Origin of the sequence: Mesorhizobium sp. M0815 (assembly GCF_040319995.1) — a bacterium.
In the GTDB taxonomy this organism is placed as follows: Bacteria; Pseudomonadota; Alphaproteobacteria; order Rhizobiales; family Rhizobiaceae; genus Mesorhizobium.
The window spans coordinates 1-51,922 of the sequence record NZ_JAMYOU010000034.1 but is presented as its reverse complement, the minus strand read 5'-3'; the positions used below and the strand labels follow the sequence as shown (position 1 = coordinate 51,922).

The following is a 51,922-nucleotide window of genomic DNA, read 5'->3' as shown; positions in this document are numbered from 1 at the left end:
GACAATGCTCCCGCCAACACAGCCCTTCTCAATCGCCTCGCCAGAAACATCCTTCAGGCCGCCGATGCTGCCAAAGTTCCCATCAGCCATCGCATCAAGAAATGCGCCTGGAACGACGACTATCTCATCAATGCCATCACTCATATGCGATAGCCCTGCCCCACAAGGGGGGAGATTGGATGTCACTTCGGCTTTCGCTAATCACCAGAAGGCCTATTGCCGAATGCTTGTCTCCTCACTCTGCCTTTTCGGTCTTCGCAAAACCCGCACGCGCCGCGATGCGCACATACCAATCCTGGATATCGGCAAACTCCGCCAGCAGTTTTCGCCCCTCGGCGACCTTGACGAAATAGCCGATGATCGGTGCGGCGTGCAGGTCGGCCAGCGTCAGTTCCGTCCCCAACAGCCAAGGCCCTTCGGCTTTCAGCGAAGACAGCGCCTGCAATGCCGTTCTCGCCTGCCTCAACCCGTTGGCGATCACGGCTTCGTCGGGCGGCGTTTTTTCCAGCCGCTCGACGGCGACATCCCAGACCATGGCCCTGTAGGCGTAGGCGTCGAGCAGGCCGGTGATCTGGTTCATGCGTGATCGAGGCCGGGCTTCGACCGGTTGCAGCGCCGGGCCGTCAAAGGCTTCGTCGACATAACGGGCAATCGCGCCGGTCTCGTAGAGGCGAAAGCCGTCATGCTCGAAGGCTGGGATGCGGCCGAACGGCTGGTGCTCGAAGTACCAGCCGGGAATGCCGTCCGCCGCAAAGATGTCGACGGGCACCAGCTCGTAGCCGACGCCCTTTTCCTCGAGCACCAGCCGCACGATGCGCACATAGACGCTGTAGTCCGCGCCGTAGACGACGGGCTTGTCCATGTCGGAGGAGCTCAGGCCATCGCCTTCTGCAAATTCTCGTCGATCTTGTCGAGGAAGCCGGTGGTCGAAAGCCATGGCTGGTCGGGACCGATCAGCAGCGACAGGTCCTTGGTCATGAAGCCGGACTCGACCGTCTGGATGCAGACCCGTTCCAGCGTCTCGGCAAAACGCTTCAGTTCGGCATTGTCGTCGAGCTTGGCGCGGTGGGCGAGGCCGCGCGTCCAGGCAAAGATCGAGGCGATCGAATTGGTCGAGGTCTCCTCGCCCTTCTGGTGCTGGCGATAGTGGCGGGTGACGGTGCCGTGCGCGGCCTCCGCCTCGACGGTCTTACCGTCCGGCGTCATCAGCACCGAGGTCATCAGGCCGAGCGAGCCGAAGCCTTGCGCCACCGTGTCCGACTGCACGTCGCCATCATAATTCTTGCAAGCCCAGACATAGCCGCCCGACCATTTCAGGCTGGAGGCCACCATGTCGTCGATCAGCCGGTGCTCGTACCAGAGTTTCTTGGCCTTGAACTCGGCTTCGAACTCCGCCTCGTAGACCTCCTGGAAGATATCCTTGAAGCGGCCGTCATAGGCCTTGAGGATGGTGTTCTTGGTCGACAGGTAGACGGGGTAATTGCGCAGCAGGCCGTAATTCAGCGAGGCGCGGGCGAATTCGCGGATCGACTCGTCGAGATTGTACATGGCCATGGCGACACCGGCGCCGGGTGCGTCGAAGACGTCGTGCTCGATCACCTGGCCGTCCTCGCCGACGAACTTGATCGTCAGCTTGCCCTTACCGGGAAAGCGGAAGTCGGTGGCGCGGTACTGGTCCCCGAAGGCGTGGCGGCCGACGATGATCGGCTTGGTCCAGCCGGGCACCAGCCGCGGCACGTTCTTCATAATGATCGGCTCGCGAAAGATGGTGCCGCCGAGGATGTTGCGGATGGTGCCGTTCGGCGACTTCCACATCTTCTTCAGCTTGAATTCCTCGACGCGCTGCTCGTCGGGCGTGATCGTCGCGCATTTCACGCCGACGCCGTATTTCTTGATGGCATTGGCCGAATCGATGGTCACCTGGTCGTTGGTGGCGTCGCGGTGCTCGATACCGAGATCGTAATATTCGAGCTTGAGGTCGAGATAAGGGTGGATCAGCTTGTCCTTGATGAACTGCCAGATGATGCGGGTCATCTCGTCGCCGTCGAGTTCGACGACCGGGTTCGCCACCTTGATCTTCGCCATGGAAAGAATGCCTCGCTTTTGGGGAACGGAACGGCCTTGCCCGCACGGCTGCCGGCCCTGGGATGCGGCCCGTATATCAAAGGCTTTTTGGCCGCGCAAACGGCGAACCGCGCCGTAGTGCCGGCATTCTTTGCGAAAGCTTCATTTTCGCCGCCAAATGTGGCAGGGGACTGCGAAATGCCGCAAACAGCAGTTCATTGACAACCATGACCGCCACCCAGGATCCCGACAACCCTCTTGCCTCCGGAACGCCTGCGTCCGGACCGGCGATCATCCTGGTCGAGCCACAGCTCGGCGAGAACATCGGCATGGTTGCACGCGCCATGGCCAATTTCGGCCTTGCCGAACTGCGCCTCGTCAATCCGCGTGACGGCTGGCCGAGCGAGAAGGCGCGTGCCGCGGCAAGCCGCGCCGACCATGTCATCGATGCCGTCGAGGTGTTCGACGACCTGGGCTCGGCAGTCGCCGACTTGAACTTCGTCTTCGCCACCACGGCGCGCGCGCGCGACAATTTCAAACCGGTGCGCGGCCCGGTCGAGGCGGGCAGGGCGCTGCGCGCGCGGCAGCGGGCCGGCCAGCGCACCGGCATCCTGTTCGGGCGCGAGCGCTTCGGCCTCTATAATGACGAGGTCGGCCTTGCCGACGAGATCATCACCTTCCCCGTCGATCCAGCCTTCTCCTCGCTCAACATCGCCCAGGCGGCCCTGCTGATGTCCTATGAATGGATGAAGTCCGGCCTGGAAGACGAGACCAGGACCAACTTCTCCGGTCCCGAAATGCCGCCAGCTGCCAAGGAAGAATTGCACGCCCTGTTTGCGTATCTGGAAGGTGCACTGGAGGCGCGCGGCTATTTCCGCCCGGCACCGAAGAAGCCGAAGATGGTCGACAATTTGCGCGCAGTGCTGACCCGCCCCGGTTTTGCCGAGCCGGAGCTCAAGGTGCTACGCGGTATTATATCATCGCTGGACAGGTTCTCGCCGGCCATGCCGCGCGGCGACGGATCGCCCGGCGACGATCCAAGGCGACTCCCGGCGGCCGCGGCACGCGCCGGCAAGGCGAAGGACAAAGACTAGCCTTCGAGTTGCCCATATCTCACCAGTAACCGAATGTTATTTGATGTGATCCATTGTCTGGAAAACGATGGATCCTCGGATGTTTAGCTCGGATATCGGTCGTCCTCGCTTTTTCTTCTATTCGGCGGCCTTGCTGGTTGCGGAAATCGTGACCTTTGTGCTGTGCGTCGTGCTGACCATCGGCATCGAGGGTTTAGCCAATTCGAAGCCCGGACCTTCCAGGGAAGGGCTGGCCGCGGCCGTTCTCGTCGCCTCGCTGGTGATTGTTCTGTTCCGCGCGAATTTCGCCTGGCGTCGAAGCCGCGATGCACAAGGGTCCGGTTGGATCCTTTGGTCGTATATCATGTTCTCGACCCTGTTTGCGATTCTGCAGGCCGGCACTGTTCTTGTCGTAAAGTTCGACGGCGACGAGTCGCATTCCGGCCTTAACCTGCTGGGATTAGCTCTCGTCGGGCTGTGGGCGGTCATCTTGGCGGCCAAGCCGGCGGGCGGTAGCTCTTCGGATATGGCGTCATCCCTGAGTTTCGACGATTTCGACCCGCCCGGGCCGCTGCGCGGCGCCGCGGCGCCCCATTCAGAGTCGGCCGCCGGCGTGACGGCCCTGGCTCCGGCCTATGCCATGCGGGCCGCACCGGTGCCGTCGAACCACCTTGCATCTCAACCTGCATCTCTGGCAACCGGCCGGCCGCGAGCCGGCGGCTTCGGCAAGCGGGGCCTTGTGTGACCGTCTCGCCGCATCAAGGCCATGATGGTTCCAGATAGAAGCGGCCGGGATAAAGCATCATTGGCCGAAGCAAAAAGCATGGGCCGAACCTTCTCTCGTGATCTCGTTTGTGATTCCCAGCCCTTAGTGACTCAATGATAATGACCAGTCCATCGAGCGCCCGTCCGATCCTGATGTTCGATTCCGGCATTGGCGGCCTCACTGTGCTGCGTGAGGCGCGCGTCCTGATGCCTGACCGCCGCTTCATCTATGTCGCCGACGACGCGGCGTTCCCCTTCGGCGCCTGGGAGGAACCGGCGCTGAGAACACACATCCTGGAGTTGTTCGCCAGGCTGCTCGAACGGTTTTCGCCGGCCATTTCGGTCATCGCCTGCAATACCGCCTCGACGCTGGTCATCGATGCGTTGCGCGAGAGGTTTCCCGGCCACCCTTTCGTCGGCACCGTGCCGGCCATCAAGCCGGCGGCGGAACGCACGCGCTCAGGCCTAGTTTCGGTGCTGGCTACGCCCGGCACGGTCAAGCGCCAGTACACGCGCGACCTGATCAGCAAATGGGCGCAGAAATGCCATGTCCGCCTGGTCGGCAGCGACAGGCTGGCGGGATTGGCCGAAGCCTATATGCGCGATGGTTTTGTCGACGAGGACGCCGTGCGCGCCGAGATCGCGCCGTGCTTCGTCGAGCATGACGGGTTACGCACCGACATCGTCGTGCTTGCCTGCACCCATTATCCGTTTTTGGCCAACCGCATGCGCAAGACAGCACCTTGGCCGGTCGACTGGCTCGACCCGGCCGAGGCGATCGCACGCCGCGCGCTGTCGCTGCTCGCCGATACCGAGGCCCGTTATCGCAGAGAGGTACTGCCGGAAGGCGCCGATTTTGCCGTCTTCACCTCGAACGAGGCCGATTTTCCGACGCGCCGGCTCATGCAGGGATTTGGCCTGGCGGTATCCTGACCCAGGCACTTTGGTGCTCCGGGAACATCAGCCCAGGGCGATGCGTTCTTTTCTCATTGAGGAACAGGAGAAACGATCATGCCAGCCACCTCGAAAGCCCAGCAGAAAGCCGCCGGTGCTGCACTGTCCGCCAAGCGTGGCGAGACCAAGAAGAGCGAGCTCAAAGGCGCGTCGAAGGGAATGTATAAATCCATGAGCGAAAAACAGCTCGAGGAATTCGCCGAGACCAAGCGCAAGGGCCTGCCGGAAAAGAAATCGAAACACTGATCGACTGACCATTCTGGCGGCGGATGCCGGTCGATAAAAAGCCCGCGGCTGAGCCGCGGGCCCTGAAGTCTCAACGGGCGAGGGCGAAAATTACCAGTTCCATCCCCAACCGCAGCGCCGCACTTTGTAGCGGATGACCTTGCGATGACCGTGCCGCCACACCACCTTCTTCTTGACCACGATGCGGCAGACCTGGTGATGCCTGTGGCCGTGCCAATGCCGGGCCTGCGCCGGCTCGGGCGCGACCGCCATCGTGCCGGCCATCACCGCGGCTCCTACCAACGTAAGGAAGAACTTCTTCATGCGAATTCCAGCTCCTCTGACTTCAGTCCCTTCCTGATGCCACTGGCGCAACCTCCCGCCACATCCGGCACGTTCTACAACCGCAACACTATCCGGTTCGGCGATTCGCGCCAGCCGGAAGCTTGACAGCGGTTAAATCTCCGTTTAACCAGCCCACCAACACCGGGCCGCAATGCCCGGTGGTTTTCTTTATGTGTGCAAGACGTTTGGAAGCCGGTTTTAATTTCCTGATGTCCTGTTTGAAATGACGTGTCCCGTGGGTTTTCCGTCGCGTTGCGTGGAAAACCCTGTCAGGTCTCGAAAACGGGGGCCAGAGGAGGGCGCGTTTCCTTCACCCGGACCATGAGGTTCCGGGTGTGTTGTTTTGAAAGGGAATGCGATGAGCAAGCGCGAATCCGCGAAGTACAAGATCGACCGCCGTCTTGGCGAAAACATCTGGGGCCGCCCGAAGTCCCCGGTCAACAAGCGTGAATACGGCCCCGGCCAGCATGGCCAGCGCCGCAAGGGCAAGCTTTCCGATTTCGGCCTGCAGCTGCGCGCCAAGCAGAAGCTGAAGGGCCACTATGGCGACGTTTCGGAAAAGCAGTTCCGCAAGGTCTATGAAGAGGCGGACCGCCGCAAGGGCGACACCTCGGAGAACCTGATCGGCCTGCTCGAATCGCGCCTCGACGCAGTCGTCTACCGCGCCAAGTTCGTACCGACCATCTTTGCGGCGCGCCAGTTCGTCAATCACGGCCACGTCAACGTCAACGGCAAGCGCGTCAACATCGGCTCGTACCGCTGCAAGCCGGGCGACGTCATCGAAGTGCGCGAGAAGTCGAAGCAGCTGGTCATCGTGCTGGAATCGGTGGGCCTGGCCGAGCGCGACGTGCCCGATTACATCGAGGCCGACCACAACAAGATGACCGCCGCCTTCACGCGCATCCCCGGCCTGGCCGACGTTCCGTTTGCCGTGCAGATGCAACCGAATCTGGTCGTCGAATTCTATTCGCGCTGATCGGCGCGTTCGTACGCGATACAAGCGAAGGCCGCCCTATCGGGGCGGCCTTACTTTTTCGTTCCTTTTTCGCGGCGTGATTCCGAAATCGATTTCGATTTTCGGTTCGATGCGCTACTGCGGGCGGCAACAGGACTTTAGGGCCGACGCGCCGTGAACATGCAGCCAGACGCCGAAACGCTCGAACCGGTCGCCGACGCCGAAGGCGGCTTTCATCCGCTGTTTGCCGATGTGCCGTCCTCCGTCGAGTTCAACAAGCTGCGCAAGCGGCTGCTGCGGCTTGCCCGCCAGGCGATCGACGATTTCTCAATGGTGAGGCCCGGCGACCGCTGGCTGGTCGCTCTGTCGGGCGGCAAGGATTCCTACGGCCTGCTTGCCGTGCTGCTCGATCTCAAATGGCGCGGGCTGCTGCCGATCGAGCTGTTGGCCTGCAATCTCGACCAGGGCCAGCCGAACTTTCCCAAGCACATATTGCCCGACTATCTCGACAGCCATGCCATTCCGCATCGCATCGAATATCAGGACACCTATTCTGTGGTCATCGACAAGCTGGCCGAGGGCAGCACCTATTGCTCGCTGTGTTCGCGGCTGCGGCGCGGCCATCTCTATCGCATTGCCCGCGAGGAGGGCTGCTCGGCGCTGGTGCTCGGCCATCACCGCGAAGACATTCTGGAAACCTTCTTCATGAACCTGTTCCATGGCGGACGCCTCGCCGCCATGCCGCCGAAGCTGCTCAACGACGAAGGCGACGTCATGGTGCTGCGGCCGCTCGCCTATTGTGCGGAAGCCGATCTCGAGAAATTCGCCGGCGCCATGAAATTCCCGATAATTCCGTGCGATCTGTGCGGTAGCCAGGAAGGCCTGCAGCGCAACGCCATGAAAGCGATGCTCGACGACATCGAGAAGCGCATGCCCGGCCGCAAGGACACCATGATCCGTGCCATGGCCAATGTGCGGCGCTCGCATCTGCTCGACAGGACGCTGTTCGATTTCGCCGCCCTCAACGATGCTCTTAACGCAAAGCAAGACGGTCCCCATGACATTTGACGACAGCGCGATCGACTGGCTTGCCGACCTTCTGTCGGACGCTGCCGTCGCCGAGATCATGCCGCGCTTTCGCCGGTTGAGTGAGGGCGACGTGCGTCGCAAGACCTCGGCCGCCGATCTTGTGACCGAGGCCGACGTGAATGCCGAGCGGCTCATCACCGCCAGGCTGCTTCAGCGTTATCCCAAGGCGATGATCGTCGGCGAGGAGGCCTGCTCCGACGACCCGACGCTGCTCGACGGTCTCGGCGATGCCGAACTCGCCTTCGTCGTCGACCCGGTCGACGGCACCTTCAACTTCGCCTCCGGCGTGCCGCTGTTCGGCGTCATGCTTGGCGTCGTGGTCAAGGGCGAGACGGTCGCCGGCATCATCCACGATCCCGTCGGCAAGGACTGGCTGGTCGGCGTCAGCGGCGCCGGCAGTCATATTCGGCACGCGCATGGCAATATCGAAAAAGTCCATGTCGCCAAACCGGCGCCGATATCGGAAATGACTGGAGCGGTCTCGTGGCACTATCTACCCGAGCCGGACCGCTCACGCCTGGCGCGCAATCAGACCAAGTCGCTGTCGCAGTTCAACTATCGCTGCGCAGCCCACGAATACCGCCTGCTGGCCAGCGGCCACGGCCATTTCGTCGTCTATAACAAGCTGATGCCGTGGGACCATCTGGCCGGCGTACTGATCCATGCCGAGGCCGGCGGTTATGCCGCGCGCTTCGACGGCAGCGCCTATCTGCCGTCACATGTCGGAGGTGGCCTGCTGGTCGCGCCGGACAGGGAAAGCTGGCGGGAGCTGCGCCGCGAGCTTTGGGCGGAATAGTTTTATCCGCCAGCGCGTAAAACTAGACCGGCGGGTTTTGCGGCTGGAACAGCCTGCCGCGCTCGGCGATGAGAATCATCAGCAGCGCCGCCACCGACACGCTGCAGAACCCGGCGGCCAGCGGCGTTACCGTACCGTTGAAGGCCTGGCCGATCAGCGTGCCGAGGATGCCGCCAAGAAATGTCTGCATGAACCCGAGAATCGACGAGGCGGTGCCGGCCAGGTGACCGAGCGGCTCCATGGCGAGCGCGTTGAAGTTCGCGCCGAGCGCGCCGAACGGTACCATGGCGCAGGCAAAGAAAGTAATGAAGAGCCAGAGCGGCATCTTCATTTCGATGGAAACGACCAGCCAGGCAAGGCTGATGGCCAGAAACAGCAGCAGCGCGCTTTGCGACAGACGGCGCATGCCGATGCGGCCGACGAGGCGCGAGTTGAGGTAGTTCGAAAAAGCAAGCACGCCGGCAACCCCCGCGAAGATGACCGGGAACATCTCGCCGACATCGAACACGCTGACATAGATCTGCTGGGCCGAGGCGATGAAGCCGAACATGGCGCCAAAGATGAAGGTGCTGGCGAAGGCGTAGCAGAGCGCGATGCGGTTGGTGAGAACGATGCGGAAGCCGCCGATGATGGAGGACAGCGTCAGCGGCCGGCGATATTCTGGATGTAGTGTCTCGGGCAGGCGCAACAGCGACCAGGCGGACACGATCAGCGCGCCGGCCGCCATGGTGACGAAGATCACGTGCCAGGTCGCAAACAGCATGATGAATTGGCCGATACCGGGTGCCACCACCGGAATTGCCATGAACACCATGAAGATCAAGGACATGACTTCGGCCATGCGCCTTCCGTCGAACGTGTCGCGCACGATCGAGACGGCAATGACGCGCGTCGCCGCCGCGCCGATGCCTTGCACGGCCCGGCATAGCAGAAGCGTGGCGAATGACGGGGCGACTGCAGCAGCGCCCGCCGCCGCAACATAGATCACCAGCCCGGCAACCAGCGGAGCGCGGCGCCCGAAGCGGTCCGAGACGGGCCCGAAGAACAGTTGCCCACCGCCGAAGCCCAGTATGTAGGCGGTGATCACATATTGCCGGTGGTTTTCATTTTCGACGCCGAGCGAGGCGCCGATCTGCTGCAGCGCCGGCAACATGATGTCGATGGCCAGCGAATTGAGCGCCATCAGCGCCGCGCATAGCGCGATGAATTCCCAGCGCGGAATAGGCAAGGTGCTTGCCTTTTGCTGCGCTTGTGCTTGCTGATCCACGGCCAGTCCGATCTTCAAACGAAAATGCGCCGGCGTGCCGACGCATCCATTCGTTCATTGCCCCGATAGCGGGCACAACTTTTTGCCAAGGTGCCCCGGCGCTAAGCGCATGACCCCGACAATCGCAGTCGATCTTCGGAGAGCCATACGCAAAACAGAAGTCAGGCGGCGCCTTTGACGCTGACGCCCTTTTCGACGAGGAAGGTCTGCAATTCGCCCGCCTGGAACATCTCGCGGATGATGTCGCAGCCGCCGACGAATTCGCCCTTGACGTAGAGCTGCGGGATGGTCGGCCAGTTGGAATAGTCCTTGATGCCTTGCCGTAGCTCGGCCGACGTCAGCACGTCGACACCCTTATAGTCGGCGCCGATATAGTCGAGGATCTGCACGACCTGACCGGAAAATCCGCATTGCGGGAAGCCGGGCGTGCCTTTCATGAAGAGAACAACGTCGTTGCCCTTCACTTCATTGTCGATGTAGTCGTTGATGCCGCTCATGGAATACCCTTTCATGCCTGTGGGAGTCAGGCTCGAACATTACCCTTCAAATAAACCCATGGGTTGCGCGAAACAAGATGTTTGCCGCCTTGCCATGCAAATGGCGCAAAGGAACGTCTGATCTTGTGCCAAGCCGTTGGCCACCATCTTTCCCGAGGCGCGATGAAAAGACGATATCTCGCCGGGTTCCTCCTCGCCGTTCTGCTCGCCGCACTGGCCTTGATTTGGTGGGCCAGGTCGCCGAGACAGCCACCCCTCGTCGTCGGCGGTGAATTGCCGGCGCCGTGCCGCGACGTGAGCTTCGAGGCGGCCGCCTACGTCGTCTGCGAAATCGACCTGCGCCGCTATGACATCGGTGTGTTCCACGTAGGCCTCGACGGCAAGGCCTTCGGTTCCCTGGACAAATTCGACAAGGCGATGGCGGATCAGGACCGGCCGGTGCTGCTCGCCATGAACGCCGGCATGTATCACCAAGATCTGACCCCAGTCGGCCTTCTCGTCGAAGACGGCCGGGAGAAGGCGCCGCTCAACGTCGCCGACAGCGAAGGCAATTTCTTCCTGAAACCGAATGGCGTATTCGTGGTCCGCAAGGACGGCAAGGCGGCGGTCATGGAGACAAGTGCCTATGCCGCGGCCAGGCCGGACGTGATGGTCGCCACGCAATCCGGCCCGATGCTGGTGATCGACGGCCGGCTTTATCCCCGTTTCGAGCAGGACGGCACATCGCGCTATATCCGCAACGGCGTCGGCGTGCTTGACGAAAACACCGTCGTGCTGGCGATCTCGCGCTCTCAAGTCAGCCTCGGCAGCTTCGCACGGCTGTTTCGAGATGCGCTCAATTGCCCCAATGCGCTTTTCTTCGACGGGGTCGTTTCGGCGCTGTCGAATGGCGAGCGGATGATTGTTGGTGGAAACTATCCGGCCGGGCCGATCATTGCCGTTTCGGCGAAAAGGTGAGGGAAATTTATTTGTGCGCACGCACGCCTATGAATGCAGGCGCCAAACTCAGTTCGGCAAAATGCCTGGGGTCGACCATTTCCATCTCAGGCGCGGGAAGCGGCTCGACGAAGCGGTCGAGCGTCCAGCCCGTATCGGCAAGGCCGTTGAGGATATCGCCGAGCGGTCTGCGATAGGATTCAACATAGGGATTGGGCTCGCCAAAACCTCCCCAATGCATGCCCCAGCGATTCGTTTCAAAATAGGTTTTCGTCCCGCGCGTGCGCGTGTCCTGCCAGTCGCGCATTGGATGGCCCATAGAGAACACCAGCCAGCCGCCCGGGCAGGAGACGCGATGAAACTCAGCGAATACCGGCTCCAGTTTTTCGACATAGTCGAGCGCCAGCGAGCAAAGTATGCGGTCGAAACTGCCATCCGCGAGCCAGTCGAGGGCCCTTTCGACATTGCCAAGCCGGATATCGACATCGAGCCCAGCGCAGCGCTGACGTGCCAAAGCCAGCATTTCCGGCGTAATGTCGAAGGCACTTACCCGCGCACCTGAGCGAGCCAGCTTTTCCGAGCAGATACCGGAGCCGCAGCCGGCGTCCAGTATGTTCAGACCCGTCACGTCGCCCAGCAACTCCAGCGAGGCCGGCCGTTCGTAGAGGGCATTGTGCGGCTTGATCGGCGCCAGCGCATCATAGCGCTCGGCAAAGGAAGCATAGGCACTGACTGCAACCGGATCGCTGTCGCCTTTGGCCATGACTTCCCGCTTGCGTAGAATTAGTCCGGCACGCTGGTCTGCAGGGCAAGCGCGTGCAGCACGCCGCCCATGTTGCCCTTCAGCGCGTCATAGACCATCTGGTGCTGCTGGACGCGGCTTTTGCCGCGAAAGCTTTCGGCCACCACCTCCGCCGCATAATGGTCGCCATCGCCGGCCAGGTCGCGAATCGTCACCTTGGCGTCCGGAATGCCTTCCTTGATCAGCCGTTCGATGTCGTGGGCGTCCATTGCCATGCGAGGATTCCTTGTTCAGGTCGTGAACTCATAGATATGGTCGAAACGGCGGATGAACCACAGTGAAACGGCTCCACTCGATCACATCACGGGTCCACGACCTCATTTGCCATGAAGCGAGGGAACCAGGATTCGTGGGCAGCGGTCAATTCACTGACCGGTATCGCACGTGCCTCGCCCAGCTTCAGTTCGCTGCCGCCGGTCGAGCCGATCCACGGTGCAAAAATGCCGAGCTTGCTTTGCTGTTCGCGAATGGCATCCCACGCCTCGCTCTGCGGGTCGATCGACAGCGTCAGCAGATAGCGGCCCTGATCCTCGCCGAACCAGACCGGGATCGGATCGGTGCCGATCAGGCCGGGGATGGTCGCGCCGATGCCGGAGGCCATCGCCATCTCGGCCAACGCCACCGCGATGCCGCCATCGGAAACGTCATGCGCCGCGGTAACGACGCCCGACGCAATCAGCGCCCGCACATGGTCACCGACGCGCTTTTCGTGATCGAGATCGACGGGCGGCGGCGGGCCGTCGGCACGGCCATGGATGTCGCGCATATAGACCGATTGGCCAAGATGCGTGCCCCACATGGTCGGTGCGCCGACCAGCACGATCATCTGGCCTTCGGCGGCAAAGCCGATCCGCACCATTTTCGACCAATCGGCAATCAGCCCGACGCCGCCGATGGTTGGTGTCGGCAGTATGCCTTGGCCGTTGGTCTCATTGTAGAGCGAGACGTTGCCGGAGACGATCGGGAAGCCCAGCGCCCTGCAGGCATCGCCAATACCTTTCACCGCGCCGACCAACTGACCCATGATCTCCGGCCGTTCCGGATTGCCGAAATTAAGGTTGTCGGTGGCCGCGAGCGGCAAGGCACCGGTGGCGGTAAGATTGCGCCAGCATTCGGCCACCGCCTGCTTGCCTCCCTCGTAGGGGTCGGCCTCGCAATAGCGCGGCGTCACGTCGGAGGAGAAGGCGAGCGCCTTGGTCGGATGACCGTCGATCCGCACGACGCCGGCATCGCCGCCGGGAAGCTGCAACGAATTGCCTTGGATCAGCGTGTCGTACTGCTCCCACACCCAGCGGCGCGAGGACAGGTCCGGCCCGCCAAGCAGCTTCAGCAAAGCCTCGGCCACATCGGTTTGCGGTGCATCGCCGGCGCCCAATGGCGCCGGCTTCTTCGGCTCGACCCAGGGACGGTCATATTCCGGCGCCTGGTCGCCGAGATCCTTGATCGGCAGGTTGGCGACCTCGTCGCCCTGGTGCAGCACGCGGAAGCGCAGATCGTCGGTGGTCTTGCCGACGATGGCAAAGTCGAGGCCCCATTTGTGGAAGATCGCCTCGGCCTGTTTTTCCTTTTCGGGGCGCAGCACCATCAGCATGCGCTCCTGGCTCTCCGAAAGCATCATCTCATAAGCGCTCATGCGCTCTTCACGCACCGGCACCTTGTCGAGATCGAGCTCAATGCCGAGGTCGCCCTTGGCGCCCATTTCGACCGCCGAGCAGGTGAGACCAGCGGCACCCATGTCCTGGATGGCAATAACGGCGCCGGACGCCATCAGTTCGAGGCAGGCTTCGAGCAGGCATTTTTCGGTGAAGGGATCGCCAACCTGGACCGTGGGCCGCTTCTCGTCGATCTTGTCGTCGAATTCGGCCGAGGCCATGGTGGCGCCGCCGACGCCGTCGCGACCGGTCTTGGCGCCGAGATAGACGACCGGCAGGCCGACGCCCTTGGCCTCGGACAAAAAGATTGCGTCCGTCTTCGCGAGGCCCGCGGCAAACGCATTGACCAGGATATTGCCATTGTAGCGGGCGTCGAAATTGACCTCGCCGCCGACCGTCGGCACGCCGAAGGAATTGCCATAGCCACCGACGCCGGAAACGACGCCGGCAACGAGGTGCCTGGTTTTGGGATGATCCGGCGCACCGAAGCGCAGCGCGTTCATCGCCGCGATCGGCCGCGCGCCCATGGTGAAGACATCGCGCAGGATGCCGCCGACGCCGGTCGCCGCTCCCTGATAAGGCTCGATATAGGAGGGATGGTTATGGCTCTCCATCTTGAAGACGACGCAGTCGCCGTCGCCGATGTCGACCACGCCGGCATTCTCGCCCGGGCCCTGGATGACTTGCGGCCCGGTGGTCGGCAGCGTACGAAGCCATTTTTTCGAGGATTTGTAGGAACAATGCTCGTTCCACATCGCGGAAAAAATACCGAGTTCGGTAAAGCTCGGCTCGCGCCCGACCAGGTCGAGGATGCGTTGGTACTCGTCGGGCTTCAGCCCGTGCGCGGCAATGAGTTCCGGAGTGATCGGCACGGAATTGGAAATGGTCATGATCGGCAATTTGTGTCCTTGGGATCGAGTCCCGTCTTATCGCAAGCTTTGCAGCCGATACACCCCGTCGGATGACTAAAACGACGGAAAGCAACAGCTTGCCGCAAGTAGCGGAAGATCGCCACTCGACCCGCCGGTTTCAAGCCGGTTCAGGAAAAGCTGTCGTAGCCGGCGCGGCCTTCGTCCAGAAGCCGCCGGATCACAGCGACGCCGTGCGCAATATCGTCCCGCTGTCGCGGCTGCGAGATGCCAAACCGCACGCCGTGAAAGGCCTGTTCGGAACGCCCCGCCTTGAACTCGTCCTCGTCGTCGATGAGCACGCCATGTTCGAGGCAAGCCTGTTTGAAAGTGCCGGAAAGCCATGGGTCCGGCAAAGTGAGCCAGACGAACGGCACATTATCCAGCGCCTTGAAGTCGAAGCCGTCGAGTGTCTCGCGCACGATCGCGATGCGCGCACCGATCTCGGCAATGCTGCGCTTGCGCATCTCGGCGGCCTGACCGGACAACACCAGCCGGCTGCCCACCTCCGCCAGCAGAAAGGGCAGGCCGCCCGTCATCATCTTATGGGCAACCCGGATGCGGTGACGATAGGCCGGCGGGCAAGCGAGCCAACCGCCGCGAACACCCGCCGCGACCGATTTCGACAGGCCGCCGGCAACGATGGTCCGTTCGGGAGCATATTCGGCCAGTAAAGGCGTCGGGTCGTCGGTCAGTCCGCCATAGAGATCGTCCTCGATCAAGACGACGTTATATTGACGGGCGACATGCGCGATTGCCTCGCGGCGCGATGCCGACAGCGTTGTCAGCGTCGGGTTCTTGGCCGTCGGCATCAAAAACATCATCTTCGGGTGCTTTTGTGCGCAGACGCGCTCGAAATCCTGGGGATCGATGCCCTCGTCGTCAGCCGCCACCAGTGCGGTCCGGCGACCGATCAGGCCGGCGCTGCGGGAGATCTGCGAATAGGTGAGGTGCTCGAAGACGACATAGTCGCCGGGGGCGGTGAGCCCCGCAATTGTTGCCATCACCGCGGCGTGGGTGCCGAGCGTGGGGACAATGGCATCCGCCGCCGGGCGATAGGAATTGCGCGACAGCCAGCGCCTGCCGGCCTCGAACCAGCGGTCCGGGAAATCACGCGTGTAGCTTGAAATCTCATGCGGATGGTCTTGCGCCGTGCGTGTCAACACATCGGCGACGATGGCACCCTGGCCGACATCCGGTGCGGCGGTGCTATCGAAGCGCATCTTGTCGCCGGGCGCATCCATATAGCGCGTGCCTTGTTCGACCGGCTCCAGGAAATCCGGCTTTGCGCTTTCCGACTGCTGAGCGAGAACATAGGTTCCGCGGCCCACCTCGCCGCTGACCAATCCCCGCTCGCGCAGCAATTGATAGGCCCTGCCGACCGTGCCGACGGTCGTGCCGATGTCGTATGCCAGATCGCGCTGCGGCGGCAGCTTTGCCCCTGCACCGATCAGGCCGCGGTCGATGTCCGTCTCGATGGAATCGGCAAGCCGCTGATAGAGCGGGCCGGTACCCGCGGTAAGATCTGGCAGCCAAGTTGTCATGGTGACAATTTTTTACATTGCACCAGGATGTGAGTCAATACATATCAGATCGGCGGCGAGAAGGGTACAATCCGAAGTTTTGGCAGAAAAAAAATGGCTACAATAGAGACAATCCGCTCCGTTAGGGCTGAATTGCAGATGCAGGTGGCGCCTCCGTTAGGCCGGCCAACCTATGTTAGTCGGCTGGTGCGTACGCTCGGATCCTTCGCGAGATGGATTGGCAGGCTAATGGATCGTCGGCGCAGCCGGCTGGTCCTGCTCGAGATGACCGACGACCAGCTCAAGGACATAGGCATTACGCGTTGTGATGCCCATCGTGAGGGCCTCAGGCCGTTCTGGGACTGAGGGTTGAGGCACCGCACTTTAGCGGACGCCCGCCGCCCTGAGCCTCGATACGCCGTGGTCCACAAGCACGGCCACGATACACAGAACCAGAAAATGCCCGGTGATGGCCAGAGCCGAGACGGCGACGCTGGCCGCCCCGTGTTTGGAGACGTCGAGGAATGGATAGGGTACTTCGCCGACGATCGGCGCCCGCAGCAGCGCGTAGGCCAGATAGGCGATCGGATAGATCATCCACCACGAGATGTCACGCCATCGCGTCGAGCCGTCGGCGCCCGCCACAAGCCACCACAGCACGAACACCACCGGCGTCACATAGTGCAGGAGCACGTCGCAGAGCAGGAACAGCCCTTGCGGCTGCCAAAGCTGCGCCAGGACCGTGGCATAGATAATGAGGACCAGGCTTATGGCGACGGCTACGCCCGCCCGTATCCGTGGCCCGGCAAGGCCGGAAACCAGGCATAACCCGTCGACGACAGCAACGAGGCATGGACGAGCACCGCGCCGATGTTGGTCAGGATGGTGAAGAAGCTGAAATAGAAGACCAGCGAGCCGACAAAGCCGCGGCCGGCTTCCATTGATGCCGGGACGGTGATGCAGAGCTGCAGGACGAGCCCGGCCAGGCCGACGACCAGACCGGTGATCTGCAGCAAGCGACCCATTGGGCTAGGCAGCAGCGCCACAGGCCGGATTGCCCGCCTGCCAGCGGGCAATGTCCGAGCCGATGCGGCCGCCGAGCGGTTCCGCCATCAATGGGCCGAACACGTCGACGCGGCTCGAATTGCCTTGCGCCTGCACGACCAGCAACGGCTTTCCGCCATAATGTTTGGCCGGCACCAGCAGGAAGCGCGGCGTGCCGCTGAACGAATTCAGCTCGTTGGCCATCTGATAGGACTTGAAGGCAGGGTCCTTGCTGGCGATCCAGCATTTGTGGGCAGCTATTGCCACCTGCTCCATGGCAAGCAGTGACGCGCTCTTGCCCGCCGGCGCCGGCGTGCTCTTCGGGCTTGACTGGCATGAGGCGAGTACAAGCCCGGCGGCAGTAGCGACGGCGAGGCGGGCGAGTGTCAATCGCATGGTCAAGCGGCGCCCATCTCGAGTTCGGACAGAAAGATCTTCAGACCGTCTGTCATCTCACCCCAGACGCGCGACAGCGCCGGATGCTGCAAGGCGATTTGCTCATAGGCATCGAATTTCGGATAGGCGTCAAGCAGGTCGGGGCGGCCGATCGTCGCCCTGAAATTGTTGAAGACGAAGCGGGTCGGCGTCAGCCACGCATCGGCGAAGGAGATGTCGTCGCCGAGCGCGAACGGGCCATGCGCCATGCGGGCCTCGATTGCCGCAAGCCCGTGATGCAATCGGGCGAACTGTGCCTTGATCTCCGCCTCGTTGCGCTGCGGCACGAAATAGAGCTCGAACAGCTTCATCGTTGGGGCGAGCACGTCAAGGTCGGTGATGCGGGCGAACATGCGCACCAACGCCCGGTCTTTCGAATCCTTGGGCAGCAGCGCTGGCTCGGGAAAGCGCTCCTCCAGATATTCGGCAATGACCACGGATTCGACGATCGTTTCGCCCGAGCCGGTGATCAGCACTGGAATCCGGTTGAGCGGGGAGATGGCACGGAATGCCTCGGGAATGGGAAACCCAGGCGGCGGTGCAATGACCTTGAGCGGCACGTTCTTGATGTAGGCCAGCGCCCGCACGATCGACGAATAGGGCGACAGCGGTCGCGAATAGAGTTTCATGACCGTCGCTCCAGGAGGAAGATTGAATGCATCAAGCGGCGATGCCCAGCGCGCTTTCGAACAGCGCCCGGCCGTCGCTGCCGCCATGCGCCGCTTCAATCAGGTTCTCGGGATGCGGCATCAGGCCGAGCACATTGCCACGGCCGTTGACGATGCCGGCAATGTCGTTGATCGAGCCGTTGGGATTGGTGCCTTCGGCGTAGCGGAACACCACCTGGCCTTCGCCTTCGAGGCGGGCCAGCGTTTCGGCATCGGCAAAATAATTGCCGTCATGATGCGCCACCGGCGCGCGGATGACCTGGCCCGGCTGATAGCGGCTGGTGAACATCGAGTTGGCATTGGCGATCTGCAGCTTGACTTGCCGGCAGACGAATTTCAGCGAGGTGTTGCGCATCAATGCACCCGGCAACAGGCCGGCCTCGACCAGGATCTGGAAGCCGTTGCAGACGCCGATGACCGTGACGCCCTTGGCCGCCTTTTCGGCCACAGCCCGCATTACCGGCATGCGCGCGGCAATAGCGCCGCAGCGCAGATAATCGCCAAAGGAAAAGCCGCCGGGAATGGCGATCAGGTCGACGTCGGGAATTTCAGTGTCGGTCTGCCAGACGGTGACCGGCGGCGTGCCGGAAATCTTGGTCAGCGCCGCGATCATGTCACGGTCGCGATTAAGGCCGGGGAGCAGGACGACGGCTGATTTCATGAGAATTCATGCTCGTTGAGTTGGAACAGATATCGCGGCAAAACATGGCTGGTCAGCCAGACGCCATTTTCGGAAAGAAAAAATAAGGCGCCGTTTTTGGCCATGTTTTCCGAGTCGATCCGCAGGATAACACTTCTCCCCTTGCGGCGCTGTGCGACGATCACAGCTGTTTCAATGTCTTTTGACAAATGAACGTGCTGCCGAGACTGGCTGATCAAGCCTTCTCGTAAGATGCTGGGGAGAAACTCTTCCTTGGTGCCGTGATATAAGACTGTTGGAGGAATTGATGGCGACAGGCCGAGATCAATCTCGACACTGTGGCCTTGAACCGCACGGACACGATCACCGTCGATTGCAAAGCGCTTTTTCGGGTTCTCGTCGATGATCCGAACAACCTCGGCGGCGGATGTGCCGAACTTCGCCTGAATCGCCGCGCAAAGTTTGTTGAAATCAGTCCAACCGTTCTCATCCAAAGTCAGCCCCGCTTCATTGGGAGCATGGCGTAAAACAAGACTCATGAACTTCGATATCTGGATGTCTTTCGACAAGCTCAGCCGATCTCCACCGCGTAATTCTCAATCACCGTATTCGCCAGAAGCTTGTCGCACATAGCTTTCAGATCGGCCTCGGCCTTGGCCTTGTCGCCCTCGGCAAGCTCGATATCGAAAACCTTGCCTTGCCGCACCTGGCCGACGCCGCCGAAACCCATTCCGGAAAGCGCATGCTCGATTGCCTTGCCTTGTGGGTCGAGCACGCCGTTCTTGAGGGTTACGGTAATGCGGGCCTTGATCACGCTGGACATGCTCCTGTTCACCTGTTGAGCGGGCAAGCCGTCAGTGCGGCTTGCCTTTGACACCGTCGGTCGATGCGACGAGCACCGGTCCGGCAGGGCGCGGCGGTTCGTTCTCGTTCATGATGCCGAGGCGGCGGGCAACTTCCTGATAGGCTTCGACGAGCCCGCCCATGTCGCGGCGGAAGCGGTCCTTGTCGAGTTTGTCCTGGGTCGCCACGTCCCACAGCCGGCAGGAATCCGGCGAGATCTCGTCGGCGACGACGATGCGCATCATATCGCCTTCGAACAGGCGGCCGCATTCGATTTTGAAATCGACGAGCTGGATCCCGACGCCCATGAACAGGCCGGAAAGGAAGTCGTTGACGCGAATGGCCAGCGCCATGACATCGTCGATCTCCTGCGGGCTCGCCCAGCCGAAGGCGGTGATGTGCTCTTCCGATACCATCGGATCGTCGAGCGCATCGGCCTTGTAATAGAATTCGATGATCGAGCGCGGCAGCACGGTGCCTTCCTCGATGCCCAAGCGCTTGGCCAGCGAGCCGGCGGCGACGTTGCGCACCACCACTTCGAGCGGGATGATCTCGACTTCCTTGATCAGCTGCTCGCGCATGTTGAGCCGGCGGATGAAGTGGGTCGGAATGCCCATCCGGTTGAGATGATTGAAGATGTGCTCGGAAATGCGGTTGTTGAGCACGCCTTTGCCATCGACGATTTCATGCTTCTTCTTGTTGAAAGCGGTGGCGTCGTCCTTGAAGAACTGGATCAGCGTGCCAGGCTCCGGTCCCTCATAAAGGATCTTGGCCTTGCCTTCATAAATGCGGCGGCGATTTTTCATCTGATTTTTCTCTGGATTTGCGGGCAGGCGGCAAGCGACCAGTTCCTGTCCGTCTGCCTAAAATAAGATGGCGACGGTGGGGTTCAATGCCGGTGTCTATCCCAATCGCACTGTTTGCTCAATCGGCAAATCCTTTCAATCAACCGCTTTCGGGGACCGAAATGCCGCAGCGCAGCAAGCAATGTAGCATATTGACCGGCCGGCGCCCTTTTGGTTTGTGCTCCGGCAACACATATTGGCACAACGAATCGGATTTCACGGAGGGATGCCATGAGCAGCATGAAAGACCGCGAAGAGGGCTTCGAGCGCAAATTCGCATTCGACGAGGAACTTCGGTTCAAGGCTGCGGCACGCCGCAATAGAGCGCTCGGCCTGTGGGCTGCCGAAAAGCTCGGCAAATCCGGCGCCGATGCCGACGCTTATGCCAGGGAAGTGGTCGTCAGCGACATCGAGGAAGCCGGCGATCACGACGTCTTCCGCAAGATACGCAAGGATTTCGATGCGGCCGGCATCGATCAGTCGGACCATCAGATCCGCCGCACCATGGATGAATTGATGGCGCAGGCGATTGAGCAGATCAAGAACACCTGATCCTTCCACCGACATCGATCGAATGCTGGACCAATCGACCGCCCGGCCTAACCGGGCGGTTTTTCTTTGCCTTTGCGGTCATTTCCGGCTGAATTGCTGCAAGCAAAGAGGAAATCACCAATGTCCCTGAAGTCACGCCTGGCGGCCGACGAGACGCTGTTCACCGCATGGTCCGGCGTGCCGGATGCCCTGACTGTCGAGATATTGGCCAGACAAGGGTTCGACGCGGTTACGCTCGACATGCAGCATGGTGGCCATCACGAGGACAGCGTGCTGCGCGGGCTTGTGCCGGTGCTGGCGGCCAACAAGCCGGCGCTGGTGCGCATCCCGGTCGGCCGCTTCGACATGGCCAGCCGCGCGCTCGACTTCGGCGCCGAGGCTGTGATCGCCCCGATGGTGAATTCGGTGGCGGACGCAAAGCTGTTTGCCGCCGCCATGAAATACCCGCCACTCGGCGAGCGCTCCTGGGGGCCGACCTATGCCTTTCCGCGCCATGGCAAGGGCGATTATGCCGACTGGCTGCGCGACAGTAACCAGCGCACCATGGCGTTCGCCATGGTCGAAACGCGCGCCGCGCTTGATGCACTCGACGGCATTCTCGACACGCCGGGTATCGACGGGATCTTCCTCGGCCCGTCGGATTTCTCGATCGCCTGGTCGAAGGGAACCACCGTCAGTTCGACGCTGGAGAGCATGATGGAGACCGTCGCCTCGATCGCCGAGCGCACCCGCAAAGCCGGCAAGCATGCGGCGATCTATGTGATGGAACCGGCCATCGCCGGTCGCGTGGTGTCGATGGGTTACCGGCTGCTGGCGATGGGTTCCGAGCATTCGCTGATTTCGCTTGGGGCAAAGACCCTGCTGAGCAGCGTCAGGGGTTCAATCGCTTCCTAGAGATCCGTCAGGAATTTCGCGAACGTCATCGACCCTTCGGGCCAGGGGCCAAAGCCGGAATCCGCGTTGAGATGGCCGGCATCGCCGGCGTCGATGAACAGCGAGCCCCAAGCCGCGGCAATGTCCTCGGCGACGCCGAAGGCGCAGAACGGGTCGTTGCGGCTGGCGATCACCACCGACGGAAACGGCAGCGGGTCACGCGGATAGGGACCGAAGGTCATCAGGTGCCTCGGCTTTATCTTTGGATTGGCGACATCGGGCGGCGCCACGAAAAAAGCGCCGGCGACCGGCCGCTCGAACCGAGACAAGGCCTGGATGACCGCGGCGACGCCAAGCGAATGGGCGACGATGACGACCGGCCGCTCGGCCTCGTTAACCGCCTTGGCGACACCGGCCGTCCAATCCTCGCGCACCGGCTTCGACCATTCCGCCTGTTCGACGCGGCGCGCTGTCGATAGTTTCGACTGCCAGCGGCTCTGCCAATGATCGGGGCCGGAATTGGTGTAGCCCGGCACGATGAGAATATCTGCTTCCCTGACTTTCATGGCGCGCATGTAGCGAGAGGCGCTGTCGGGTGCAACCGGGTATAAACTCAACAGCGACACGCAAACGGCCTCTCACGAGCCCGGTTCTGCTCGCTATTGTGAACACCATGTTCGCTTCTTGCGCTCTTGTGTGAACGATCGCGATCGACGATCTGTCGCCAGGAAAGAATGGCTGTTCCGAGATTTTGGCACGGACACGGCGTAGAATGATTGATGGCGCCGGGTTCCTCTGTTGGAAGCTTGTCGAGCGCCGCCTGAACGGAGCACTTTGATGAGCGAACTGCCTTTTGCCGCGACGACCCCGGTCAGCGTTGCCCGCGTCGGCTTGCGGGCGCGCCATGCAGAAAATCTCGCTGCCTACTATCGCAAAGTCGTCGGTTTGCAGGAACTGAGCCGCTCCGGCGGCACGATCACGCTCGGCGCAGTCAATCGTCCTTTGCTCGACATCGAAGCGGATCCGGCTGCGAAACCGGATGACCCGCGCAGCGCCGGTCTTTTCCACACCGCCTTCCTACTACCCAGTCGGGCCGATCTCGGCCGCTGGATCAATCACGCCATCGCCGGCAAGATTGGCATCGAGGGCGCGTCCGATCATCTGGTCAGCGAGGCGCTTTATCTGACCGACCCGGAAGGCAACGGCATCGAGATCTATGCCGACCGCCGTCCGCAGGACTGGAAATGGAACGGCGACAAGATCGCGATGGCGACGGAGCGGCTGAACATCCCTTCGGTGGTTGCCGAAGTGCCGGCCGGCGACACCGGCTGGCAGGGCGCGCCGGAAAACAGCATTATCGGCCACGTCCATTTGCGGGTCGGCAGGCCGGAAGAAGCCGAAGCATGGTGGCACCAGGAGTTCGGTTTCGACACGGTGGCAAAATATGGTGGCGCGGCGGTGTTCCTGTCGTCCGGCGGCTATCATCACCACATTGGCGCAAATGCGTGGCAGAGCCCGGGTGCCGGTCGCCGAGATCCCTCCCGCTCCGGCCTGGCCTGGGTCGAGATGCGTTCGGACAATGCCGCGAGCGACACTACCCGCGAGGATCCGTGGGGCACAGTGATAAGGACGGTTCCCGGTAAGGCGTAGGCTAGAGGTTAGCCTTCTCGAGTAAGCGTCCTAGCATCAGCAGGCCCGCTGGCCATACGCCCAGGCGGGCCTCGTTTCCCATATGGCCGAGATCGCCGGCATCGGCGATATCCGCGCCCCAGGCTGCGGCAAAAGCGGTCGCCTTGTCGAAGGTGACGCGCGGGTCGCTGCGGCTCGCCACCACCAATGCCGGGAAGGGCAGGCGCTTCAGCGGCATCGGCGCGAACGGGCGCACCGCGTCGAATGAGGGATCGGTATCCTCGACATTGGTCGCGGCGACCAGGAACGCCGCCGCGACCTTGTCGAGCTGGCTTTGACTGGCCCCGGAAGCCCACTTCACCGCCGTCGCCACTGCCAGCGAATGTGCAAGCAGCACGATGCGGCGCGGTGCGGCGGCCACCGCAGCATCCACCTGGCCGATCCAGTCTTCAGGCTTCGGCCGGTCCCACTCTGCCTGCAGCACGCGGCTCGAATTGGGGAGCACCCTGCACCAATGCGACATCCAATGATCCGGTCCGGAATTGCCGCGGCCGGGCAGGGCAAGAAAATCGAAATCTCCGGCCGCCGAAATCATCAGGCTTCTCCGAACACTCGGCTGAAGATCGTGTCGACATGCTTGGTATGATAGCCCAAGTCGAATTTCTCGCGGATCTCGGCCTCAGGCAGGGCTGCAACAACGTCCTTGTCGGCCAAAAGTTCCTCAAGGAAATCAGCGCCTTGCTCCCACACCTTCATGGCATTGCGCTGCACCAGCCGGTAGGCTTCCTCACGCGAAATGCCGGCTTGCGTCAGCGCCAGCAGCACGCGCTGCGAATGCACGAGGCCGCGGAACTTGTTCATGTTCTTCAGCATGTTGTCGGGGTAGACCAGCAGTTTGTCGATGACGCTGGTCAGCCGTGACAGCGCGAAATCGAGCGTCACCGTCGCGTCGGGCCCGATCATGCGCTCGACCGACGAGTGCGAGATGTCGCGCTCGTGCCACAGCGCCACATTCTCCATTGCCGGCAGCGCGAAGGAGCGCACCATGCGAGCAAGGCCGGTGAGGTTCTCGGTCAGCACCGGGTTGCGCTTGTGCGGCATCGCCGACGAGCCCTTTTGTCCGGGCGAAAAATACTCCTCCGCCTCCAGTACCTCGGTGCGCTGCAGATGGCGCATCTCGATCGCCAGCCGCTCGATCGACGAGGCGATGACGCCGAGCGTGGCGAAGAACATCGCATGGCGGTCGCGCGGGATCACCTGCGTCGACACCGGCTCGGGCTTCAGCCCAAGTTTCTTGGCCACGTACTCTTCGACATAGGGGTCGATATTGGCGAAGGTGCCGACCGCACCCGAGATGGCGCAGGTGGCGATGTCCTCGCGTGCGTGCACCAGCCTCTCGCGGCAGCGCGAGAATTCGGCATAGGCCTGCGCCAGCTTGACGCCGAAAGTGGTCGGCTCGGCATGGATGCCGTGGCTGCGGCCGATGGTAATCGTATCCTTGTGCTCGAAGGCGCGGCGCTTGAGCGCCGCAAGCAGCCCGTCAATGTCGGCCAGGAGGATGTCGCTGGCCCGGGTGAGCTGCACGGCAAAACAGGTGTCGAGAACGTCGGAGGATGTCATGCCCTGATGGATGAAGCGGGCATCCGGCCCGACGAATTCGGCAAGATGGGTGAGAAAGGCGATGACGTCGTGCTTGGTGACGCGTTCGATCTCGTCGATGGCTTCGACATCGAATTTCGCCGCCCCGCCTTTCTCCCAAATGGTCTTGGCGGCCTCCTTCGGGATGACGCCGAGCTCGGCCAATGCGTCGCAGGCGTAGGCCTCGATCTCGAACCAGATGCGGAACCGGGTTTCGGGCGACCAGATGGCCACCATTTCCGGCCGGGAGTAGCGAGGGATCATCAGTCGGTCCTGACTTGCAAGAGCATTTGCCCGCGTCCTAACAGAGGCAAGCAAAATGCTCAACGTTGCTGGCGCGCAAACCAGACACTGGCGACAGCCAGCGCAATGAAACCGAGCGGAAAATACAGCCGGATGCCGAGGACGACGAACTGGTAGAGCGCCGTCAACATCGTGAACATGAACTGGAAAACCCAGGTGATGGTGAGCGCGGGCGCATGCCATTGGACATAGTAGGAGCGGTATTGCAGCCCAAAGAGGCCGCCGGTGAAGGCGATAGTCACGGTGAGAAGGCAGACGAAGGCGGCAGCGAGGGCGATCTCCCAGTTGCGTCCGAGGGAGACGAGTCGCGCCAGAAACAGCCCAACCGGGAAGGCCAGCGCGCCGCCGGCAGCATAAAGCAGCGAGACGAAGCGGACCTTCGCCGGGGTCTCCCAATCGTACAGCTGCAGATTGAGCAGCGCGCTGGCGCCCATCGCCATGGCCCACAACAAGGCACCGACAAAAGCGGTGCGCAGCGGCGGCAAGGAGCGGCGGAGACGGCGCAGAGCGCGATAGCGCATGGCGGGGAACGTCACAGGCGACCGGTTACCGCGATCCAGCGATAGTCCGGCCCTTCGAAGCCGTATTGGCGCACCGCGATCAGCACGGCATAGGCGCTGAGGCTATCCAGCGAAAATGTCTGGACCGCGCCGATCTGGTACCCATTCGGACAGCCTCTGCTTTGCGGGATCGATTTGTCCTCGTGAATAATCCTCGTCAGGCTGCCGTCTCTCGCTTCGATGCGCAGCAGGCGAAAGCCCTTGATCTCGCCCTGGCTCTGGCAGCGTTCGGTGTCGTTCATGCCGATCTGGTCGAGCCGGAACTCGAGCGGTTCGTCGACCGGCGAAAAGATCGGGCGCGGATTGACCACCATGCGGAAGGGGTCGGCAGAAAGCTCGGTCACCGGGTTGAAGCCGGCGGTGATGCCGCGATTTGCCGTGACTTCCGCCTGACTGACGATCGCTTCGCCCTTTTGCCGGGCCTGCAGCCGCGCTGCGTCCACGGTGGCATTCTCGTGGTCGAGCCGGATACGGATCGGCGAGCCCTTGAGAAAATTGTCGTCGGCCGTGTTGATGTAATAGCGGTTGGCATACGGGAATCCCGATCCGTCCTGGACGCCATATTCTTCGAAGGCGAAGATGCCGCCGTCACTGCTGAAGCCGAGGATCTCAAGCTCGGCGACATCGCCTGCGTAGGCGGCGACCAAAGTTGCAAGCTGGGCGAACAGGCAGACGGCAAACAGGGCAAGATTTCGCATGGGGCTTTCCGTTCAGGCAGTCGACGTCGTTAAATTCCCTATCACGATGCTGTCAAAAGATCGTGCTAACTGAAACACGAAGTCGATGCATCCAATCCGGCTGTCGTTTGTTATTGTCGGCAGCTTCATCGCATCGTGCCTTCCGAAAATCAGAATCGATTTTCGGAAGGGCACGATGCATTGATTCAAAATGTTTAGAGCATCCTTTGCGCGTCCAAAGGACGCGCGGCGCCCTAAGGGAGACCCCCATGACCGATGCAGCCAAGATCCGCGAACGTATGGAAGTGATCGGCGCCGACGGCGTCCATGTCGGCACCGTCGACAAGGTCGACGGGGATCGCATCAAGCTGACCAAGCGCGACAGCGGCGAGGGCGCTCACAGGGGCCATCACCACTTCATTCCTCTCAGCCTCGTCGCCGAGGTCGAGGGCCAGAAGGTGCGCCTGTCGGCAAACTCGGATGTTGCGGTCACGTTCGAGGAAGAAAAATCCGACCCCACCTGATCGGTCGCCCGACCACAGCGTTGGCGCGTTCAGCGCGACGACCAGACCGGGAAGAGATCGCCCTCGGCCGGCGTCGCGGCAAAGACGCCGCGGCTGATGGCGCGCGCCATCGTCGCGCCGGCAGCTGCGTAGAGATCGATTGCATCGTTGGGCCCGAGCTCGATGCCGCTCTTGCCCGTTGCCAGCGCGAAGACCAGATCGCCGTCGGCGGGCGTGTGCGTCGGCCAAATGGCACGGACAAAGCCGTCATGCGCTGATATCGCCAGGCGTTTGGCGGCGGCCTTGGTGAGGACCGCATCAGTGGCGATCACGGCGATGGTCGTGTTGGCGCCGGTTTCCGCCTGCTCTGCGGCATGCTTGTCACGGAACTTCAGCAGGATCTTTCTGGCACCGTGAGGCATCGGGTGGGGATAGCCTAAGCCGCCGAACTCGTCGCCGATCTCGAACGGTGCCGCCCAGAAATGGCGGGTCCCGGCGACCGTCACCGAGCCGGTCGGGTTGACGGCGGCGAGCGCGCCGATGGTGACGCCGCTGTCCAGCATTGTCGAGGCCGAGCCGAGCCCGCCCTTCAGACCGGAGCTCAGCGCGCCGGCACCCGCGCCGGCGGTGCCGAGCGCAAAGTCTATCGCGGCGGCTTGCGCGGCTTCGTAGCCGAGGTCGCGGTAAGGCGGATACCGGCCCCAATCCTTGTCGCCGCCATTGCGCAGGTCGAACAGGATCGCCGCCGGCACGATCGGCACGCGAAAGCCGCCGACCTCGACGCCGATGCCTCTTTCGCGCAATGCCGCCTGTACCCCCGACGCGGCGTCGAGGCCAAAGGCCGAACCGCCCGAAAGCACCACGGCGTGGATGGCATGGATTGAATTGTGCGGCTCGAGCAGGTCGGTTTCGCGGGTGCCCGGCGCACCGCCCAGGATTTGCACGCCGGCCACGGCCGGTTCGTCGCAGATGACAGTGGTCACACCGGATTTCAGCTTGGCATTCGCCGCATTGCCAATCCGCAAGCCGGCAACGTCGGTGATGAGATTGCGCGGACCGGTATGGAACATTATTGGCTCTCCGCCCGCACGAAACGGCCGCCGTCGAAACGGTAGGCGCGATAAGGATTTTGCGTCAGGTCGCCTTTCTCGTCAAAGCGGATCGGCCCGATCGCCGTAGTGAAGTCATGTCCAGTAAGCAGGTCAGCCAGGCTTTTGCCGGAGGTTTCGGAAGCCGCAAAGGCCTCGCGGGCGATCTCGACCGCGGCATAGGCGGGAACCGTATAACCATCCGGCACGATGTTTTGTGCGACAAAGCTTTGCAGCACCTTGGGGTCGGCGACGTCAACCCATTCGGGCGGCGCGATCATTAGCGTGCCGACGGCGTAAGGCACGTCGCCGAGCGGCGCGCGCAGCGCTTCACCGCCGGCAAACACCATGCCGGTATCGAGCTGGCCGGCGTCGCGGCCCATAATGGCGACATCATCGCCGTCACCACCGGCAAAGACATGCGTTGCGCCGGCTTTCTTCAGTCGGCCGATCAGGCCGATCTGGTTGTCGAGCTGCGGCCGGAACGTGTCGACGAACACTGGCTTCAATGCCGCCTGCTCGGCGGCAGACCGAAACGTCTCGGCCATTTCGCGGCCATAGATCGTGCCATCGTCGACGATAGCGAACAGCTCGTTCTGCCATAGGCGGGTGAGGGTGGCGGCGACGGCATTGCGCTCGTCGTCGCCGCGCGGCCCGAGACGATAGATCGGCCATCCCGTCTTGGCGCGCCGGTCGGTCAGGCTTTCCGTGCGCACGCCGACGGTGATCACCGGGATGTCGGCATCCTTGAGGATCGGCAGAGCCGCCTCGATTGCGTCGGTGCACAGAAAACCGATGACGACCTTGACCTTGGCCGCGGCGAATTCCCGCGCGGCGGCAACGCCGCCAGCGGCCGTGCAGGCGTCATCGATCGTCCTGATCTCGGTATCACTCGCTTCAGCCGCCATTGTCGCGCCTGCCTCGATCTGCTTGCCGAGGATCGCCGACGGCCCCGACAAAGGCGCCGCGACACCGATCAGCAGCGTCTCGGCACTCGCACTACCGGCGAGCGAGAGCCAGGCCAGCACCGCTATCGTGGTTGTCCAAGGTCGCATGCGAGCGAAGAATTCCTCCGCGCCGGTCGCGTGTTTTGCCGGCGCCAATGCCGTCAAGACCTAAAGGCTGGCCAGCTTTGGCGCAACACGCGAATTCGGGATATAGCTCAAGCACTTCGCTTGTGGCATGCAATATGCGGTCATATATAACGGCTGGTTCTGACTAACGGAAAATCATCGGTGCTGAAGAAGAATGAAATCGGGCCGCAGGCCTACCGCGACGCTATGGCCCATTTTGCCGGCCATGTGCATGTGGTCACCACTGACGGCCCGGCGGGCAAGCGTGGCGCGACGGTGATCGCGGCCTGCTCGGTGTCGGACACGCCGCCGACCATCCTGGTCTGCCTCAATCGTGAAAATCCCAAGAACGAGCCGTTTGTGAAAAACGGCAAATTTGCCCTGAACACGCTGGCTTCGGATCAGGAGCCGCTATCGATCGGCTTTTCCGGCATCACCGGCCTGCCGGTCGAGGAGCGTTTCGCATTGGCCGAATGGGACGTCATCTCGACCGGTGCGCCGACGTTGAAGGGCGCGCTTGCCGTCTTCGACTGCGAGCTGATCGACACCAAGGATTTGGCCACTCATCGTGTGCTTTTTGGCAAGGTGACAGGCCTGCGCACCGGCGATAATTTGCGGCCGCTGATCTATCACGACCGCAGCTACCACGCTCTGTAGAGGCTTTGATGGCCGCGTCCATGGAGATCAAATGACCGAGCTGAAATCGCGCCCCGTGCCGCGGACCATCGACGAGACGCTCGATCTGTTGACCGGTGCGGATTATGTGGCGGACCGGTCGCTGGCGACTGTGCTGTTTTTGTCGCTGCGCATGAAGCGTCCGCTGTTCCTTGAGGGTGAGGCGGGCGTCGGCAAGACCGAGATCGCCAAGGTGCTGGCCGAGGCCCTTGGCCGTAGGCTGATCCGCCTGCAATGCTATGAAGGGCTCGATGTCTCGTCTGCCGTCTACGAGTGGAACTACGCCGCGCAGATGATCGAAATCCGCATGGAGGAGGCGGCCGGCAAGGTCGACCGCTCCGACATGGAACGCAACGTCTTTTCCGAAAAGTATCTGATCCGCCGCCCGGTGCTCGATGCGCTGACTGGCAAGCCGGGCGCCGCACCGGTGTTCCTGATCGACGAACTCGACCGCACCGACGAGGCCTTCGAGGCATTCCTGCTCGAAATCCTTTCCGATTTCCAGGTGACGGTGCCCGAACTCGGCACCATCAAGGCGGAGGAGCCGCCGATCGTCATCATCACCACCAACCGCACGCGCGAAATCCACGACGCGCTGAAGCGGCGCTGCCTTTATCACTGGGTCGATTATCCCAATGCCGAGCGCGAGCTTGAGATCGTCCGCCGAAAGGTGCCGCAGGCCAACAGCCGGCTTTCGGCCGAGGTCGTTTCATTCATCCAGAAGCTGCGTCAGATCGAGCTGTTCAAGGTGCCCGGCGTCGCCGAGACCATTGACTGGGCCGGCGCGCTGACCGAACTCGACAAGGTGGCGTTGGACCCTGAGACGGTTTCCGACACGATTGGCGTGCTGCTGAAATACCAGGACGATATTGCCCGCATCGGTGAGGGCGAAGGCCGGCGCATCCTCAACGAGGTCAAGGCCGAGCTGTCGGCGGCGGAGTAGGGCGATGCCGCGTGCGGAACCCAAAGAGGCAACGGCGGACGGGCGGATCGCCGACAACGTCGTCTATTTCTCCCGCACCTTGCGCAAGGCCGGTATGCGTGTCGGACCGGCCTCGGTCAAAGACGCCATCGAGGCAGTGCTCGCTGCCGGCATCGGCTCGCGTGACGATTTCTACTGGACGCTGCACGCCGTGCTGGTCTCGAGGCACGAAGATCACGCCACCTTCGACGAGACCTTCCGGCTGTTCTGGAAGTCGCACGAGCTGATCGAAAAGATGCTGGCGATCTTTTCGCCGATCGCTCCCGACAACAAAGGGAAGCAAAAACCCCGCGCGGCCGAGAACCGCGTCAGCCAGGCGATGTTCGAGGGTCACCAGAAGAACCAGCCGGCGCAGGAAGTTCCCGAGATCGAGGTCGACGCGCTCTACACCTTCTCCGGCAACGAGGTGCTGAGAGGCAAGGATTTTGCCCAGATGAACGCCGCCGAGATGGCCGACGCCAAGATAGCGATCGCCCAGTTGCGGCTGCCCGTCGACATGGTTCGGACGCGGCGTTTCAAAGCCGATGCGCATGGCCGCCGTATCGATCCGCGCGCCATGATGCGCTCGGCTGCGCGCACCGGCGGCGAGTTGATCCTGCCTAAATTCCGCTCGCCCCGCGAAGTCCATCCGCCGCTGGTGGTGCTTGCCGACATTTCCGGTTCTATGAGCCAGTACACGCGGATCTTCCTGCATTTCCTGCATGCGCTGACGGAAAAGCGCCGGCGCGTGCACGCCTTCGTCTTCGGCACCAGGCTTACCAATCTGACCCGTCAGATGCGGCATCGCGATCCCGATGCCGCACTCGCCGACTGTTCTGCCGCGGTAAAGGACTGGTCGGGCGGCACGCGCATCGGCGATACGCTGGCAGAATTCAACCGTTTTTGGTCGCGCCGCGTGCTGGGGCAAGGCGCGGTGGTACTGCTGATCACCGATGGGCTGGAGCGCGACGAGGTCGCCGGCCTGTCGGAGGAAATGGAACGGCTGCATAAATCCTGCCGGCGGCTGATCTGGCTGAACCCGCTGCTGCGCTTCGACGGCTTCGAGGCGCGCGCCCGCGGCGTCAGGGCGATGCTGCCGCATGTCGACGAATTCCGTTCGGTGCACAATCTCGACGCGCTCGCCGATCTCTGTGCGTCGCTGGACAAGAATTCGGTGCGTTCGGTCGACCCGCGCCGGTGGATCCAGGCTGGCGCGAAGCGCGTCGCATAACCACATGTCTCCCAGGGAGAAAATCATGGAACACAGTGTCTATCTCGATGAAGCCCGCGACCCGCTGATCATCGCGGAGGGCTGGATGAAGGACGGCAAGGACGTCGCCATTGCCACCGTGGTCGAAACCTGGGGTTCGGCACCGCGGCCGGTCGGTAGCCATCTGGTCATCGACACCGAAGGCAATTTCCATGGCTCCGTTTCGGGCGGCTGCGTCGAAGGCGCAGTGGTGACCGAAGCAATCGACGTCATCGATAGCGGCAAGGCGAAGATGCTGGAGTTCGGGGTCGCCGATGAGACTGCGTGGCAGGTCGGCCTGTCCTGTGGCGGCCGCATCAAGGTCTATGTCGAAAGATTGGGCTGATTGTCGATGGATCCTTACGCGCTGAAGACACTCAACGCCGAACGTCGTGCCCGCCGCGCGGCGATTTTGGTAACCGATCTTGGTGACGGCCGGGACCGTATCGTGCGCGAGGGCGACCAGGTTGCCGGCGAACTCGGGGCAGCCATCGCCAAGGCATTCCGCACCGGCAATTCCGGGTCGGTCGAAGCTGAGGGACGGGCCTTCTTCCTCAACGCACATCTGCCGCAGCCACGCCTGGTGGTGATCGGCGCCGTCCACATCAGCCAGGCGCTTGCACCGATGGCCAGGATCGCCGGCTATCCCGTCGAGATCATCGATCCGCGCACGGCGTTTGCCACGTCCGACCGCTTTCCCGACATCGCGCTGCATGCCGAATGGCCGGAGGATGTCCTGAAGCGTCAGCCGCTCGACGGCTATACCGCGCTGGCTGCCCTCACTCATGATCCGAAGATCGACGATTTCGCGCTGAAGGCGGCGCTCGACGCCAACTGCTTCTATGTCGGGGCGCTTGGCAGTCGCAAGACCCATGCGAAACGCGTCGAACGCTTGCTGGCCTTGGGCGCGACCGCCGACCAGATCGCCCGCATTCATGCACCGATCGGCCTCGACATTGGGGCTGCCAGCCCGGCCGAGATCGCCGTCGCGGTGTTGGCGCAAGCGATCCACGCCTTTCGCTCTCGCGGCCTCGAATCCAAAGGCGCGGTCGCGTGAAATTTGGTCCCGTTCCGATCGATGCGGCCGAAGGGGCAGTGCTGGCGCACGCCACCACAGCCGGAGAGCGCCGCTTCCGCAAGGCGCACAGGCTAAGCGCCGAGGATGTGTCCCTGTTGAAGGCCTCCGGGATTTCCGAGGTCGTCGCGGCGGTGTTGGCGCCCGATGATCTCAGCGAGGATGCCGCGGCCGAAAAGCTCGCCGCATATATGATCCATCGCAACATCGAGGCGAAGCGCGCTGCGACCGGCAGGGTCAACCTCCACGCGCAGGCTGCCGGCATATTCACCGTCGACGCGGCGATGATCGACGCCATCAATGCCGTCGATCCGACGATTACCATCGCCACGCTGGCGCAGCATGCGCCGGTCGAAAAAGGTCAGATGGTTGCGACGGTGAAAATCATTCCGTTTGCGGTCGCCTTCGCTTTGGTCGATGCGGTGGCAAGGATCTGCGCCGAGGGCGAGATTTTTGCGGTCAACGCCTATCAGCCGGTGCGCGTCGGCGTCATCCAGACGGTGCTGCCCGGCATCAAGCCGAGCGTGCTCGACAAGACGCTGCGCGTCACCGAAGCGCGCCTGGCGCGTTCGGGCAGCCGGCTGACGACGGAGCGTCGAACCCCGCATGAGGTCAGCCCCGTCGCCGAGGCTGCCGCCTCGCTGATCCGCGACAACGATATGGTGGTGATCTTCGGCGCCTCGGCGATGGCCGATTTCGGCGACGTCGTGCCCGCCGCCATCGAAAGGGCAAGCGGCACCGTCATTCGCGCCGGCATGCCGGTCGATCCTGGCAATCTGCTGGTGCTCGGCAATCTAGGCGGCAAGCGCATCATCGGTGCGCCCGGTTGCGCCCGTAGCCCCAAGGAGAACAGCTTCGACTGGGTGCTCGACCGGCTGATTGCTGGTCTCGACGTGACCGCCAGGGATATTGCCGGCATGGGCGTTGGCGGGCTGCTGATGGAAATTCCGACGCGGCCGCAGCCGCGCGAGCCGCTGCCGGCCAAAGCAGAACCAAGGGTCGAGACGGTGCTTCTGGCGGCCGGCCGCTCCAGCCGCATGAGCGGGCCGAACAAGCTTTTGGCGCTGTTCGACGGCAAGCCCCTGGTCCGCCGCACCGCCGAACGCGCGGTCGGTTCGAAAGCCGCGGCCACCATCGTCGTCACCGGCCACGAGCGCGAGCGCGTGCGCAGCGCACTGTCGGGCATGGATGTGACCTTCGCCGACAATCCGGATTTCGCCGAGGGTCTGTCTTCGTCGCTGAAGGCAGGCATCGCCAAGGTTTCTGGCGACGCCGCCGGCGCCCTGATCGTCCTCGGCGATATGCCGGGCGTCGCCTCGGCCGACCTCGACAGGCTGATCGAGGCGTTCCGCAAGTCCGAAGGGCGATCGGTGGTGCGCGCCTCTCATAATGGCCGGCGCGGCAACCCGGTGCTGCTGCCGCGCTCGCTGTTCGCCGCCATCGCTCACCTCGAAGGCGATACCGGTGCCCGTCATCTGGTCGAGGCCGAAGGGCTCGACGTCATCGATGTCGAGATCGGCGAAGGGGCGGCCGTCGATGTCGACACGCGCGAGGCGCTGGAAAGCGCCGGCGGCGTGCTGCAGGATTGACAAACCGAAGCCGAAAAACGCATGGCTGCGGGATGGCCTTTCGTTCTTGCTTCCGGTTCCGCTTGCCCCCCTCTGGCCTCCCGGCCCTGCTGATCGCGATTTTTTTGTCGCTCTCTTGTGCCGCCTACGCCAACGCTCTCGAACTCAAACCCTTCAAGGATGATCTGTTCGCCTATCCGGCGACGCTCTCATCCGAAAACAACGGCGCCTATACGGTCATCGACTATCGTGAGTTGCGCGACATCAACGCCCGTGACGAAGTGCCTGAGCGTCGTGTGCACGCGCAATACACCGATACCGGCGTGCGCAAGGTGCAGCAGGATCTGTTGCTGAAGACCGACGCTGGAGATGTCCGCCACATTGCCGTCGGCAAAGTCGGGGGCGCCAGCATCATCGTGCTTTACCTGCACGGGCAGGGCGGCAGCCGTAAGCAGGGCACCGACGACATCACCTTTGGCGGCAATTTCAACCGCATCAAGAACCTGATGGCCGGCAATGGCGGCCTCTATCTGTCGCCGGATTTTTCCGACTTCGGCGACACCGGTGCCGCCCAGATCGCTGCGTTGATCGGCCACTATGCCGAGCAGTCGCCGGGCGCAAAAATCTTCGTCGCCTGTGGCTCGATGGGCGGTTCGTTATGCTGGAAGCTGGCCGATCGCAAGGACACCGGCGGGCGCATCGACGGGCTGCTGCTGCTCGGCTCGCTGTGGGATGAGAGTTTCTTCTCAAGCCCCGCATTCAAGCGTCGTGTGCCGGTCTTCTTCGGCCAGGGTAGCAAGGACCCGGTGTTTCCAATCGAGAAACAGGAAGGCTTCTTCCGATCGATCCTAGCCAAATCGAGAACCTATCCGACCCGCTTCGTCCGTTTTGAAACTGGCACGCATGGCACGCCAATCCGCATGACCGACTGGCGGGGTACACTCAACTGGATGTTATCGAAGGCCCCCTAGGGCGCGGTGTTGTAGTCGACGACCGTCTGCGGATTTTCCTCGCCGTCGTAAGACGCGTCGACGTCGTACTGGACCAGGGAAAAATCGCCGTTGCGAAACAGATATGTCCCCGATGAAGAGGCATCGCCGATGCCACGCCATTTGTTGAACGTAGCGATCGTCTTGGTCTCTTCGTCGTAATCGGAATTGGTTGCCCAGCCGGAGGTCTGGAAGCCAACTATGGTCATGCCCAGCAATTTGCCTTCGCTGTCGTTGTTTTCGTAGCGAATGTCCATTTCGGGTTCGGCGAACTGCAATTGCCTGACGCCGAGCACGTCGTCGCTCATGTAATAAATAGAGCTTTCGTTATAGGCCGCGGCCGAGCAGGAGAAGTGGAAAAGCCGCGTTTCCCTTTCGGGATCACTGGCAGCCGCATCCTTGTCCTTATAGTGGATCGAGAAAATGTCCGGCTCCTGCGCCAAAAGATCCTTGTCGCACTGGTCGCCATAAGTCGTGGCAAACGCTCTGTTGGCCTGCTCAAGCGCTGCGTCCTTCTTCGGCGGCGGCGGTCCTTCGCCGCAGCTTGCCGGCACGGCATCCTCGAAATCGGCCTTTGACGGTTTCAGCGCACCCTTGTCGATGAAGATCGAGCGAAATGGCGGTTCCTGGATCGAGGCGTTGATCTGGCGCAGCGTATAGCAGCCGGCAAAGACATTTTCGCTGCCGTCCTTGGCTGTCGCCCGGATGGCGACCGGAACGCTGTAGTAGATACTGCCGGCAGCACCGTCTTCGGACACACCACCGGTTTTTACGTCGACCGTGTCGGTGCCGTCATAGCCTTTGACGAAGGAGTTGAAATCCTTGGCCGGCTTGGTGTCGCCGAAATAGTCCCAGGCGCGCGCGAATTCGTGCCGGCTGATGGCACTATAAAGCGACCGGATGACCGCTTCGGCATTCGACCTGTCGTCGATATAAGGCGCGTCTGCGGCGAGCGCCGATTGGCCGGCAAGAGAGATAAAAGCGGCCGTTGCGAAAAGGGCGCGTCTCATCGGGAACCTCCACTCGATGAAAAATCCTATCATATCGATTGCGGCGACGTGGTGACGCTTGAACAATCGCGTGCGAAAGCGCTACCTCTCGCCGTCGGCAGTCGGGCCGCGTGGAGATTTCTTGTGACCATATCAATGTATGAAGCATCCGTGCCGGTATTTTCGGCGAGGCTGAAGGCACTGGCCAACGTCCTGAGCATTGCCGAGCAAAATGCGGCTGACCGGAAGATCGATCCGCAGGTGTATCTCACGGCGAGGCTGGCGCCGGACATGTTCGCCCTGACCAGGCAGGTACAGATTGCCACCGATCACGCCAAGGGCGCGCCGTCGCGGCTGGCCGGGCGTGAGGTGCCAAAATACGAGGACAATGAGGCGAGCTTCGCCGATCTGCAGGCCCGCCTTAGCAAGACATTGGCTCATCTCGCGACATTTTCGGCGGCCGAATTCGATGGTTCAGATGACAGGATGGTCGAACTGAGGCTTGCGGGACGCGAGGTTTCGATGCCAGGAATGCAGTATCTGTTGCATGCCGCCATGCCCAATTTCTATTTCCACCTGACCACTGCCTATGACATCCTGCGCCACAACGGCGTGCCATTGGGCAAGTCGATCTTCCTCGGATTGCGTTGAGATTCGCTCAGGAGATATCCCGGCCGCGCCGGGATATCTCGCGGTGCACTGTTTAGCGCAAGGACATTTCCCGGGCGATGCGTGGGAAATCGGCCGGCTTGACCCCGATATCGGCGCGATCGGCATTGCTCATCGAATGGAGTAGCGCCAGTGCCGCGCGATAGCGCAGCTGTTCCCGCGGACGCGGACGGGCGAACATTTCAGTGAAGAATCCCATGATTCAAGCCCCTCTATTGAAACCTCCGCGGCCTTCAATATAGGCGGATCATGACGATTGTGCAGTGCAGCATTCGCATGGCAGCCATGCTGCCCCGATCTTTTTTGACATAATTCGGCTGGTCCGGCGAAACTTCTGCGGCACTTCGACCGTATGCGTCAGTGCCGGCATTTGGCCGGTTTTTCCTCGCCATTCCTGGCGAACTTCCGGACTGCATGCACATGCAGTCCGGCTTTTTATTGGCCGTGGGGATAAACCCCGTTCGCCGGCATCCTGGGAAAGTCGCCTGGCCTGCCGGCGGCGGGCTTGGAAGCGGCCGGCGCTTTCCTGTATGCTATTGCTTCCTCCTCGCGCAGCCGCGCAAAATTCCCGCCGGAGAACCTCCATGCACAAACGCCGCCTCGGCCAGACCGATCTTTTCGTGTCGCAGATCTGCCTCGGCTCGATGACCTGGGGCCAGCAGAACACCGAGGCGGACGGTCACGCTCAGATGGATTTGGCGTTTGCGCGCGGCGTCAATTTCATCGACACCGCCGAACTCTATCCGATCCCGCCCAAGGCCGAGACGCAGGGCCGCACCGAGACAATCATCGGCAACTGGATGAAGGAGAAGCGCAATCGCGGCCAGGTGATCATCGCCTCGAAAGTGGTTGGCCGCACCGCCAACACCTGGTTTCGCGGCGACCGCCCGTCGAAGCTGGTGCGCGCCGACATCTTCGACGCTATTGATAAGTCACTCGCCAGGCTCAACACCGATTACATCGATCTCTACCAGATCCATTGGCCGGAACGCGACGTACCGTGGGGCGCCAATCCGAACCGCATCGGCGCCGTGCCGCGACGCTCCGATGCCGCCGGCGTGCCGGAGGGCGAGACGCCGATCGCCGAGACGCTTGGTGTGTTCGACGAGCTGGTGAAGGCCGGCAAGATCCGCCACTTCGGCCTGTCGAACGAGAATTCCTGGGGCGTCATGCGTTTCATTGCCGAAGCCGACAAGGGCCTCGGCCCGCGCGTCGTCTCGTTGCAGAACGCCTATAATTTCGTCAACCGCACCTTCGAGGTGAACCTTGCCGAAGTCTGCGAGCGCGAGCAGGTGTCGCTGCTTGCCTATTCGCCGCTGGCGCAAGGCTATTTGACCGGCAAATACGATCATGGCGCGCGGCCGCAGGGCTCGCGCTCGCAGTTGTTCAACCGCGGCCAGCGCTACGAGACGCCGAATGCTGCCGAAGTGCAGCTCGAATACAACCGGTTGGCGCGCACCTTCGGCATGGAGCCGGCCCTGTTTGCCAATGCCTATGTCTCGAACCGGCCCTTGGTCACCTCGAACATCATCGGTGCCACCACCATTTCGCAACTCGAAATGGCGCTCTCTTCCGCCAACGTGGTCTGGACCGAGGACATGCAGAAAGCCGTCGATGCGATCCACCAGCGCGTCGGCAATCCGTGCCCGTGAGGCGTCGAGACGTGATCGTCCGATGATCATAAGGGGAGGGGAACAGCCATGGACTTCCGGATCGACGCGGTGCGCGCAAAATTTCCGGCCTTGTCGCTGACCGACAAGGGCCGCAGGCGCATCTATCTCGACAATCCTGCCGGCACGCAGGTGCCGCAGGCGGTGGCGGACGCGGTGTCACGCTGTCTGCTGACCACCAATGCCAATCTCGGCGGCTTCTTCGAGACCACCATCGCGGCACAAGACATCGTCGACGAGGCCCATCTGGCGATGGCGGATTTCCTTGGCGCGGCAAGTCAGCAGGAAATTATCATCGGCGTCAACATGACGACGCTGACCTACCACATGTCGCGAACGCTTGGCCGTACGATGAAGCCCGGCGACGAGATCATCCTCACCCGCATGGACCATGAGGGCAACGTCTCGCCCTGGCTGCAACTGGCTGAAGACCTTGGCCTTGTCGTGCGCTGGCTGCCTTTCGACCAGCAGAGCTGGCAAATCGAGGAGGCGGCGCTTGCCGCGTTGCTTTCCGAGAGGACGCGGCTCGTTGCGCTCAACTACGCCAGCAATCTCACCGGGTCGATCAACCGGGTGAAGGCGTTGACCCGCACTGCCAGGCAGGCCGGTGCGTTGGTCTACGTCGATGCCGTGCAGTTCGCCCCGCATGGCCTGATCGACGTCCAAAATCTCGGCTGTGATTTCCTGATCTGCTCGGCCTACAAGTTCTTCGGCCCACATATGGGAATTTTGTGGGGCAGGCTGGACGTCGTCGATGCGCTGAAGCCGTACAAATGCCGTTGCTCGTCCAATGCCTTGCCGGAGCGCTTCGAGCTCGGCACGCCGCAAATTGAATTGATGGCCGGCCTGTCGGCGGCGGTCGATTATCTTGCCGAGCTGGGCGCGGCGGCCGGCGATCAAGCATCGCGCCGCCAGAAAATAACCAAGGCCTTCGAATTGTCGATCGCTTACGAGAACCCGCTGGCGCAACGGCTGATCGACGGTCTGTCGGATATTGCAGGCCTGACCATCCACGGCATCACCGATCCGAAGCGGATCAATGAGCGCGTGCCGACGGTGTCCTTCACCGTCCAAGGCATCGTGCCGGAGGCGATCGTGCGGCAGATGAATGCGGAAAACATCTTCCTATGGTCCGGCCACAACTACGCCTGGGAGATTGTGCACCAGCTCGGCATTCCGGCCGACCAGGGCGTCGTGCGCATAGGCATCGCTCATTACAACACTTCAGCCGAGATCGACGAGACGCTGGAGAGTGTGCACCGCGTTGTCGCCATGCTGAGGCAGGAACGATCCTGAGCGCGCCTCGCGGGCCGATCATCGCTTGTGGGCGCCGCCAAAACCGGTGAGGAAGGCGGTGAGATTGTCGCCGAGCTCGTCGCAGAGATAGCCGCCTTCCTGGACGATGACTGTCGATAGGCCGAGACCGGCGATGGCCTCGCCAATGCGCGAGAAACCGGGCGTGCTCACCGACAGCCCACCGAACGGATCGCCCTCGAAGGCGTCGAGGCCGAGCGCCACCACCAGCGCTTCTGGCGCAAAGGCGCGGATACGCTGGAAAGCCACGTCCAGTGCTTCGAGGAATGCGGCGTCGCCGGATTTGCGCGGCAGCGGCAGGTTGAGATTGTAGCCGAGGCCGGCGCCTTCGCCGCGCTCGTCGGCATGGCCCCAGAAAAACGGATAGAAGCGCACCGGGTCGGCATGCAGCGACACGGTGAGCACGTCCGGCCGGGCATAGAAGATGCCCTGCGTGCCATTGCCGTGATGCAGGTCGACGTCGAGGATCGCCACCCGCGCCGCTTGCTTGCGCAGAACCCGTGCGGCGACCGCCGAATTGTTGATGAAGCAGAAGCCGCCGGCGACCTCGGCAAAGGCGTGATGGCCGGGCGGACGGCAGAGCGCATAGGCTGAAGGCACGCCCGACATCACCGCCTCGGCTGCTTCAACCGCGCTCCAGGCGCTCCACAGTGCGCTCTGCCACGTCTCGCCCGAGATCGGGCAGGCGGTGTCGGCCATGTGGTAGCCGGCCTGGCCGACTGCCGAGGCAGGATAGGAGCCGTGCCGCGCGATCGGATGGATGTTGGGAATGACCTCGGCAGAGGCACCCTCGATGCGCTGCCAGCGCGCGAAGATATGCTGGAGGAAATCGAGATATTCGGGCGTATGCACCGCCGCAATCGGGCCGAGCCCGTGATCCCGCGGCCGTTCGATCGTGCAGCCGGCAGCCTTTGCGCCGGCTAGCAATCGCTCGACCCGTTCCGGCTTTTCCGGATTGGGCTGCGGCGCGCCGCTTGAGAGGAACGCCTTCGGGTCGTGGCGCTTCTGTTCTTCGGCATAGAAGGCTTTCATGTTGGCTCCTCCGGTGCATCGGCGAAGGCGAAAAAGGCGTCGCCGACGATCTTCTGCACCTGCTCGTAGCTCGACCAGGCAATGCCCAACCGTTCGTAAAAAGCCTTGGCGGTCTCGTTGTCGGTATCGACGGACAGCCTGAGATAGACGCCGCCTGCCTTCCGGCACTGCGCCGCCACCCGGCGCAGCAGGCGCTCGCCGATCCTGCGGCCGCGAAACCGGTCCTCGACGTAGAGGTCCTGCACATAGACGCCGGGTCGTCCCATCCATGTCGAGAAGATCGGAAAATGCAGGCAAAGCCCGGCAAATTCGCCGCCGACTTCGGCGATCAAGGTCGAGAAGGCAGGCTTTTCGCCAAAGCCATAGGTGCGGAGATCCGCAGCTGTCGAGGTGATCTCCTGATGTGCGTCGACATGCGCGCCGAGCCGTAGGAGTGCGGCGTGGATGGTTTCGACGTCCTCCACCCGGCCGGGGCGGATAAGCACGTTTGTGGATGGCGTACTCACGGCAGGCAGGGCGCCCAGGCACCCCCCTCTGTCCTGCCGGACATCTCCCCCTCAAGGGGGGAGATTGGATGTCGCGCCGGGTTTCGCGATTCACCAACGTTGCAGGGTGGGCAGCGAGATCGAAGCTGCCGATCTCTCCCCTTGAGGGGGAGATGGCCGGCAGGCCAGAGGGGGGTGTGCCGGAGCGCAACCATCAGAACGCCACACGGTCGCCGCCCTTGAGCGCCAGCATCTGCCGCGCCTCGGCCGGCGTCGCGACGTCCAGCGACAGCCCGTCGAGCACGCTGCGGATACGGCGGACCTGGTCGGCATTGGACTTGGCCAGTTGGCGCCCGTCGTAGAGGCTGTCCTCCAGCCCGACGCGGACATTGCCGCCCATCGCCGCCGCAATCGAGATCATCGGCATCTGATGGCGTCCGGCGGCCAGCACCGAAAACTGGTAGCTGTCGCCGAACAGTTTGTCGGCGATGCGCTTCATGTGGATCAGGTTTTCGGGATCGGCGCCGATGCCACCGAGGATGCCGAACACGAACTGGATGAACAGCGGTCCCGACACCAGCCCGCGGTCGCGGAAATGCGCCAGCGAGTAGAGGTGGCCGACATCGTAGCACTCGAATTCAAAGCGCGTGCCGCAACCACGCCCAAGCTTCTCAAGCACCGTCTCCATGTCGGCAAAGGTGTTCTTGAAGATCGTGTCGCGGGTCGCCTCGAGCAGCTTCGGCTCCCATTCGTGCTGCCACTCCCGCGGCCGCTCGAGCATGGGGAACAGCGCGAAATTCATCGAGCCCATGTTGAGCGAGCACATTTCCGGCTCCGCCCTGAGCGGGGCGGCCAACCGCTGGTCGAGCGTCATCAGCGAGGAGCCACCGGTGGTGATGTTGATCACTGCGTCGGTCGCCTGCTTGATGCGCGGCAGGAACTGCATGAACAGCTCGGGGTCGGCGGTCGGCCTTCCATCCTTGGGGTCGCGGGCGTGAAGATGCAGGATCGAGGCACCGGCTTCGGCGGCGGCGATCGCGTCGGCGGCGATCTGGTCCGGCGTCACCGGCAGATGCGGCGACATCGATGGTGTGTGCACCGACCCGGTGACGGCGCAGGTGATAATGATTTTTCGCGGCGCCATGGTTCGCCCCTCAGCCTTCGACCGGCAGGTCGAGTTCACCGGCCAGCACTTCGAGCGAGTCGCCGATGATGGCTACGATCTCGCCGATCTGCGCGGCGGTGACGATCATCGGCGGCGCGACCATGAAATTGTCGCCGTCGACGCCGCCCTTGACCTTGCGTCCGTAGATGATCAGTCCGCGCTCATAGGCGAGGTCGAGCAGCCGCTGGGTGGCCTTCTTTGCCGGCTCGATCGGCCTCAGCGTATCTGGGTCGGCGACCATTTCGGCACCTGTGAGCAGGCCCTTGCCGCGGACGTCGGCGATGAACGGAAACCGCTTCGCCAATCCCTTCAGCTCGTCCATCAAAAGCTTGCCCATATCGGCCGCATTGGCGATCAGGCCGAGACGGTCCATCTCGCCGAGCACGGCGAGCCCGGCGGCGCAGGCGAGCGGGTTGCCGGCATAGGTATGGCCATGCTGGAAGCCGCCCGATGCGAGCAATGGCTGCACCAGCCGCATCGGTGCCGCCAGCGCGCCGAGCGGCGCGTAGCCCGAGCCCAGCCCCTTCGACAGCGCAACGATGTCGGGCTTGCAGTTCCAGTGATCGCCGCCGAGGAATTTTCCGGTGCGACCGGCGCCGCTCATCACCTCGTCATGGATGAGCAGGATGCCGTAGCGATCGCAGATCTCGCGGATGCGCGGATAGTAGCTGTCCGGCGCCACCAGTGCTGCCGTGGCAGCGCCGCCGACCGGCTCCATGATGAAGGCGAGCACGCTGTCCGGCCCCTCGGCGAGAATCTTCTCCTCCAGCATGTCGGCATAGCGGATGCCGCGCTGTTCCATCGAAAGATTGTCGCGGTCGCGCCAGGCGATGGGCGCCGGCACGGTCGGCATCACTTGCATCATCGGCGCAAATGTTTCGGCCAGCGCATCGTCGCCGGTGACGGCGAGCGCACCCAGCGTGCCGCCATGATAGGACGGAAAACGCGTGATCACCTTCCAGCGGCTGGGCTGGCCGGTGGCGACCGCCCATTGCCGCGCCAGCTTGACGCAGGATTCCGTTGCCTCCGAGCCGCCGGAGACGAAAAAGATGCGGTCCAGGCCCTCGGGGAGTTTGGCCGCCAGTTGCCGCGCGAGCTCCTCGGCCGGTTCGTTCTCGAAATGCAGGCGGTAGGCGAAGGTGGCGCGGTCCATCTGCCGTTTCATCGCGTCGAGCACGTTGCGGTTGGAGTGGCCGATATTGGCGACCATCGGCCCGCTCGATCCGTCGATGAAGCGGCGGCCATCCTGCGTCCACATGTAGATGCCTTCGGCGCGGTCGATCAGCGGCCGACGCAGGCTGGACAGATAAAACAGATGCGAGGCTTCGCGGGCTTCCGGGACAGGGGGCTTCAGCATGTCATGGCTTTCCAAGATAGCGGTCGAGGACATTTCTGGTGACGCGCTCGACCATCGCGTCCTGCCTTAGCAGGCCGGCGACCCATTCGCAGCTTCCTGCGTGAAACACCTCGCCCTTGCCGCGCGGGAAATTGACGATCATGCCGTTGCCGCGTCTGACCTTGTCGAGATTGGCGTCGCTTGCCTCGCCGAACAGCGTTTCGGCGGTGAAGCGACCGTCCTCGTCGCCGAGGAACTGGTCCTCGAACGGAATGTCGGCGCTTTCCTCGACCTGGGCAGCCATGCCGACCGCGAGCACCTGCAGGCCGTCCGGTGCGCCGCTGTCGGGCGTGGGGTAGGGCAGGCCGCCGCGGATCTCGAAATCGAGCCCGTCGACCTCGTAGCCATAGACATGGCTGTCGGCGCCGAGCAGGTCGCCATAGTAGATGCCGGTGCCGGCAAACGCCCAATGCTCAGGCCGGTAGACCGGAAAGCCGCGTACGCCGCGCGGCGCGCAGCCGCCCCAGCCCGCATAGACGCCTCTTGTCGCGTTGAGGCCGAAGGTCGCCGCACCCGGCCGGCCGATTTCCGGCGCTTCCCAGGAATTGGTGGCGCGCCTTATATCGCCGCCGCGATAGGCCGGGTCCTCTGCGCGAGCGCGGTATTTGTAGCAGACCTGCCGGCGGCCTTCGTCCTCCAGCCTGGTCTGCCACATGAAATTGCCGGCGAAGCGCGCCGCATGGCCGCCGCGCTCGACATAGGTGTCGACCGCATCGCGCATCTCCCAGGTCCAGTATTCGTCGTGGCCGACGAAGACGACGCAGGCGTAGCCGTCGAGAATGTCGGGCGAAAAATGCAGATCGTGCTGGCTGGCAAGATCGACGGCGTAGCCGGCACGCTCGGCGAAGCGGAAGAAATGGCTGTCATAGCTTGCCCAGCCGGACGAGGCGTATTTCTTCGAATGGCCGGTGGCAAACGCCCATTCCATATGCGGATAGCGCGGCACGGTTTTCGGCGGCACGGCGACTTCGAGCGGCACGCGCGGCGCGTCCCTGGGCAGCACGACGAAGCCGCGGCACCAAGGCCGCTGCGTCGACACTATTCGTGCATACTGGTCGCGGCCTGGCCCGGTGATGCCTTCGTAATGGTTGGAACCGCCCCATGTGTTGTAGGCGAGCCAGGTGCCGGTGGCCGCGACCTGCAGCACGCGACCAAGCTTCTTGCCGGGCTGCGGCGCGACGATGAAAAGATGGTGGTAGCGGATCGGCTTGCCGTCGCGAGCGTCGGCTTCAAGCGTGACGCGATAGGCGCCGGACGGCCAGTCGTCGCCGATGCAAAATTCGAACGATGCTTCCCAGTCGCAGCCCTCGACCGAACACTGATCAGGCGTATCCTGCCAGCGCGCCGCGATCCCGGTCCTTTCGAATATCGTCGTTTCCGTACCGCCGTCGCGGACGATCGCGATGCCGAAACTGGCGGCCGTCGAGCTGACATGCAGCGCCACCATCTCGCCGGGGCGGTAGGAAAAACGGTCGCTGTAGCACCAGATTTCGCCGCGCCCGCCATCCATACCCGGCCATTCCCAGTAATGGCTGCGCACCGCCTGGCGTCGCTGCTCCGGCGTCAGTCCGAAATCGGGAAACTCGGTCGGCAGATGGTTCATGGACACCGCTAAGGTCGAAGGCCGCCATTTCGGCCATCCGCCGGCCAAGCGTCAATTGGAAACGATCGGGCCAGTCATCGCCGGGCTGCTCCCTTGGCCTTGCCGGACAAACAGACTATCTCACAAAACGCGGCCTTGTCCGCCACGGGAGCCGATATGCTGAGAGTGCAAAAGGTTAGGGTCAACGACATTTACGTGCCGACCGCGCGCAAGAAGACGCTGCATCCCGAGACCGTCCGCCATCTTGCCGAGGACATTCTGGAAAACGGCATGAAGACGCCGATCCAGGTGCGCCATGACGGCAAGCGCCATATCCTGGTCGAAGGCCTGCATCGGCTCGAAGCGGCCAAGTGGCTCGGCGAGACTGAGATCGACGCCTATCTGGTGCAAGCCAAGCGCCACTGAAGCCACTCGGTTCCGTCGTTCGAATCTCCGGTTCCGCGGATTTTTTCTCGTGGACCGTGTCGGCTTGCGTCTTGTCGGTTCGTCCTAGACACGAAAGCCAAACCCGACATGTGAGGAAACACCATGACCACCAAGCTCGACATCGCCCCCAACTCCGACCGCGAGCTGGTTCTCGCCCGCATCATCGATGCACCGCGCGAGAACGTCTATCGCTGCTGGACCGAGCCGAAGCTGTTGACGCAATGGTTTGCGCCGAAGCCGTGGACGACGCCGCGCGCTGAGATGGACGTTCGCGCCGGCGGCACCAGCCTGGTCGTCATGGCCGGTCCCGACGGCAACGAGTTTGCGAACCCCGGCGTCTTCCTCGAAGTCGTGCCGGGCAGGAAGCTCGTCTTCACCGATGCCTATACCAAGGCGTGGGAGCCTTCCGCCAAACCGTTCATGACCGGCATTGTGACACTCGAGGACGAGGGCCCGGGCAAGACCCGCTACGTCGCCCGGGTTGCGCATTGGTCGGTCGCCGACCGCGAACAGCACGAGAAAATGGGTTTTCACGAGGGCTGGGGCCAGTGCGCCGAACAGCTCGAGGAAGTCGCAAAGCGACTTTGATGCAAACGGGAGAGGGAGACTGACATGTCCAGATCGATATTTTTCGCCATTTTCGCTTCGGCCGCCGCGCTGTTTGCGGCGCCGGGCACCATCAACGCTGAGGAGGCCAAGCCCGCCATGACGACCGCAACCGCAACATTGCCGAAGCCGGAAAAATCCGGCCTGCTGCCGATCAACGGTTTGAACTATTATTACGCCGTCTATGGTAAGGGAGAGCCGCTGCTTCTGCTGCATGGCGGGCTCGGCACGACGGATATGTTCGCGCCGATCCTGCCGAAGCTTACCGAAAACCGCACCGTCATCGGCGTCGACCTGCAGGGCCATGGCCGCACCGCACTCGGCGACCGGCCGCTCAGCCTGGAGGCGATGGGCGACGACATGGCGGCGATCGTCAAGGCGCTCGGCTACGACAAGGTCGACGTCATGGGTTATTCGCTGGGTGGCGGCGTCGCCTTCCGCATGGCCGTGCAGCATCCCGAGGCGGTGCGCCGGCTGGTGCTGGTCTCGACCCCCTACGCCGCGGACGGCTTCTATGCCGAGATGCGTGGCCAGCAGGCACAGGTCGGCGCGGCGATGGCTGACATGATGAAGGACACGCCGATGTACAAATCCTACGTCGCCGTTGCGCCGCATCCGGAGGATTTTCCGAAACTCCTCGATCAACTTGGCGCCTATATGCGCAAGGACTACGATTATTCCGCCGACGTGCCGAAGCTGAAAATGCCGGTGATGCTGGTGTTTGGCGACAGCGACATGTACCGGCCCGAGCACGAGATCAAATTCTACCAGATGCTCGGCGGCGGATTGAAGGACGCCGGCTGGATGCGCGAGAACCTGTCGCAGAACCGCCTGGCGATCGTGCCGAACCGCACCCACTACGATGTGTTCTTCGCGCCGGAACTGACACCTGCCGCGCTGCCGTTCCTTAATGGCGAGACCAAGGTCAAGACCTGGGACGAAGTCGTCAACGAAACGAACTGACACGCAGTCAATTGTCTGCCGGCCGTCTCCCGCGAGACGGCCGGCATTTCGTCGATGAGGCCTTGGCGCGGCGCATCGAGCCAATCGTGTATCGGCCGCATCACAGCTATAGATGGCGCCATCAAAGCTTTTCAATTGACGCTGCCACGCCTATCGATAGGTATCGCCTATCCTTACAGGGAAGGGACGCGGGCGATGGCTGGATATCAGGGTGGATGTTTGTGCGGCGCGGTGCGCTACCGCGCCGAGGCGGCACCGATCAATGAGCGGATCTGCCATTGCCGGTTGTGCCAGAAGGCGCTGGGTGCCGCCTTTAACGCGCGCATGCTGTTCCGTATCGACGATGTGACGGTCGACGGTCCGCTGGCGATGGTGAATTCCTCGCCCGATCTCAAGCGCGGCTTTTGCCCGCGCTGCGGCACGACGATGTTTTCCCGGCGCGATTCCGCCGGCATCATCGGCGTCACCACCGGCTCGCTCGATGACCCCTCAGTGTTCAGGCCCGAGATGCATATCTGGACCGCCTCGAAGCAGCCCTGGGTGCAGATCGACGACGGCCTGCCGCAATATGAAGGCGCGCCACCTCCGGTTTGAGGTGAAATCTGGACAAAATTTAATCCAAAGCGACACGAGATAGCCGGCAAAGCGTCATTGGCGGGCCATCATTGCTGCCTATCTATTGCGTGCGGGCGGCAGTCGAGGAGGCGACGGAATGAACGACAGCATCAACACCCTGGACGAACTCTTGAGCGATCCGATGATCAAGCTGGTGATGGAGCGCGACCGCGTGCAACCGGCGCAACTTCGCACGCTGCTCGAAGAAAAGGTCCGGCGGGCGGACGATGATGTGGCGGTCAACGATCGTTTTGTACCGCCGGCCCACCTGATGGCCACGACCTGCCACAAGCTGTGGCTGTGCGGCTAGGGTCTTGAAGCGGTTAGCCGGAATTTGCCGGCAAATAGCTGTAATGGCTGCGGAAATAAGCGAGTTTGAAGCCGAGACGTGCATAGTTGCGATAGGCCGGCCCGTCGCGTTCGGCTTGCGGCGCCTCGATATCGGCCACGAACAGTTTTGCACCGGCCGCAAGTCCGTCGCGCACCATCGCTTCGCCGAGCATTGCATCGAGATCGAAGCTCGGCGCCATGATGCCGGGCACCGGCGCGTCGATGCCGCTCCAGGCCATGCCGTCGGCGCCGATGAACATCGAGCGCACCGCCGCCACCGCGCCGTCCCGCCGCAGCATGTAATGGCGCCAGCCGCGCCGGCCGGCCAGCGCCAGTAACCACGGTGAGGTCGGCAACCGGTATTGGCTGTCGATGAACCCAGCCCATTCCCTTGCCGTTGCCGGCGTCACCCGCTCGACCGAGACATCCTCCGTCGGGAAAAGCGGCTCCGCTGGCAACGGCGTGGCGTCGCGAAAAGATGCGTTCCCAGCCTCCCTGACGCTGCAGGCCGCGCGCCTCGAGCCAGCAGCTGAGCGTCGCGGGCTCGGTGTGTGGGTTGGTGTAGAACCAGGGCCGCAGAATGCCGGCGTCGCGATAATGCCTCAGAAGCGTATCGAGCCGGCTCTCGGTGGCCGCGCTATCGACACCAAGGTTCTTGACGCAGTTGAAATGGATGAACGGGATCGTCGTGCAGGTGGTCCAGACGAGATCGCCATCTTCGGCGATGGCTAGGCCTTGCCTTGCGGCAAAGTCTGCCGGGGCGGCGCGATAGAGATCGAGCCAGGCATCGACCTCAGCGCGTTCGATGACGCGGCTGAGATCGCCGGATATCTCGTCGATCCCGATGGCGGGCGAGCGTGGCTCCGGCGTGACCGCCGGCTGCAATTCTGACAGGGCGGCGGGCTGCATAACTTCCTCCCAAGTAGTGCCTTACACCGTAAGATTAGTAGAGACTAATCTCATGCCATGAGTTGTCAAGCGGAGGCAGCGACATGGCCAAACGTTGGAGGGATAGCGCGCCTCCGTCCCGCCGACGTCTCGACGAGAGCCCTAACAATTCGATTCAAACTTTGTTGGTAGTTTCTTGTTAGGAATCCAGCTTGGTTTGTCCGGCGGCGTTGTCCTGCCTTCGGTCTGTTGTGTTTTGCGTACAGGTCCAGATGCGGTTATCAGGCGTCGTCATCTTCTCGATCGCAGCGCTGTGCCTTGCCGGCTGCACGTCGACCTCCAGCGTCGATGCGCTGCAAGTGCCGTCCAGCGAGACCACCAGCTCGGTTGTGCGGCCACCCGCGCCGGTGGCATCCGTGGCGACAACTGATGCTGCGCCCGCCTTTGCCGAACAGGAGCAGGACGAGCAGCCGGTCGCGATGGACGTACCCGATCAGGACGTCGAACCGCCGGCCGAGGTGATCGCGCTGATGTCGCCCCCGAAACGGCTGACACGCGCGGCACCGGCGATGCTTGCCGAGCCGGTCACGCGCTATGGTTTTCGCGACGCCAAGCCGATCAATTTCGGCAAGTCCTCCTCGCCAAGGCGCCTCGCCGTCCATGGCGTCGACGTTTCGCGCTGGCAGGGCAATGTGAACTGGCAAAAGCTGCGCGCCCAGGGCGCCAACTTCGCCTACATCAAGGCGACCGACGGTGGCGATCATATCGACCCGATGTTTACCAGGAACTGGCGCAATGCCGACGCCGCCGGTCTGAAGCGCGGCGCCTATCACTTCTTCTACTGGTGCCGCACCGCCGGCGAGCAGGCCGACTGGTTCATCCGCAACGTGCCGAGGGCCGAGGGCACGCTGCCGCCGGTGATCGATGTCGAGTGGAACGGCGAATCCAGCTGCAAGCGCCGCCCGTCGCGGCAAAAGGTGCTGGAGAAGATGCAGGTGTTCATGGACAAGCTCGAGCGCTACTACGGCCAGCGCCCGATCATCTACACCGCGCCCGACTTCTACCGTGACAATCTCAGGGGCGCCTTCCCCGACTATCCGTTCTGGCTGCGCGCCGTGGCCGCGCACCCGTCAAAGGTCTATCCTGGGCGCAAATGGCTGTTCTGGCAATATTCCGGCTCCGGCCTGTCGCACGGGGTAAGTGGCCGCATCGACCTCAACGTGTTCCACGGCGATGAGAAGGCCTGGCGCGACTGGACTGGCGGACGGCAGATGGTGGCGGAGGCGGAGTAGCACCGTCTGTCGGGTGCTTGGCTTCCACCGTCGGTATCCCGCCGCGGTCACGGCATGGATCCTAGGATCTCCGCAACGTCGCTTCGCTCCTGCTCCGCCCTAGGATGACGAAGGGAGGGATGTTCCCGCCAATTACCGGCTTTGGCGATTGGCCTCCAGGCCCCGTGTCTTCGTCATCCTAGGGCGGAGCGAACGCGAAGCGGAGCGCAGACCCTAGGATCCATGCCGTGCCGTCGAAGCGAAACGCGCGGTGGTAGCTATCAGCCTTGGCTCGGCTGACGGCTCTACGCCTCTACATAGTCCGCCAGGCTGACCCCTTTGGGCACATCCAGCCCATCGGCCCGCAGGCCTTCGATATGAAAGCGTATTGCGTCACGAATTTCGGCTTCAACCTCAGGCACCGTCGCACCGGTGGCGATGCAGCCGGGCAGATCCGGAACATAAGCGGAAAAATTGTTTTCAGGCTTTTTCAATCACCACCGCGTAACGCATGTCATCGTTCCTTCAGACCGAACTGCTTGAGGATGCTGTTCAGGGTTCCTGGCGCGACCTCTTCAGACGGCTTGCCGGCCACGGTAACGCGGCCGGCTTTGTATTGGCGATGGCTGCCCTTGGTTGCAATTGATGGCGCACCAGAGGTTAAGAGTGAATCTCACCACTCTCATGATTGCTGACAATGGCCTTTGACATAAGCTGCAGCCCGCCGATCCGATCGGCGGTCGAGGCACTTGTACGGCGGA

The 51,922-nt window shown here is 62.6% G+C and carries 61 protein-coding genes and 2 pseudogenes; 30 read left to right on the top strand and 33 right to left on the bottom strand.

The window, feature by feature from the left end; all coding sequences use genetic code 11:
- Positions 1–235: 235 nt before the first annotated feature.
- Together NKI01_RS26805 and NKI01_RS26800 are read right to left on the bottom strand one after the other, a co-directional pair.
- Positions 236–862, bottom strand: coding sequence for a glutathione S-transferase family protein (locus tag NKI01_RS26805; protein WP_023717369.1), 627 nt, complete (start codon positions 860–862; stop codon positions 236–238).
- Between the two features lie 11 nt (positions 863–873).
- Entirely contained in the window at positions 874–2,085 is a 1,212-nt protein-coding gene (locus NKI01_RS26800; protein ID WP_023717370.1) for an NADP-dependent isocitrate dehydrogenase, read from the bottom strand.
- 206 nt (positions 2,086–2,291) lie between these two features.
- On the opposite strand from NKI01_RS26800, the gene NKI01_RS26795 reads away from it, so the two are divergent.
- From NKI01_RS26795 to NKI01_RS26780, 4 genes are all read left to right on the top strand, one after another.
- Positions 2,292–3,158 (top strand): RNA methyltransferase, encoded by an 867-nt coding sequence (locus tag NKI01_RS26795; RefSeq protein ID WP_352790724.1) that lies wholly within the window; start codon positions 2,292–2,294, stop codon positions 3,156–3,158.
- 79 nt (positions 3,159–3,237) lie between these two features.
- Positions 3,238–3,882 (top strand): DUF805 domain-containing protein, encoded by a 645-nt coding sequence (locus NKI01_RS26790; protein WP_352965232.1) that lies wholly within the window; start codon positions 3,238–3,240, stop codon positions 3,880–3,882.
- Positions 3,883–4,022: 140 nt separating this feature from the next.
- Complete coding sequence (murI, locus tag NKI01_RS26785; protein WP_352495799.1) at positions 4,023–4,835, top strand: glutamate racemase; 813 nt, start codon at positions 4,023–4,025, stop codon at positions 4,833–4,835.
- Positions 4,836–4,913: 78 nt separating this feature from the next.
- Complete coding sequence (locus NKI01_RS26780) at positions 4,914–5,102, top strand: DUF3008 family protein (RefSeq protein WP_023717374.1); 189 nt, start codon at positions 4,914–4,916, stop codon at positions 5,100–5,102.
- A gap of 90 nt (positions 5,103–5,192) precedes the next feature.
- On the opposite strand, the gene NKI01_RS26775 is transcribed toward NKI01_RS26780, so the two are convergent.
- Positions 5,193–5,405 carry a hypothetical protein gene (locus NKI01_RS26775; protein ID WP_023674706.1) on the bottom strand — a complete coding sequence of 71 codons (213 nt, stop codon included), beginning with the start codon at positions 5,403–5,405 and terminating at the stop codon, positions 5,193–5,195.
- Between the two features lie 379 nt (positions 5,406–5,784).
- Between NKI01_RS26775 and rpsD the strand changes: the two genes are divergently transcribed.
- From rpsD to NKI01_RS26760, 3 genes are all read left to right on the top strand, one after another.
- Positions 5,785–6,402, top strand: a complete 618-nt coding sequence (gene rpsD / locus NKI01_RS26770) for a 30S ribosomal protein S4 (RefSeq protein WP_352965231.1) — start codon at positions 5,785–5,787, stop codon at positions 6,400–6,402.
- 153 nt (positions 6,403–6,555) lie between these two features.
- Positions 6,556–7,449, top strand: coding sequence for a tRNA 2-thiocytidine(32) synthetase TtcA (gene ttcA, locus NKI01_RS26765; RefSeq protein ID WP_352641108.1), 894 nt, complete (start codon positions 6,556–6,558; stop codon positions 7,447–7,449).
- Entirely contained in the window at positions 7,439–8,266 is an 828-nt protein-coding gene (locus NKI01_RS26760; protein ID WP_352965229.1) for an inositol monophosphatase family protein, read from the top strand. Before ttcA ends, NKI01_RS26760 begins: the two co-directional genes overlap by 11 nt.
- 22 nt (positions 8,267–8,288) lie before the next feature.
- Here the strand turns inward: NKI01_RS26760 and NKI01_RS26755 are convergent, their stop codons facing one another.
- Both NKI01_RS26755 and grxD read right to left on the bottom strand, forming a co-directional pair.
- Positions 8,289–9,488: a multidrug effflux MFS transporter gene (locus NKI01_RS26755; RefSeq protein WP_031193515.1), complete on the bottom strand. Its 1,200-nt coding sequence runs from the start codon at positions 9,486–9,488 to the stop codon at positions 8,289–8,291.
- Positions 9,489–9,694: 206 nt separating this feature from the next.
- Positions 9,695–10,030, bottom strand: coding sequence for a Grx4 family monothiol glutaredoxin (grxD, locus tag NKI01_RS26750; protein ID WP_023674712.1), 336 nt, complete (start codon positions 10,028–10,030; stop codon positions 9,695–9,697).
- Between the two features lie 162 nt (positions 10,031–10,192).
- Between grxD and NKI01_RS26745 the strand changes: the two genes are divergently transcribed.
- Positions 10,193–10,987, top strand: a complete 795-nt coding sequence (locus NKI01_RS26745) for a phosphodiester glycosidase family protein (protein WP_352965227.1) — start codon at positions 10,193–10,195, stop codon at positions 10,985–10,987.
- Between the two features lie 7 nt (positions 10,988–10,994).
- Here the strand turns inward: NKI01_RS26745 and NKI01_RS26740 are convergent, their stop codons facing one another.
- The 4 genes from NKI01_RS26740 to NKI01_RS26725 all read right to left on the bottom strand — a co-directional run bounded on the left by NKI01_RS26740 (position 10,995) and on the right by NKI01_RS26725 (position 15,872).
- Entirely contained in the window at positions 10,995–11,729 is a 735-nt protein-coding gene (locus NKI01_RS26740) for a class I SAM-dependent methyltransferase (protein WP_352965225.1), read from the bottom strand.
- Positions 11,730–11,749: 20 nt separating this feature from the next.
- The gene (locus NKI01_RS26735; protein WP_023674714.1) at positions 11,750–11,983 is read right to left on the bottom strand and encodes a BolA/IbaG family iron-sulfur metabolism protein; all 234 of its coding nucleotides are present in this window, start codon (positions 11,981–11,983) and stop codon (positions 11,750–11,752) included.
- 86 nt (positions 11,984–12,069) lie between these two features.
- Positions 12,070–14,310, bottom strand: coding sequence for a phosphoribosylformylglycinamidine synthase subunit PurL (gene purL, locus NKI01_RS26730; RefSeq protein ID WP_023717381.1), 2,241 nt, complete (start codon positions 14,308–14,310; stop codon positions 12,070–12,072).
- A gap of 149 nt (positions 14,311–14,459) precedes the next feature.
- Complete coding sequence (locus NKI01_RS26725) at positions 14,460–15,872, bottom strand: aminotransferase-like domain-containing protein (protein ID WP_023717382.1); 1,413 nt, start codon at positions 15,870–15,872, stop codon at positions 14,460–14,462.
- 93 nt (positions 15,873–15,965) lie between these two features.
- On the opposite strand from NKI01_RS26725, the gene NKI01_RS26720 reads away from it, so the two are divergent.
- Positions 15,966–16,217, top strand: a complete 252-nt coding sequence (locus tag NKI01_RS26720; RefSeq protein WP_352587713.1) for a DUF1127 domain-containing protein — start codon at positions 15,966–15,968, stop codon at positions 16,215–16,217.
- An 18-nt stretch (positions 16,218–16,235) separates the two neighbouring features.
- On the opposite strand, the pseudogene NKI01_RS26715 reads toward NKI01_RS26720, so the two are convergent.
- The 7 genes and pseudogenes from NKI01_RS26715 to purC all read right to left on the bottom strand — a co-directional run bounded on the left by NKI01_RS26715 (position 16,236) and on the right by purC (position 20,287).
- Positions 16,236–16,876, bottom strand: a pseudogene (locus tag NKI01_RS26715) (Pr6Pr family membrane protein).
- 4 nt (positions 16,877–16,880) lie between these two features.
- Positions 16,881–17,291 (bottom strand): hypothetical protein, encoded by a 411-nt coding sequence (locus tag NKI01_RS26710; protein WP_023717385.1) that lies wholly within the window; start codon positions 17,289–17,291, stop codon positions 16,881–16,883.
- 2 nt (positions 17,292–17,293) lie between these two features.
- Positions 17,294–17,959, bottom strand: a complete 666-nt coding sequence (locus tag NKI01_RS26705) for a glutathione S-transferase family protein (RefSeq protein ID WP_352477367.1) — start codon at positions 17,957–17,959, stop codon at positions 17,294–17,296.
- A gap of 31 nt (positions 17,960–17,990) precedes the next feature.
- The gene (gene purQ, locus NKI01_RS26700; protein WP_352817470.1) at positions 17,991–18,659 is read right to left on the bottom strand and encodes a phosphoribosylformylglycinamidine synthase subunit PurQ; all 669 of its coding nucleotides are present in this window, start codon (positions 18,657–18,659) and stop codon (positions 17,991–17,993) included.
- The gene (locus NKI01_RS26695) at positions 18,656–19,213 is read right to left on the bottom strand and encodes an RNA 2'-phosphotransferase (RefSeq protein WP_352909353.1); all 558 of its coding nucleotides are present in this window, start codon (positions 19,211–19,213) and stop codon (positions 18,656–18,658) included. Before NKI01_RS26695 ends, purQ begins: the two co-directional genes overlap by 4 nt.
- Positions 19,210–19,452, bottom strand: coding sequence for a phosphoribosylformylglycinamidine synthase subunit PurS (gene purS / locus NKI01_RS26690; RefSeq protein WP_023717389.1), 243 nt, complete (start codon positions 19,450–19,452; stop codon positions 19,210–19,212). The genes NKI01_RS26695 and purS overlap by 4 nt, the downstream gene beginning before the upstream one ends.
- A 40-nt stretch (positions 19,453–19,492) precedes the next feature.
- Positions 19,493–20,287 (bottom strand): phosphoribosylaminoimidazolesuccinocarboxamide synthase, encoded by a 795-nt coding sequence (purC, locus tag NKI01_RS26685; protein WP_023674725.1) that lies wholly within the window; start codon positions 20,285–20,287, stop codon positions 19,493–19,495.
- Positions 20,288–20,557: 270 nt separating this feature from the next.
- Between purC and NKI01_RS26680 the strand changes: the two genes are divergently transcribed.
- Together NKI01_RS26680 and NKI01_RS26675 are read left to right on the top strand one after the other, a co-directional pair.
- A complete protein-coding gene (locus NKI01_RS26680) occupies positions 20,558–20,878 on the top strand; it encodes a DUF1476 domain-containing protein (protein ID WP_023674726.1) in 321 nt (106 codons plus the stop codon).
- 120 nt (positions 20,879–20,998) lie between these two features.
- Positions 20,999–21,772, top strand: coding sequence for an HpcH/HpaI aldolase family protein (locus NKI01_RS26675; protein WP_023717391.1), 774 nt, complete (start codon positions 20,999–21,001; stop codon positions 21,770–21,772).
- Here NKI01_RS26675 and NKI01_RS26670 read toward each other — a convergent pair.
- The gene (locus NKI01_RS26670; protein ID WP_023717392.1) at positions 21,769–22,317 is read right to left on the bottom strand and encodes an RBBP9/YdeN family alpha/beta hydrolase; all 549 of its coding nucleotides are present in this window, start codon (positions 22,315–22,317) and stop codon (positions 21,769–21,771) included. The genes NKI01_RS26675 and NKI01_RS26670 overlap by 4 nt on opposite strands.
- A gap of 271 nt (positions 22,318–22,588) precedes the next feature.
- Here NKI01_RS26670 and NKI01_RS26665 point away from each other — a divergent pair, with 271 nt between their 5' ends.
- Entirely contained in the window at positions 22,589–23,401 is an 813-nt protein-coding gene (locus NKI01_RS26665) for a VOC family protein (RefSeq protein WP_023717393.1), read from the top strand.
- A 1-nt stretch (position 23,402) separates the two neighbouring features.
- Here NKI01_RS26665 and NKI01_RS26660 read toward each other — a convergent pair whose 3' ends face one another.
- The 4 genes from NKI01_RS26660 to NKI01_RS26645 are packed head-to-tail and all read right to left on the bottom strand — an operon-like array spanning position 23,403 to position 26,579.
- Positions 23,403–23,975, bottom strand: coding sequence for an RBBP9/YdeN family alpha/beta hydrolase (locus tag NKI01_RS26660; protein ID WP_023717394.1), 573 nt, complete (start codon positions 23,973–23,975; stop codon positions 23,403–23,405).
- Entirely contained in the window at positions 23,975–25,282 is a 1,308-nt protein-coding gene (gene purB, locus NKI01_RS26655; protein WP_023717395.1) for an adenylosuccinate lyase, read from the bottom strand. The genes NKI01_RS26660 and purB overlap by 1 nt, the downstream gene beginning before the upstream one ends.
- 59 nt (positions 25,283–25,341) lie before the next feature.
- Positions 25,342–25,842 (bottom strand): hypothetical protein, encoded by a 501-nt coding sequence (locus tag NKI01_RS26650; protein WP_352965224.1) that lies wholly within the window; start codon positions 25,840–25,842, stop codon positions 25,342–25,344.
- Positions 25,843–25,853: 11 nt separating this feature from the next.
- Positions 25,854–26,579 carry a DUF2259 domain-containing protein gene (locus NKI01_RS26645; RefSeq protein ID WP_352909303.1) on the bottom strand — a complete coding sequence of 242 codons (726 nt, stop codon included), beginning with the start codon at positions 26,577–26,579 and terminating at the stop codon, positions 25,854–25,856.
- Positions 26,580–26,827: 248 nt separating this feature from the next.
- Between NKI01_RS26645 and NKI01_RS26640 the strand changes: the two genes are divergently transcribed.
- The gene (locus NKI01_RS26640; protein ID WP_254817658.1) at positions 26,828–27,082 is read left to right on the top strand and encodes a DUF2171 domain-containing protein; all 255 of its coding nucleotides are present in this window, start codon (positions 26,828–26,830) and stop codon (positions 27,080–27,082) included.
- A 29-nt stretch (positions 27,083–27,111) separates the two neighbouring features.
- Here NKI01_RS26640 and NKI01_RS26635 read toward each other — a convergent pair whose 3' ends face one another.
- On the bottom strand, positions 27,112–28,131 hold the full coding sequence (locus tag NKI01_RS26635; RefSeq protein WP_352965223.1) for a P1 family peptidase: 1,020 nt from the start codon (positions 28,129–28,131) through the stop codon (positions 27,112–27,114).
- Entirely contained in the window at positions 28,131–29,204 is a 1,074-nt protein-coding gene (locus NKI01_RS26630) for a branched-chain amino acid ABC transporter substrate-binding protein (protein WP_352909299.1), read from the bottom strand. Before NKI01_RS26630 ends, NKI01_RS26635 begins: the two co-directional genes overlap by 1 nt.
- Before the next feature lie 180 nt (positions 29,205–29,384).
- Here NKI01_RS26630 and NKI01_RS26625 point away from each other — a divergent pair, with 180 nt between their 5' ends.
- Genes NKI01_RS26625 through NKI01_RS26595 form a run of 7 tightly spaced genes read left to right on the top strand, consistent with a single transcriptional unit; the run spans position 29,385 to position 35,721 of the window.
- Complete coding sequence (locus NKI01_RS26625) at positions 29,385–29,879, top strand: flavin reductase (protein ID WP_023717402.1); 495 nt, start codon at positions 29,385–29,387, stop codon at positions 29,877–29,879.
- A 31-nt stretch (positions 29,880–29,910) separates the two neighbouring features.
- Entirely contained in the window at positions 29,911–30,840 is a 930-nt protein-coding gene (locus NKI01_RS26620) for an AAA family ATPase (RefSeq protein WP_352909297.1), read from the top strand.
- A gap of 4 nt (positions 30,841–30,844) precedes the next feature.
- On the top strand, positions 30,845–32,089 hold the full coding sequence (locus NKI01_RS26615) for a vWA domain-containing protein (protein ID WP_352965222.1): 1,245 nt from the start codon (positions 30,845–30,847) through the stop codon (positions 32,087–32,089).
- A 25-nt stretch (positions 32,090–32,114) separates the two neighbouring features.
- Positions 32,115–32,453 (top strand): XdhC family protein, encoded by a 339-nt coding sequence (locus tag NKI01_RS26610; protein ID WP_023717405.1) that lies wholly within the window; start codon positions 32,115–32,117, stop codon positions 32,451–32,453.
- A 6-nt stretch (positions 32,454–32,459) separates the two neighbouring features.
- On the top strand, positions 32,460–33,164 hold the full coding sequence (locus NKI01_RS26605; protein ID WP_352481162.1) for an XdhC family protein: 705 nt from the start codon (positions 32,460–32,462) through the stop codon (positions 33,162–33,164).
- Entirely contained in the window at positions 33,161–34,771 is a 1,611-nt protein-coding gene (locus tag NKI01_RS26600) for an NTP transferase domain-containing protein (RefSeq protein ID WP_352965221.1), read from the top strand. The genes NKI01_RS26605 and NKI01_RS26600 overlap by 4 nt, the downstream gene beginning before the upstream one ends.
- Positions 34,772–34,803: 32 nt before the next feature.
- The gene (locus NKI01_RS26595) at positions 34,804–35,721 is read left to right on the top strand and encodes an alpha/beta hydrolase (RefSeq protein ID WP_084642439.1); all 918 of its coding nucleotides are present in this window, start codon (positions 34,804–34,806) and stop codon (positions 35,719–35,721) included.
- Here the strand turns inward: NKI01_RS26595 and NKI01_RS26590 are convergent.
- Positions 35,718–36,749: a DUF1176 domain-containing protein gene (locus NKI01_RS26590; protein ID WP_023717409.1), complete on the bottom strand. Its 1,032-nt coding sequence runs from the start codon at positions 36,747–36,749 to the stop codon at positions 35,718–35,720. The genes NKI01_RS26595 and NKI01_RS26590 overlap by 4 nt on opposite strands.
- A 123-nt stretch (positions 36,750–36,872) precedes the next feature.
- Here NKI01_RS26590 and NKI01_RS26585 point away from each other — a divergent pair, with 123 nt between their 5' ends.
- Positions 36,873–37,379, top strand: a complete 507-nt coding sequence (locus NKI01_RS26585; RefSeq protein WP_023717410.1) for a DUF1993 domain-containing protein — start codon at positions 36,873–36,875, stop codon at positions 37,377–37,379.
- A 52-nt stretch (positions 37,380–37,431) separates the two neighbouring features.
- On the opposite strand, the gene NKI01_RS26580 is transcribed toward NKI01_RS26585, so the two are convergent.
- Positions 37,432–37,596 carry a hypothetical protein gene (locus NKI01_RS26580; RefSeq protein ID WP_023674744.1) on the bottom strand — a complete coding sequence of 55 codons (165 nt, stop codon included), beginning with the start codon at positions 37,594–37,596 and terminating at the stop codon, positions 37,432–37,434.
- A gap of 385 nt (positions 37,597–37,981) precedes the next feature.
- On the opposite strand from NKI01_RS26580, the gene NKI01_RS26575 reads away from it, so the two are divergent.
- Entirely contained in the window at positions 37,982–39,049 is a 1,068-nt protein-coding gene (locus tag NKI01_RS26575; protein WP_023717412.1) for an aldo/keto reductase, read from the top strand.
- A 48-nt stretch (positions 39,050–39,097) separates the two neighbouring features.
- Entirely contained in the window at positions 39,098–40,363 is a 1,266-nt protein-coding gene (locus NKI01_RS26570) for a cysteine desulfurase-like protein (protein ID WP_352965220.1), read from the top strand.
- A gap of 18 nt (positions 40,364–40,381) precedes the next feature.
- On the opposite strand, the gene NKI01_RS26565 is transcribed toward NKI01_RS26570, so the two are convergent.
- From NKI01_RS26565 to NKI01_RS26545, 5 genes are all read right to left on the bottom strand, one after another.
- Positions 40,382–41,413, bottom strand: a complete 1,032-nt coding sequence (locus tag NKI01_RS26565; protein WP_023717413.1) for a histone deacetylase family protein — start codon at positions 41,411–41,413, stop codon at positions 40,382–40,384.
- Entirely contained in the window at positions 41,410–41,919 is a 510-nt protein-coding gene (locus tag NKI01_RS26560; protein WP_352965219.1) for a GNAT family N-acetyltransferase, read from the bottom strand. The genes NKI01_RS26565 and NKI01_RS26560 overlap by 4 nt, the downstream gene beginning before the upstream one ends.
- Positions 41,920–42,112: 193 nt before the next feature.
- On the bottom strand, positions 42,113–43,042 hold the full coding sequence (gene kce, locus NKI01_RS26555; RefSeq protein ID WP_352515788.1) for a 3,5-dioxohexanoate:acetyl-CoA acetone transferase: 930 nt from the start codon (positions 43,040–43,042) through the stop codon (positions 42,113–42,115).
- A gap of 10 nt (positions 43,043–43,052) precedes the next feature.
- The gene (locus tag NKI01_RS26550) at positions 43,053–44,420 is read right to left on the bottom strand and encodes an aminotransferase family protein (RefSeq protein ID WP_023717416.1); all 1,368 of its coding nucleotides are present in this window, start codon (positions 44,418–44,420) and stop codon (positions 43,053–43,055) included.
- A gap of 1 nt (position 44,421) precedes the next feature.
- Positions 44,422–46,062: a N,N-dimethylformamidase beta subunit family domain-containing protein gene (locus NKI01_RS26545; RefSeq protein ID WP_352965218.1), complete on the bottom strand. Its 1,641-nt coding sequence runs from the start codon at positions 46,060–46,062 to the stop codon at positions 44,422–44,424.
- A gap of 156 nt (positions 46,063–46,218) precedes the next feature.
- On the opposite strand from NKI01_RS26545, the gene NKI01_RS26540 reads away from it, so the two are divergent.
- The 5 genes from NKI01_RS26540 to NKI01_RS26520 all read left to right on the top strand — a co-directional run bounded on the left by NKI01_RS26540 (position 46,219) and on the right by NKI01_RS26520 (position 48,982).
- Entirely contained in the window at positions 46,219–46,467 is a 249-nt protein-coding gene (locus NKI01_RS26540) for a ParB N-terminal domain-containing protein (RefSeq protein WP_352481155.1), read from the top strand.
- Between the two features lie 123 nt (positions 46,468–46,590).
- Entirely contained in the window at positions 46,591–47,076 is a 486-nt protein-coding gene (locus NKI01_RS26535; RefSeq protein ID WP_352965217.1) for an SRPBCC family protein, read from the top strand.
- A gap of 24 nt (positions 47,077–47,100) precedes the next feature.
- Positions 47,101–48,057 (top strand): alpha/beta fold hydrolase, encoded by a 957-nt coding sequence (locus NKI01_RS26530; protein WP_352481153.1) that lies wholly within the window; start codon positions 47,101–47,103, stop codon positions 48,055–48,057.
- 195 nt (positions 48,058–48,252) lie between these two features.
- Complete coding sequence (locus NKI01_RS26525; protein ID WP_352481152.1) at positions 48,253–48,651, top strand: GFA family protein; 399 nt, start codon at positions 48,253–48,255, stop codon at positions 48,649–48,651.
- A 118-nt stretch (positions 48,652–48,769) separates the two neighbouring features.
- Positions 48,770–48,982, top strand: a complete 213-nt coding sequence (locus tag NKI01_RS26520) for a hypothetical protein (protein ID WP_352495816.1) — start codon at positions 48,770–48,772, stop codon at positions 48,980–48,982.
- Positions 48,983–48,995: 13 nt separating this feature from the next.
- Here the strand turns inward: NKI01_RS26520 and NKI01_RS26515 are convergent, their stop codons facing one another.
- A complete protein-coding gene (locus NKI01_RS26515; protein WP_352965216.1) occupies positions 48,996–49,460 on the bottom strand; it encodes a hypothetical protein in 465 nt (154 codons plus the stop codon).
- A 139-nt stretch (positions 49,461–49,599) separates the two neighbouring features.
- On the opposite strand from NKI01_RS26515, the gene NKI01_RS26510 reads away from it, so the two are divergent.
- Both NKI01_RS26510 and NKI01_RS26505 read left to right on the top strand, forming a co-directional pair.
- Entirely contained in the window at positions 49,600–49,734 is a 135-nt protein-coding gene (locus NKI01_RS26510; RefSeq protein WP_352965215.1) for a hypothetical protein, read from the top strand.
- A gap of 428 nt (positions 49,735–50,162) precedes the next feature.
- Entirely contained in the window at positions 50,163–51,182 is a 1,020-nt protein-coding gene (locus NKI01_RS26505) for a glycoside hydrolase family 25 protein (RefSeq protein ID WP_352965214.1), read from the top strand.
- 284 nt (positions 51,183–51,466) lie between these two features.
- Here the strand turns inward: NKI01_RS26505 and NKI01_RS26500 are convergent.
- Positions 51,467–51,674, bottom strand: a pseudogene (locus NKI01_RS26500) (type II toxin-antitoxin system HicB family antitoxin).
- A 1-nt stretch (position 51,675) separates the two neighbouring features.
- On the bottom strand, positions 51,676–51,804 hold the full coding sequence (locus NKI01_RS26495; protein WP_352965234.1) for a type II toxin-antitoxin system HicA family toxin: 129 nt from the start codon (positions 51,802–51,804) through the stop codon (positions 51,676–51,678).
- Positions 51,805–51,922: the final 118 nt, after the last annotated feature.

Bases quoted from the DNA above. Each gene is read 5' to 3' on its own strand.
- NKI01_RS26805 (WP_023717369.1), bottom strand. From the start codon at position 862: ATGGACAAGCCCGTCGTCTACGGCGCGGACTACAGCGTCTATGTGCGC.
- NKI01_RS26800 (WP_023717370.1), bottom strand. From the start codon at position 2,085: ATGGCGAAGATCAAGGTGGCGAACCCGGTCGTCGAACTCGACGGCGAC.
- NKI01_RS26795 (WP_352790724.1), top strand. From the start codon at position 2,292: ATGACCGCCACCCAGGATCCCGACAACCCTCTTGCCTCCGGAACGCCT.
- NKI01_RS26790 (WP_352965232.1), top strand. From the start codon at position 3,238: ATGTTTAGCTCGGATATCGGTCGTCCTCGCTTTTTCTTCTATTCGGCG.
- murI (WP_352495799.1), top strand. From the start codon at position 4,023: ATGACCAGTCCATCGAGCGCCCGTCCGATCCTGATGTTCGATTCCGGC.
- NKI01_RS26780 (WP_023717374.1), top strand. From the start codon at position 4,914: ATGCCAGCCACCTCGAAAGCCCAGCAGAAAGCCGCCGGTGCTGCACTG.
- NKI01_RS26775 (WP_023674706.1), bottom strand. From the start codon at position 5,405: ATGAAGAAGTTCTTCCTTACGTTGGTAGGAGCCGCGGTGATGGCCGGC.
- rpsD (WP_352965231.1), top strand. From the start codon at position 5,785: ATGAGCAAGCGCGAATCCGCGAAGTACAAGATCGACCGCCGTCTTGGC.
- NKI01_RS26760 (WP_352965229.1), top strand. From the start codon at position 7,439: ATGACATTTGACGACAGCGCGATCGACTGGCTTGCCGACCTTCTGTCG.
- grxD (WP_023674712.1), bottom strand. From the start codon at position 10,030: ATGAGCGGCATCAACGACTACATCGACAATGAAGTGAAGGGCAACGAC.
- NKI01_RS26745 (WP_352965227.1), top strand. From the start codon at position 10,193: ATGAAAAGACGATATCTCGCCGGGTTCCTCCTCGCCGTTCTGCTCGCC.
- NKI01_RS26740 (WP_352965225.1), bottom strand. From the start codon at position 11,729: ATGGCCAAAGGCGACAGCGATCCGGTTGCAGTCAGTGCCTATGCTTCC.
- NKI01_RS26735 (WP_023674714.1), bottom strand. From the start codon at position 11,983: ATGGCAATGGACGCCCACGACATCGAACGGCTGATCAAGGAAGGCATT.
- purL (WP_023717381.1), bottom strand. From the start codon at position 14,310: ATGACCATTTCCAATTCCGTGCCGATCACTCCGGAACTCATTGCCGCG.
- NKI01_RS26725 (WP_023717382.1), bottom strand. From the start codon at position 15,872: ATGACAACTTGGCTGCCAGATCTTACCGCGGGTACCGGCCCGCTCTAT.
- NKI01_RS26720 (WP_352587713.1), top strand. From the start codon at position 15,966: ATGGCTACAATAGAGACAATCCGCTCCGTTAGGGCTGAATTGCAGATG.
- NKI01_RS26710 (WP_023717385.1), bottom strand. From the start codon at position 17,291: ATGCGATTGACACTCGCCCGCCTCGCCGTCGCTACTGCCGCCGGGCTT.
- NKI01_RS26705 (WP_352477367.1), bottom strand. From the start codon at position 17,959: ATGAAACTCTATTCGCGACCGCTGTCGCCCTATTCGTCGATCGTGCGG.
- purQ (WP_352817470.1), bottom strand. From the start codon at position 18,659: ATGAAATCAGCCGTCGTCCTGCTCCCCGGCCTTAATCGCGACCGTGAC.
- purC (WP_023674725.1), bottom strand. From the start codon at position 20,287: ATGAAAAATCGCCGCCGCATTTATGAAGGCAAGGCCAAGATCCTTTAT.
- NKI01_RS26680 (WP_023674726.1), top strand. From the start codon at position 20,558: ATGAGCAGCATGAAAGACCGCGAAGAGGGCTTCGAGCGCAAATTCGCA.
- NKI01_RS26675 (WP_023717391.1), top strand. From the start codon at position 20,999: ATGTCCCTGAAGTCACGCCTGGCGGCCGACGAGACGCTGTTCACCGCA.
- NKI01_RS26670 (WP_023717392.1), bottom strand. From the start codon at position 22,317: ATGAAAGTCAGGGAAGCAGATATTCTCATCGTGCCGGGCTACACCAAT.
- NKI01_RS26665 (WP_023717393.1), top strand. From the start codon at position 22,589: ATGAGCGAACTGCCTTTTGCCGCGACGACCCCGGTCAGCGTTGCCCGC.
- NKI01_RS26660 (WP_023717394.1), bottom strand. From the start codon at position 23,975: ATGATTTCGGCGGCCGGAGATTTCGATTTTCTTGCCCTGCCCGGCCGC.
- purB (WP_023717395.1), bottom strand. From the start codon at position 25,282: ATGATCCCTCGCTACTCCCGGCCGGAAATGGTGGCCATCTGGTCGCCC.
- NKI01_RS26650 (WP_352965224.1), bottom strand. From the start codon at position 25,842: ATGCGCTATCGCGCTCTGCGCCGTCTCCGCCGCTCCTTGCCGCCGCTG.
- NKI01_RS26645 (WP_352909303.1), bottom strand. From the start codon at position 26,579: ATGCGAAATCTTGCCCTGTTTGCCGTCTGCCTGTTCGCCCAGCTTGCA.
- NKI01_RS26640 (WP_254817658.1), top strand. From the start codon at position 26,828: ATGACCGATGCAGCCAAGATCCGCGAACGTATGGAAGTGATCGGCGCC.
- NKI01_RS26635 (WP_352965223.1), bottom strand. From the start codon at position 28,131: ATGTTCCATACCGGTCCGCGCAATCTCATCACCGACGTTGCCGGCTTG.
- NKI01_RS26630 (WP_352909299.1), bottom strand. From the start codon at position 29,204: ATGCGACCTTGGACAACCACGATAGCGGTGCTGGCCTGGCTCTCGCTC.
- NKI01_RS26620 (WP_352909297.1), top strand. From the start codon at position 29,911: ATGACCGAGCTGAAATCGCGCCCCGTGCCGCGGACCATCGACGAGACG.
- NKI01_RS26615 (WP_352965222.1), top strand. From the start codon at position 30,845: ATGCCGCGTGCGGAACCCAAAGAGGCAACGGCGGACGGGCGGATCGCC.
- NKI01_RS26610 (WP_023717405.1), top strand. From the start codon at position 32,115: ATGGAACACAGTGTCTATCTCGATGAAGCCCGCGACCCGCTGATCATC.
- NKI01_RS26605 (WP_352481162.1), top strand. From the start codon at position 32,460: ATGGATCCTTACGCGCTGAAGACACTCAACGCCGAACGTCGTGCCCGC.
- NKI01_RS26595 (WP_084642439.1), top strand. From the start codon at position 34,804: ATGGCCTTTCGTTCTTGCTTCCGGTTCCGCTTGCCCCCCTCTGGCCTC.
- NKI01_RS26590 (WP_023717409.1), bottom strand. From the start codon at position 36,749: ATGAGACGCGCCCTTTTCGCAACGGCCGCTTTTATCTCTCTTGCCGGC.
- NKI01_RS26580 (WP_023674744.1), bottom strand. From the start codon at position 37,596: ATGGGATTCTTCACTGAAATGTTCGCCCGTCCGCGTCCGCGGGAACAG.
- NKI01_RS26575 (WP_023717412.1), top strand. From the start codon at position 37,982: ATGCACAAACGCCGCCTCGGCCAGACCGATCTTTTCGTGTCGCAGATC.
- NKI01_RS26570 (WP_352965220.1), top strand. From the start codon at position 39,098: ATGGACTTCCGGATCGACGCGGTGCGCGCAAAATTTCCGGCCTTGTCG.
- NKI01_RS26565 (WP_023717413.1), bottom strand. From the start codon at position 41,413: ATGAAAGCCTTCTATGCCGAAGAACAGAAGCGCCACGACCCGAAGGCG.
- kce (WP_352515788.1), bottom strand. From the start codon at position 43,042: ATGGCGCCGCGAAAAATCATTATCACCTGCGCCGTCACCGGGTCGGTG.
- NKI01_RS26550 (WP_023717416.1), bottom strand. From the start codon at position 44,420: ATGCTGAAGCCCCCTGTCCCGGAAGCCCGCGAAGCCTCGCATCTGTTT.
- NKI01_RS26545 (WP_352965218.1), bottom strand. From the start codon at position 46,062: ATGAACCATCTGCCGACCGAGTTTCCCGATTTCGGACTGACGCCGGAG.
- NKI01_RS26540 (WP_352481155.1), top strand. From the start codon at position 46,219: ATGCTGAGAGTGCAAAAGGTTAGGGTCAACGACATTTACGTGCCGACC.
- NKI01_RS26535 (WP_352965217.1), top strand. From the start codon at position 46,591: ATGACCACCAAGCTCGACATCGCCCCCAACTCCGACCGCGAGCTGGTT.
- NKI01_RS26530 (WP_352481153.1), top strand. From the start codon at position 47,101: ATGTCCAGATCGATATTTTTCGCCATTTTCGCTTCGGCCGCCGCGCTG.
- NKI01_RS26525 (WP_352481152.1), top strand. From the start codon at position 48,253: ATGGCTGGATATCAGGGTGGATGTTTGTGCGGCGCGGTGCGCTACCGC.
- NKI01_RS26520 (WP_352495816.1), top strand. From the start codon at position 48,770: ATGAACGACAGCATCAACACCCTGGACGAACTCTTGAGCGATCCGATG.
- NKI01_RS26510 (WP_352965215.1), top strand. From the start codon at position 49,600: ATGCCTCAGAAGCGTATCGAGCCGGCTCTCGGTGGCCGCGCTATCGAC.
- NKI01_RS26505 (WP_352965214.1), top strand. From the start codon at position 50,163: ATGCGGTTATCAGGCGTCGTCATCTTCTCGATCGCAGCGCTGTGCCTT.